General features: G+C 64.4%; 53 protein-coding genes and 1 other RNA gene (1 of these 54 cut by a window edge). 30 read left to right on the top strand and 24 right to left on the bottom strand.

What is annotated here, in order from left to right; translation table 11 throughout:
• Nucleotides 1-15 carry the 3' portion of a hypothetical protein gene (locus CQ14_RS39650; protein ID WP_245320886.1) on the top strand. 504 nt of this gene lie to the left of the window's left edge, so the window shows 15 of its 519 coding nt (coding positions 505-519); its start codon lies beyond the left edge, outside the window; its stop codon occupies nucleotides 13-15.
• A gap of 29 nt (nucleotides 16-44) precedes the next feature.
• Here CQ14_RS39650 and CQ14_RS39645 read toward each other — a convergent pair whose 3' ends face one another.
• Together CQ14_RS39645 and CQ14_RS39640 are read right to left on the bottom strand one after the other, a co-directional pair.
• Nucleotides 45-2,921, bottom strand: coding sequence for an EAL domain-containing protein (locus tag CQ14_RS39645; protein ID WP_057863167.1), 2,877 nt, complete (start codon nucleotides 2,919-2,921; stop codon nucleotides 45-47).
• Nucleotides 2,922-3,041: 120 nt separating this feature from the next.
• The gene (locus CQ14_RS39640; protein ID WP_057863166.1) at nucleotides 3,042-4,040 is read right to left on the bottom strand and encodes an NAD(P)H-quinone oxidoreductase; all 999 of its coding nucleotides are present in this window, start codon (nucleotides 4,038-4,040) and stop codon (nucleotides 3,042-3,044) included.
• Nucleotides 4,041-4,142: 102 nt separating this feature from the next.
• On the opposite strand from CQ14_RS39640, the gene CQ14_RS39635 reads away from it, so the two are divergent.
• Both CQ14_RS39635 and rcdA read left to right on the top strand, forming a co-directional pair.
• The gene (locus tag CQ14_RS39635; protein ID WP_057863165.1) at nucleotides 4,143-4,334 is read left to right on the top strand and encodes a DUF1192 domain-containing protein; all 192 of its coding nucleotides are present in this window, start codon (nucleotides 4,143-4,145) and stop codon (nucleotides 4,332-4,334) included.
• A 450-nt stretch (nucleotides 4,335-4,784) separates the two neighbouring features.
• Nucleotides 4,785-5,297: a protease adaptor protein RcdA gene (gene rcdA / locus CQ14_RS39630; RefSeq protein WP_057863164.1), complete on the top strand. Its 513-nt coding sequence runs from the start codon at nucleotides 4,785-4,787 to the stop codon at nucleotides 5,295-5,297.
• A 189-nt stretch (nucleotides 5,298-5,486) separates the two neighbouring features.
• Here rcdA and rpmE read toward each other — a convergent pair whose 3' ends face one another.
• Nucleotides 5,487-5,714, bottom strand: coding sequence for a 50S ribosomal protein L31 (rpmE, locus tag CQ14_RS39625; RefSeq protein ID WP_057833964.1), 228 nt, complete (start codon nucleotides 5,712-5,714; stop codon nucleotides 5,487-5,489).
• 180 nt (nucleotides 5,715-5,894) lie between these two features.
• Here rpmE and CQ14_RS39620 point away from each other — a divergent pair, with 180 nt between their 5' ends.
• Both CQ14_RS39620 and CQ14_RS39615 read left to right on the top strand, forming a co-directional pair.
• Nucleotides 5,895-7,751 (top strand): ABC transporter ATP-binding protein/permease, encoded by a 1,857-nt coding sequence (locus CQ14_RS39620; RefSeq protein WP_057863163.1) that lies wholly within the window; start codon nucleotides 5,895-5,897, stop codon nucleotides 7,749-7,751.
• An 80-nt stretch (nucleotides 7,752-7,831) separates the two neighbouring features.
• Entirely contained in the window at nucleotides 7,832-8,032 is a 201-nt protein-coding gene (locus CQ14_RS39615) for a hypothetical protein (protein ID WP_057863182.1), read from the top strand.
• Here CQ14_RS39615 and CQ14_RS39610 read toward each other — a convergent pair.
• From CQ14_RS39610 to CQ14_RS39600, 3 genes are all read right to left on the bottom strand, one after another.
• Nucleotides 8,029-8,358, bottom strand: a complete 330-nt coding sequence (locus CQ14_RS39610) for a hypothetical protein (protein WP_057863162.1) — start codon at nucleotides 8,356-8,358, stop codon at nucleotides 8,029-8,031. The genes CQ14_RS39615 and CQ14_RS39610 overlap by 4 nt on opposite strands.
• A gap of 184 nt (nucleotides 8,359-8,542) precedes the next feature.
• Complete coding sequence (locus CQ14_RS39605) at nucleotides 8,543-9,571, bottom strand: peptidoglycan -binding protein (protein ID WP_057863161.1); 1,029 nt, start codon at nucleotides 9,569-9,571, stop codon at nucleotides 8,543-8,545.
• 134 nt (nucleotides 9,572-9,705) lie between these two features.
• The gene (locus CQ14_RS39600) at nucleotides 9,706-10,692 is read right to left on the bottom strand and encodes a hypothetical protein (RefSeq protein WP_057863181.1); all 987 of its coding nucleotides are present in this window, start codon (nucleotides 10,690-10,692) and stop codon (nucleotides 9,706-9,708) included.
• Between the two features lie 195 nt (nucleotides 10,693-10,887).
• On the opposite strand from CQ14_RS39600, the gene CQ14_RS39595 reads away from it, so the two are divergent.
• From CQ14_RS39595 to CQ14_RS39580, 4 genes are all read left to right on the top strand, one after another.
• On the top strand, nucleotides 10,888-11,079 hold the full coding sequence (locus tag CQ14_RS39595) for a hypothetical protein (protein ID WP_156435858.1): 192 nt from the start codon (nucleotides 10,888-10,890) through the stop codon (nucleotides 11,077-11,079).
• Nucleotides 11,080-11,160: 81 nt separating this feature from the next.
• Entirely contained in the window at nucleotides 11,161-12,189 is a 1,029-nt protein-coding gene (locus CQ14_RS39590) for an SAM-dependent methyltransferase (RefSeq protein ID WP_057863159.1), read from the top strand.
• Nucleotides 12,190-12,531: 342 nt separating this feature from the next.
• Nucleotides 12,532-13,740: an efflux RND transporter periplasmic adaptor subunit gene (locus tag CQ14_RS39585; RefSeq protein ID WP_156435857.1), complete on the top strand. Its 1,209-nt coding sequence runs from the start codon at nucleotides 12,532-12,534 to the stop codon at nucleotides 13,738-13,740.
• A gap of 9 nt (nucleotides 13,741-13,749) precedes the next feature.
• Nucleotides 13,750-16,911 (top strand): multidrug efflux RND transporter permease subunit, encoded by a 3,162-nt coding sequence (locus tag CQ14_RS39580; RefSeq protein WP_057863158.1) that lies wholly within the window; start codon nucleotides 13,750-13,752, stop codon nucleotides 16,909-16,911.
• Nucleotides 16,912-16,943: 32 nt separating this feature from the next.
• On the opposite strand, the gene CQ14_RS39575 is transcribed toward CQ14_RS39580, so the two are convergent.
• The 9 genes from CQ14_RS39575 to tkt form a co-directional block, all read right to left on the bottom strand.
• The gene (locus CQ14_RS39575) at nucleotides 16,944-18,647 is read right to left on the bottom strand and encodes a hypothetical protein (protein WP_057863157.1); all 1,704 of its coding nucleotides are present in this window, start codon (nucleotides 18,645-18,647) and stop codon (nucleotides 16,944-16,946) included.
• 222 nt (nucleotides 18,648-18,869) lie between these two features.
• On the bottom strand, nucleotides 18,870-19,661 hold the full coding sequence (locus CQ14_RS39570; RefSeq protein ID WP_057863156.1) for an inositol monophosphatase family protein: 792 nt from the start codon (nucleotides 19,659-19,661) through the stop codon (nucleotides 18,870-18,872).
• Between the two features lie 87 nt (nucleotides 19,662-19,748).
• Nucleotides 19,749-20,846 (bottom strand): tetratricopeptide repeat protein, encoded by a 1,098-nt coding sequence (locus CQ14_RS39565; protein WP_057863155.1) that lies wholly within the window; start codon nucleotides 20,844-20,846, stop codon nucleotides 19,749-19,751.
• 8 nt (nucleotides 20,847-20,854) lie between these two features.
• Nucleotides 20,855-21,550, bottom strand: a complete 696-nt coding sequence (locus CQ14_RS39560) for a thiamine phosphate synthase (RefSeq protein WP_057863154.1) — start codon at nucleotides 21,548-21,550, stop codon at nucleotides 20,855-20,857.
• 2 nt (nucleotides 21,551-21,552) lie between these two features.
• Entirely contained in the window at nucleotides 21,553-22,578 is a 1,026-nt protein-coding gene (locus CQ14_RS39555; protein WP_057863179.1) for a class I fructose-bisphosphate aldolase, read from the bottom strand.
• A gap of 144 nt (nucleotides 22,579-22,722) precedes the next feature.
• Nucleotides 22,723-23,790, bottom strand: a complete 1,068-nt coding sequence (gene fba, locus CQ14_RS39550; protein ID WP_057863153.1) for a class II fructose-bisphosphate aldolase — start codon at nucleotides 23,788-23,790, stop codon at nucleotides 22,723-22,725.
• 42 nt (nucleotides 23,791-23,832) lie between these two features.
• Nucleotides 23,833-25,029 carry a phosphoglycerate kinase gene (locus CQ14_RS39545; protein WP_057863152.1) on the bottom strand — a complete coding sequence of 399 codons (1,197 nt, stop codon included), beginning with the start codon at nucleotides 25,027-25,029 and terminating at the stop codon, nucleotides 23,833-23,835.
• Between the two features lie 120 nt (nucleotides 25,030-25,149).
• Nucleotides 25,150-26,157, bottom strand: a complete 1,008-nt coding sequence (gap, locus tag CQ14_RS39540; protein ID WP_057863151.1) for a type I glyceraldehyde-3-phosphate dehydrogenase — start codon at nucleotides 26,155-26,157, stop codon at nucleotides 25,150-25,152.
• Nucleotides 26,158-26,297: 140 nt separating this feature from the next.
• Nucleotides 26,298-28,283, bottom strand: coding sequence for a transketolase (tkt, locus tag CQ14_RS39535; RefSeq protein ID WP_057863150.1), 1,986 nt, complete (start codon nucleotides 28,281-28,283; stop codon nucleotides 26,298-26,300).
• A gap of 377 nt (nucleotides 28,284-28,660) precedes the next feature.
• Between tkt and CQ14_RS39530 the strand changes: the two genes are divergently transcribed.
• Both CQ14_RS39530 and CQ14_RS39525 read left to right on the top strand, forming a co-directional pair.
• Nucleotides 28,661-28,981 carry a DUF4164 domain-containing protein gene (locus CQ14_RS39530; RefSeq protein WP_057863149.1) on the top strand — a complete coding sequence of 107 codons (321 nt, stop codon included), beginning with the start codon at nucleotides 28,661-28,663 and terminating at the stop codon, nucleotides 28,979-28,981.
• Nucleotides 28,978-29,361: a cell division protein ZapA gene (locus CQ14_RS39525; protein WP_057863148.1), complete on the top strand. Its 384-nt coding sequence runs from the start codon at nucleotides 28,978-28,980 to the stop codon at nucleotides 29,359-29,361. The genes CQ14_RS39530 and CQ14_RS39525 overlap by 4 nt, the downstream gene beginning before the upstream one ends.
• Nucleotides 29,362-29,447: 86 nt before the next feature.
• Here CQ14_RS39525 and CQ14_RS39520 read toward each other — a convergent pair whose 3' ends face one another.
• Nucleotides 29,448-29,843 (bottom strand): endonuclease domain-containing protein, encoded by a 396-nt coding sequence (locus CQ14_RS39520; protein WP_057863178.1) that lies wholly within the window; start codon nucleotides 29,841-29,843, stop codon nucleotides 29,448-29,450.
• A 234-nt stretch (nucleotides 29,844-30,077) separates the two neighbouring features.
• Between CQ14_RS39520 and ssrS the strand changes: the two genes are divergently transcribed.
• The 4 genes from ssrS (at nucleotide 30,078) to CQ14_RS39505 (ending at nucleotide 32,467) form a co-directional block, all read left to right on the top strand.
• Nucleotides 30,078-30,238: non-coding RNA, 6S RNA (gene ssrS, locus CQ14_RS41645), on the top strand.
• 166 nt (nucleotides 30,239-30,404) lie between these two features.
• Nucleotides 30,405-30,980 (top strand): 5-formyltetrahydrofolate cyclo-ligase, encoded by a 576-nt coding sequence (locus CQ14_RS39515; RefSeq protein ID WP_057863147.1) that lies wholly within the window; start codon nucleotides 30,405-30,407, stop codon nucleotides 30,978-30,980.
• A gap of 3 nt (nucleotides 30,981-30,983) precedes the next feature.
• The gene (locus CQ14_RS39510; protein ID WP_057863146.1) at nucleotides 30,984-31,805 is read left to right on the top strand and encodes a TIGR00282 family metallophosphoesterase; all 822 of its coding nucleotides are present in this window, start codon (nucleotides 30,984-30,986) and stop codon (nucleotides 31,803-31,805) included.
• A 26-nt stretch (nucleotides 31,806-31,831) separates the two neighbouring features.
• Nucleotides 31,832-32,467: a hypothetical protein gene (locus tag CQ14_RS39505; protein WP_156435856.1), complete on the top strand. Its 636-nt coding sequence runs from the start codon at nucleotides 31,832-31,834 to the stop codon at nucleotides 32,465-32,467.
• A 66-nt stretch (nucleotides 32,468-32,533) separates the two neighbouring features.
• Here CQ14_RS39505 and CQ14_RS39500 read toward each other — a convergent pair whose 3' ends face one another.
• The 5 genes from CQ14_RS39500 to CQ14_RS39480 all read right to left on the bottom strand — a co-directional run bounded on the left by CQ14_RS39500 (nucleotide 32,534) and on the right by CQ14_RS39480 (nucleotide 40,002).
• Entirely contained in the window at nucleotides 32,534-34,741 is a 2,208-nt protein-coding gene (locus CQ14_RS39500; protein WP_057863144.1) for a xanthine dehydrogenase family protein molybdopterin-binding subunit, read from the bottom strand.
• A 5-nt stretch (nucleotides 34,742-34,746) separates the two neighbouring features.
• On the bottom strand, nucleotides 34,747-35,763 hold the full coding sequence (locus CQ14_RS39495; RefSeq protein ID WP_057863143.1) for an FAD binding domain-containing protein: 1,017 nt from the start codon (nucleotides 35,761-35,763) through the stop codon (nucleotides 34,747-34,749).
• Nucleotides 35,760-36,275 (bottom strand): (2Fe-2S)-binding protein, encoded by a 516-nt coding sequence (locus tag CQ14_RS39490; protein WP_057863142.1) that lies wholly within the window; start codon nucleotides 36,273-36,275, stop codon nucleotides 35,760-35,762. The genes CQ14_RS39495 and CQ14_RS39490 overlap by 4 nt, the downstream gene beginning before the upstream one ends.
• A gap of 412 nt (nucleotides 36,276-36,687) precedes the next feature.
• Nucleotides 36,688-38,112, bottom strand: coding sequence for a methyl-accepting chemotaxis protein (locus CQ14_RS39485; RefSeq protein ID WP_057863141.1), 1,425 nt, complete (start codon nucleotides 38,110-38,112; stop codon nucleotides 36,688-36,690).
• Between the two features lie 108 nt (nucleotides 38,113-38,220).
• Complete coding sequence (locus tag CQ14_RS39480; RefSeq protein ID WP_057863140.1) at nucleotides 38,221-40,002, bottom strand: methyl-accepting chemotaxis protein; 1,782 nt, start codon at nucleotides 40,000-40,002, stop codon at nucleotides 38,221-38,223.
• Nucleotides 40,003-40,203: 201 nt separating this feature from the next.
• Between CQ14_RS39480 and CQ14_RS39475 the strand changes: the two genes are divergently transcribed.
• The 10 genes from CQ14_RS39475 to CQ14_RS39430 all read left to right on the top strand — a co-directional run bounded on the left by CQ14_RS39475 (nucleotide 40,204) and on the right by CQ14_RS39430 (nucleotide 47,517).
• Nucleotides 40,204-40,950: a YebC/PmpR family DNA-binding transcriptional regulator gene (locus CQ14_RS39475; RefSeq protein ID WP_057863139.1), complete on the top strand. Its 747-nt coding sequence runs from the start codon at nucleotides 40,204-40,206 to the stop codon at nucleotides 40,948-40,950.
• A gap of 220 nt (nucleotides 40,951-41,170) precedes the next feature.
• Nucleotides 41,171-41,698 carry a crossover junction endodeoxyribonuclease RuvC gene (gene ruvC, locus CQ14_RS39470; protein WP_057863138.1) on the top strand — a complete coding sequence of 176 codons (528 nt, stop codon included), beginning with the start codon at nucleotides 41,171-41,173 and terminating at the stop codon, nucleotides 41,696-41,698.
• A complete protein-coding gene (gene ruvA, locus CQ14_RS39465) occupies nucleotides 41,695-42,312 on the top strand; it encodes a Holliday junction branch migration protein RuvA (RefSeq protein ID WP_057863137.1) in 618 nt (205 codons plus the stop codon). The genes ruvC and ruvA overlap by 4 nt, the downstream gene beginning before the upstream one ends.
• Before the next feature lie 126 nt (nucleotides 42,313-42,438).
• A complete protein-coding gene (locus CQ14_RS39460) occupies nucleotides 42,439-42,858 on the top strand; it encodes a cytidine deaminase (protein WP_057863136.1) in 420 nt (139 codons plus the stop codon).
• Nucleotides 42,855-43,904 carry a Holliday junction branch migration DNA helicase RuvB gene (gene ruvB / locus CQ14_RS39455; protein ID WP_057863135.1) on the top strand — a complete coding sequence of 350 codons (1,050 nt, stop codon included), beginning with the start codon at nucleotides 42,855-42,857 and terminating at the stop codon, nucleotides 43,902-43,904. Before CQ14_RS39460 ends, ruvB begins: the two co-directional genes overlap by 4 nt.
• A 92-nt stretch (nucleotides 43,905-43,996) precedes the next feature.
• On the top strand, nucleotides 43,997-44,866 hold the full coding sequence (locus CQ14_RS39450) for a DUF6869 domain-containing protein (RefSeq protein WP_057863134.1): 870 nt from the start codon (nucleotides 43,997-43,999) through the stop codon (nucleotides 44,864-44,866).
• Between the two features lie 94 nt (nucleotides 44,867-44,960).
• Nucleotides 44,961-45,872, top strand: coding sequence for a metallophosphoesterase (locus CQ14_RS39445; protein ID WP_057863133.1), 912 nt, complete (start codon nucleotides 44,961-44,963; stop codon nucleotides 45,870-45,872).
• A 69-nt stretch (nucleotides 45,873-45,941) separates the two neighbouring features.
• The gene (ybgC, locus tag CQ14_RS39440) at nucleotides 45,942-46,394 is read left to right on the top strand and encodes a tol-pal system-associated acyl-CoA thioesterase (RefSeq protein WP_245320883.1); all 453 of its coding nucleotides are present in this window, start codon (nucleotides 45,942-45,944) and stop codon (nucleotides 46,392-46,394) included.
• 66 nt (nucleotides 46,395-46,460) lie between these two features.
• A complete protein-coding gene (locus CQ14_RS39435) occupies nucleotides 46,461-46,928 on the top strand; it encodes a nuclear transport factor 2 family protein (RefSeq protein ID WP_057863132.1) in 468 nt (155 codons plus the stop codon).
• A 4-nt stretch (nucleotides 46,929-46,932) separates the two neighbouring features.
• Entirely contained in the window at nucleotides 46,933-47,517 is a 585-nt protein-coding gene (locus CQ14_RS39430; protein ID WP_057863131.1) for a TetR/AcrR family transcriptional regulator, read from the top strand.
• Between the two features lie 97 nt (nucleotides 47,518-47,614).
• Here the strand turns inward: CQ14_RS39430 and CQ14_RS39425 are convergent, their stop codons facing one another.
• Entirely contained in the window at nucleotides 47,615-48,259 is a 645-nt protein-coding gene (locus CQ14_RS39425; protein ID WP_057863130.1) for a glutathione binding-like protein, read from the bottom strand.
• 110 nt (nucleotides 48,260-48,369) lie between these two features.
• Here CQ14_RS39425 and CQ14_RS39420 point away from each other — a divergent pair, with 110 nt between their 5' ends.
• A complete protein-coding gene (locus CQ14_RS39420; protein ID WP_057863129.1) occupies nucleotides 48,370-49,026 on the top strand; it encodes a TetR/AcrR family transcriptional regulator in 657 nt (218 codons plus the stop codon).
• Between the two features lie 155 nt (nucleotides 49,027-49,181).
• Here the strand turns inward: CQ14_RS39420 and CQ14_RS39415 are convergent, their stop codons facing one another.
• Together CQ14_RS39415 and CQ14_RS39410 are read right to left on the bottom strand one after the other, a co-directional pair.
• Nucleotides 49,182-51,176 carry a methyl-accepting chemotaxis protein gene (locus CQ14_RS39415; protein ID WP_057863128.1) on the bottom strand — a complete coding sequence of 665 codons (1,995 nt, stop codon included), beginning with the start codon at nucleotides 51,174-51,176 and terminating at the stop codon, nucleotides 49,182-49,184.
• A gap of 246 nt (nucleotides 51,177-51,422) precedes the next feature.
• Nucleotides 51,423-52,388, bottom strand: a complete 966-nt coding sequence (locus tag CQ14_RS39410; protein WP_057863127.1) for a 2-hydroxyacid dehydrogenase — start codon at nucleotides 52,386-52,388, stop codon at nucleotides 51,423-51,425.
• A gap of 140 nt (nucleotides 52,389-52,528) precedes the next feature.
• On the opposite strand from CQ14_RS39410, the gene CQ14_RS39405 reads away from it, so the two are divergent.
• From CQ14_RS39405 to CQ14_RS39385, 4 genes are all read left to right on the top strand, one after another.
• Entirely contained in the window at nucleotides 52,529-52,744 is a 216-nt protein-coding gene (locus CQ14_RS39405; protein WP_057863126.1) for a hypothetical protein, read from the top strand.
• Nucleotides 52,745-52,826: 82 nt separating this feature from the next.
• Nucleotides 52,827-53,195 (top strand): YciI family protein, encoded by a 369-nt coding sequence (locus CQ14_RS39400; RefSeq protein WP_057863125.1) that lies wholly within the window; start codon nucleotides 52,827-52,829, stop codon nucleotides 53,193-53,195.
• Nucleotides 53,192-54,463, top strand: coding sequence for an RNA polymerase sigma factor (locus tag CQ14_RS39395; RefSeq protein WP_057863124.1), 1,272 nt, complete (start codon nucleotides 53,192-53,194; stop codon nucleotides 54,461-54,463). The genes CQ14_RS39400 and CQ14_RS39395 overlap by 4 nt, the downstream gene beginning before the upstream one ends.
• Nucleotides 54,464-55,135: 672 nt before the next feature.
• Nucleotides 55,136-55,577: universal stress protein (locus CQ14_RS39385; protein ID WP_057863176.1), on the top strand; the 442-nt coding region annotated here is incomplete at its 3' end.

Here is a 55,577-nt window from a genome sequence, read left to right as displayed (position 1 = left end):
CGAGCGAAGGATTAGCGGATAGTCGATGATGCCGGCTGCCTGAATCAGCTCGCCGCTTCCAGCCGCTCTTCCGTCAATAGCCGCATCGCGGCGTCGGCGTCCATCGGCTCGCCGAAGGCGAAACCTTGCGCGTATTCGCAGCCGAGCTGATAGAGCTCGACCGCATCCGAATCCGTCTCCGCGCCTTCCGCCACCACGTCCATGCCGAGATCGTGGGCGAGCGCGATGATCGATTTGAGGATCACCGGCCGCGTGCCGCGGCTGGTGGTGCGGACGAAGGACTGGTCGATCTTGATGGTGTCGAACGGGAAACGCTGCAGATAGGCCAGCGAAGAATGGCCGGTGCCGAAATCATCGAGCGACAGGCCGGTGCCGAGCTCGCGGATCCGCGCCAGCATCTGCGCCGCGTGCTCCGGATTCTCCATCACCAGCGATTCCGTCAGCTCCAGTTTGAGCGTGCCGCGCGCCACGGACGAGCGCGACAGCACGGTGCGGATATCATGGATCAGATCGTGGCGCAGCAATTGCCGCGAGGAGACGTTGACGGAGGCGAAGATCGGCTCGCGCGAGCGCATCGCGCGCTGCCACACCGAGAGCTGCCGCGCGGTCTGGTCCAGCACGAACATGCCGAGATCGACGATCAGCCCGATTTCCTCGGCGATCGTGATGAATTCGGCAGGCGACATCCGGCCGAGCTTGGGATGGTCCCAGCGCGCCAGCGCCTCGAAGCCGGCGATCGAGCGGTCTTCCAGCCGCACGATCGGCTGGTAGAGAATGGTGATTTCCTGCCGCTCGATGGCGCGGCGCAACTCGCTTTCCAGCGTCAGGCGGTCGGTCTTGCGGGCGCGCATCGCCGGCTTGTAGACGTCGATACGGTCGCCGCCGATGCGCTTGGAATGATACATCGCAAGCTCGGCGTCCTTGATGATCTCTTCGGTGAGCTGCGTCTGCGGGTCCGACAGCGCGAGCCCGATGGACGCGGTCAGGAAGATCTCGCGGTCGTTGAAGGCGATCGGCGCGCGGATGGTCTTGCGGATGGTTTCGGCGAAGGCGGTGATGCGCGCCGGGTCCTGCTCCGACATCAGGATCAGGCCGAACTGGTCGCCGGCCAGCCGCGCCAGCGTGTCCTGCGGCTTGAGGATGCGCGTCAGCCGCCGTGCCAGCGTCAGCAGGATGGAATCGCCGACCGCGATGCCGACGGAATCGTTGACCTGCTTGAAGCGGTCGAGGTCGATTACCATCAGCGTCGGCCGCAGCGTCGGCATGCTCTTGACGAAATTGGCGACCGCGCCGAGGCGATCCATGAACAATTGGCGGTTGGGCAGGCCGGTGAGGTTGTCATGCACGGAGTCATGAAGCATGCGCTCTTCGGCATTCTTGATTTCGGTGACGTCGGTGAGCGTGCCGACCACGCGCGAGACCTCACCGTCGGAGCCGACCACCGGGCGCGCCTTCAGCGCGAACCACATGAAATGGCCGTCCGGGGTGCGCAGGCGGAAATCCTGCACCAGACGGCCGCGACGCTGGTCGAGCACGCTGTCGAGCGCGGCGCGGAAGCGATCCTGGTCGAGCGGATGCAGCACTTCGAGCCATTTCGCGGCCGGGCCTTCCAGCGTGCCGCGCTTCAGCCCGAGCAGGCTTTCGGTCTCCGGGCTCGTGAACACCTTGTCGGCGGAAACGTCCCAGTCCCAGATCAGGTCGCCCGAGCCGGTCAGCGCCAGCGCGCGGCGCTCGACATCGGAGACGATGCCGGTGGTGGCGCCGCCGCCGGCAAACGCATGTTGCATGACCGTAAATCCGATCAGCATCACGATCAGCACGAGACCGCCGAGCAGCGCGGGCCCCACGATGTCGTTGGTGACGCTTCCGGCCACCGTCATACCGGCGGCGATCACCCAGACCACCAGCAGGAACCAGGTCGGGATCAGCAGCACCGCGCGGTCGAAGCCGTGCGTCGAAAGATAGACGATCAGCGCAAAGCCGGCGAAGGCGATCAGCACCAGCGAGATGCGCGCAATGCCGGAGGCGACGGCGGGGTCGAACAGCGCCAGCGCCACCAGCGAGCCGAGGAAGGCGAGCCAGCCGACGGTGATGTGGGAATAGCGCACATGCCAGCGGCTGAGATTGAGGTAGGCGAACAGGAACACCAGCAGCGTCGCCGCCAGAATCGCTTCACCCGCCGCGCGCCAGACGCGCTCGGCGTTGTTCGACATGTCGAGCACCTTGCCCCAGAAGCCGAAGTCGACGCCGATATAGACCAGCACCGCCCAGGCGAGCGCGGCGGCGGCGGGGAACATGATGCTGCCCTTCACCACGAACAGGATCGTCAGCACCAGCGCCAGCAGGCCGGAGATGCCGATCACGATGCCCTGGTAGAGCGTGAACGAGTTGACCTTGTCCTTGTAGGCGTCGGGTTCCCAGAGATAGAGCTGCGGCAATTTATCGGTGCGCAGTTCCGCCACGAAGGTGATGACGGCGCCAGGATCGAGCGTGATGCGGAAGATGTCGGCGGTCGCGCTTTCCTGGCGCTCGGGCCGGTCGCCGGTCGACGGCGTAATCGTTGCGATGCGCGATAGGCCGAGGTCGGGCCACAGCAGGCCTGACGACACGATGCGATAATGCGGGGCGACGATCAGGCGGTCGAGTTGGTCGTCGGTGTTGTTGGCGAGCGCGAACACCACCCAGTTCTGTCCGCCCTCGCGGGCGCGGACCTCGATGCGGCGGACGATGCCGTCGGTTCCCGGCGCGGTCGAAACCTGGATGCGATCGGTCTCGCTGCGCTGATGGTCGAGCACGGCGGTGAGGTCGATCGCAGGCGCGTCGCTGCGGACGCTGACAGCGTCAATGGCATGCGCCGCAGGCGCGGCCATAACAATCATGAGGCCCAGCGCAAGCAGCGCAAGGCGCCTGATCAGACGCAATGTCAGTACTCCGCGACCAACGATCCTCCCGGCCCAGCGAACGGGTCGGCGTTGTCGCGATAAATGACATGAAAGCGAAGCAAATCAAAGGGTTTCCACCCGCGCTTCGCTCTCGATCCGTTAAACCTCCAACACAATTTTGCCAATATGTGCGGAGGTCTCCATCCGCCGGTGCGCGTCGGCTGCTTTTTCAAGCGGAAACGAGCTGTCCATCAGCGGTTTTACGCGTCCTTCGCGCAATAGTGGCATCACCTTGGCCTCGATGGCGGCGACCATCGCCGCCTTATCCGCATTAGTACGGGGTCGCAGCGTCGAGCCGGTATGCGTCAGCCGCTTCACCATCACCTTGGCAATGTTGACGCTGACCTTGGGGCCGTTGAGCGTTGCAATTTGCACGATACGGCCATCGACCGCGGCCGCGTCATAGTTGCGATCGACATAGTCGCCGGCGACCATGTCGAGGATCAAATTGGCGCCGACATTGTTGGTCTCCGCCTTGACCACGGCGACGAAGTCCTCGGTCTTGTAATTGATCGCGCGGTCGGCGCCGAGTTTCAGGCAGGCGTCGATCTTGTCCTGCGAGCCGACGGTGACGATCACCTTCGAGCCGAACGCCTTGGCAAGCTGGATCGCCATGGTGCCGATACCGGATGAGCCGCCGTGGATCAGAAGCGTTTCGCCCGGCTTCAGCGCACCGCGCTCAAACACATTGTGCCACACGGTCATCAGCGTTTCCGGAATGGCGCCGGCTTCCCGGATCGAGAGCGAGGGGGGCACTGCCATCGCCTGCGCGTCCTGCGCGATGCAGTATTGGGCGTAGCCGCCGCCCGCCACCAGCGACATCACCTTGTCGCCGATCTTGTGCTTGGCCGCGCCTTCGCCCAGCGCCACCACTTCGCCGGCGATTTCGAGGCCGGGCAGGTCGCTGGCGCCGGGCGGCGGCGGGTAGGCGCCGGAACGTTGCGCGACGTCGGGACGGTTGACGCCGGCGGCCATCACCTTGACCAGGATCTCACCCGGACCAGGGTTCGGAACGCTGCGGGTTTCCGGCAACAGCACTTCGGGACCACCGGGCTTGCTGATGCCGATGACGGTCATTTGCGCAGGCAGCTTTTCCATGATTTGTCCTTGCGAAAGGCTGAGAATAAGGCGGCCCCTGATTAGCCAGCCGGGCTGCGGCTGGCAACCACATCGGGGACCGCAGAGAGCAAGGAGAAACGCATGGCGATCGAGGATGACGACAAGCCGCGGAAGAAAATCTCCCACGAGATCGGCCAGGATCTATCGCTGCTGTCGGTCGAGGAATTGACCGAGCGCATCGCGCTGCTGAATTCCGAAGTCACGCGGCTGCAGGAGGCCGCCACCAAAAAGCGCGCGTCAAAGGATGCCGCGAACAGCTTTTTCAAGACGTAGTAATTGCTGCGGCCCGTCTTGTGGCAGGGCCGCTGGCCTACTTTCTCTAAATCGCGACCGCCGGTGATTGTAGATCCCTGCGTTGGCAGGAACGACACCATTGAAGTCAACGTCAAACTCGGCCAGTGGCCGACATGGCAAATAATCCCTAAAGAAATTCGCTCATTTACGAAGGATTAAGCTTTCTCCTTTATGACTGGCATTGTCCTCGTTTGGACACCGAGTGGCTCCTGTCCACTCTGTTTGACGCCTCCCTGTTATCAACTTCAAAAGCCGCCGGAAACGGCGGCTCTTTTTTGTGCGCAGCGCGGCTATTTAGTGCCCCCATACGCTGGAAACCATAAATCCGGTTGCCGCTGGACTCTCGATCTTGCCCGAGCAATGATTTGTTCATCATAAGCCGGTGGGTTCACAGCCGGCGGGGCAAATAGTGGCGTGAGGGCGTTAACCATGGCGGATCGTTCGCAAAGCGAACCCGCGCTCGTTCTGTTTAGCGAGCGGCTGACTAATTCGGCGGCATTTGGAACTCTGTTCCGGGAAGGCATGGATCTGGTCGAGGAAACCGCCGCCTATCTCGACGGCGAGGGCCGCACCGACGCCAAGGCGCTGGAACGTTCTGTCAGCCTTACTTACGCAACCGAAAGCATGCGTCTCACCACCCGCCTGATGCAGCTCGCGTCCTGGCTGCTGCTGCATCGCGCCGTCAAGGAAGGCGAGATGACGCTGAGCCAGGCCAATCGCGAAAAGACCAAGGTCAAGCTGACGGCGGCCGATCCCGGCCCCGAGGACATGATCGCCAAGCTGCCGCAGCAATTGCAGGATCTGATCGCGCGCTCGATGAGCCTGCAGGCGCGGGTCCGCCGGCTCGACACCACGATCCACGCGCCATCGGCCGAACGTGCGCCGATCGGCAATCCGCTGGTGCCGCAGCTCAACCGCCTGAAGGCGGCGTTCGAGCAGTAAGCCAGGAAACTCTCTCCGCCGTCATTGCGAGCGTAGCGAAGCAATCCACTTATCCGCTTGCGGCGCGGTGGATTGCTTCGTCGCTTTCGCTCCTCGCAATGACGGGATAGGCGAGCACCCAACAAAAAACGCCCCGCGAAACCGGGGCGTTTTGCATTATGGACGCGAACGGGGAGGGGTCCGAAACCCTCAGTCCTTCTTGAGGAAGCCCGAAAACTTCTTCTGGAAGCGCGACACACGGCCGCCGCGGTCGAGAATCTGCTGGGAGCCGCCGGTCCAGGCCGGGTGCGACTTGGGGTCGATATCTAGGTTCAGCTTGTCGCCTTCCTTGCCCCAGGTGGAGCGGGTCTGGTACTCGGTCCCGTCGGTCATCACGACCGTAATCGTATGATAATTCGGGTGAATTTCGGCTTTCATGGCATATCCTTCGGCGCGCCGGCGCCCGTCTCAATAGGCAATGGGTACAGGATTTGGGCGGCTCTATAACGTAAGGCGGCCGCCAAAACAAGCTACGTATCCTTCCTGATTGGGAATCTCCCGGATTTGCCAGAGGGGGCGGCGGGGCCTATCTGGGGACGGCAAAACCGGTCGGATTTCATGAGCGCAGCGGAACAGCTTGAAGACGTCAAAACCGCGCCCCCACGGCGCGACGCCCTGCTCGAGGAAGAGGCCTTCATCGAGGCGCAACTGACGGAGTCGCCGGCCAAGACCCGGGCAAGGCTCCGGCCGCTATTGGCGCTGGCGCCCTATGTCGCCCGCTACCGCGGCCGCGCGCTCCTCGCCTTCATCTCGCTGACGGTCGCGGCGATCACCACGCTGGTGGTGCCGATCGCGGTCCGCCGCATGATCGATTTCGGCTTCAGCCCCGAAGGCATCGCCCTGATCAACAGCTATTTCAGCGTCATGATCGCGGTCGTCGCCGTGCTCGCCGCCGCCAGCGCCTCGCGCTACTACCTCGTGATGACGATCGGCGAGCGCATCGTCGCCGACCTCAGGCGCGACGTGTTCGCGCATCTGATCTCGCTGTCGCCGGCCTTCTTCGATTCCGCGCGCTCGGGCGAACTGGTGTCGCGGCTGACCGCCGACACCACCCAGATCAAGTCCGCCGTCGGCGCCTCGGTGTCGATCGCGCTGCGCAACATGATGCTGTTCATCGGCGCCGCCACCATGATGGTGATCACGAGCCCGAAGCTTTCAGGGTTCGTACTGCTGGCGATCCCGGTGATCGTGATTCCGCTGGTCGCGTTCGGCCGCTGGGTGCGGCGGCTCTCGCGCAATGCGCAGGATACGCTTGCGGATGCCAGCGCCTACGCGTCCGAACTGGTCGGCGCGATCAGGACCGTGCAGGCCTATACCAGCGAGCGGATGGCGACGACCCGCTTCGGTGGCGAGGTCGAGCAGGCCTATGAGGCGGCGCGCAGCTCGACGCGGGCGCGCGCGGTTCTGACGCTGATCATCATCTTCATCGTGTTCTCCAGCGTGGTCGCGATCCTCTGGGTCGGTTCGCACGACGTGCTGACCGGCCAGATCACGCCCGGCCGGCTCGGCCAGTTCGTGCTGTATGCGGCGTTCGCCGCAACCGGTCTCGGCCAGCTCAGCGAGGTCTGGGGCGAAGTCTCGGCCGCCTCCGGCGCCGCCGAGCGGCTGTTCGAGATCCTTAGGGTCAAATCGCAGATCACGGCGCCGCCGCAGCCGGTCGCGCTGCCGCAGCCGGCGCGCGGCGATGTCGGGTTCGAGAATGTCAGCTTCGCCTATCCGGCGCGGCCGGACGTGCTCGCGATCGATAATGTTTCGCTCTCCGTCAAGGCCGGCGAAAAGGTCGCGATCGTAGGTCCGTCAGGGGCGGGCAAGAGCACGCTGTTTCATCTGCTGCTGCGCTTCTACGATCCCGCGCGCGGCACGATTTCGCTCGATGGCGTGCCGGTCAAATCGGCCGATCCGGTCGACGTGCGCTCGCGCATCGCGCTGGTGCCGCAGGACTCCGTGGTGTTCGCGGCCAGCGCGCGCGAGAACATCCGCTTCGGCCGGCCGAATGCCAGCGATGCCGAAGTCGAGCGCGCCGCCGATCTGGCGCATGCCACCGAATTCCTGCGCAAGCTGCCCGGCGGCTTCGAGGCGCAACTCGGCGAGCGCGGCGTGACGCTGTCGGGCGGCCAGCGCCAGCGCATCGCGATTGCGCGTGCCATCCTGCGCGACGCGCCGCTATTGCTGCTCGACGAGGCAACGTCGGCGCTCGATGCCGAAAGCGAGACGCTGGTGCAGACCGCGCTGGAAGAACTGATGCGCCACCGCACCACGCTCGTGATCGCCCATCGCCTCGCGACCGTCTTGTCCTGCGACCGAATCATGGTGATGGACCAGGGCCGGATCGTCGAGCAGGGCACGCACGCCGAATTGGTTGCAGCAAACGGGCTCTACGCGCGATTGGCGCGGCTGCAATTCGAAGGCGTGTAGCCGATCACAGGGAACCGAAACCACCGCTCTGTTGTTGCAACGCTGTGCTTTTTGCCCGGCCCATTCAACAGGAGGTGATTATGCCCTTTCGCCGCGGTGGTTTTGCCCTGACGCCCCCCTCGGTCGTTATCTTCCTGATTTCGTTCATCCTCGCGGTGTGTGCGCTGCTCGTTCGCTACGCCCATGTTTCGATCCCCATCATCACCCCATCGCACGTGTTCGACGTGCTCGCCATCGCTTATGTCGTGTTGACGGCGGGAGTGCTCATTCGCGGCGTCTAGAGCATGATGAAATTGGATTTGATTGCGACCAGGAAGAAGGTGCACTCCCTCTCCCGCTTGCGGGCGAGGGTTGGGGGTATTTCCGCGAGCGACGCTTTAGCTGTGTGGCCTGGCGTCCCCGCGGCATTTTGGCGAGAGCGCCGGCACGTTCGGCCACGGCCAATTTTTCCAGCTGCCATCCGCGCCGACACAGGCGGCGGTCGAGGCGGGCGGTGCGTCGGAACGCGCGGCGCCTGCCGCAAAACCACATAGGCGGTCGACAGCAACCCGGCGACGATCACCACCAGGAACGTCGCAGAACCCTTCGCAAACTCGGCCAGCTTCATGGGATCGCCCTCCTAGGGTTGAGCTGGTAATCGCCGAAGTGGCTAAAGGATCCAGTCCGTAAGGGCCGTGACCGACGTCACGGGACGTGGAAGGATGTCGTCATGGCCGGGACATCTGCGCGAAGACGCGCTTCGCGCTTTTGCCCGGCCATGACGAGGTTGTTGGGCCGCTGGAAAGATTACCTCAGCGTTCCGTCAGCTTCAGCTCGATGCGGCGGTTGCGCTTGTAGGCGTCTTCGTTGGGTGCGGAGTCCAGCGGCTGGAATTCGGCGAAGCCGGCGGCGACCAGCCGCTGCGCGGGCACGCCGAGCGAGACCAGATATTGCACCACGGAGATGGCGCGCGCCGACGACAATTCCCAGTTGGACTTGAACAGCGGCGAGTTGATCGGCCGCATGTCGGTGTGGCCGTCGACCCGCAGCACCCAGCCGATCTCGCTTGGAATCTGCTTGTCCAGATCGATCAGCGCCGTTGCAAGTTTATCCAGCTCGGCACGGCCCTCGGGCAGCAGCAGGGCCTGACCGGTGTCAAAAAAGACTTCTGACTGGAAGACGAAACGGTCGCCGACGATGCGGATGTCCGGGCGGTTGCCCAGGATGGCGCGCAAGCGGCCGAAAAATTCCGAACGGTAGCGCGACAATTCCTGCACGCGCTGTGCCAGCGCCACGTTCAGGCGCTGGCCAAGATCGGCAATCCGTCCCTGCGATTCCTTGTCACGCTTCTCGGAGGCTTCCAGCGCTTCCTCGAGCGCGGCGAGCTGGCGGCGCAGCGCGCTGATTTGCTGGTTCAGCACCTCGATCTGGGCGAGCGCGCGCGAGGAGACGGCCTTTTCGGATTCGAGCGCCTTGTTGAGCTCGCTGGCGCGGCCCTGGGCGTCGCCGCCGGCGCCAGCCAGCCCTTCGTAAAGTCCCTTGACGCGGTCGCGTTCGCCTTCCGCGGCGGCAAGGCCGGCACGCAGCTGCGAGACCTGGTCGTCGAGTGCAAGCTTGCCGAGCTTTTCCAGTGACAAGAGATCGTTGAGCTGCGCGATCTTGGCGTTGAGCTGTTCCAGCGCCTTGTCCTTGCCGGTGACCTCCTGCGACAGGAAGAACTGCACCACCAGGAACACCGACAGCAGGAACACGATCGACAGCACCAGCGTCGACAGCGCGTCGACGAAACCCGGCCAGTAGTTGAAGCCGGATTCACTGCGTCGGGCACGGGCGAGGGCCATTTATTGTCTCCGGTATTCTTGTCCCGGACGCTGTGTGGCGTGACACGCCGCGCTGCAACGCCGGGACTGTTCGTGATTGGTCCCGGCGCTGCGTCGCATCACTGACGTGCTGCGCCGCGTCCGGGACGCGAACTTCAGCTCTTCTCGGGCTGCTTGGCGATCCGCTCCAACAGCTTCTTGATCTCGCGGTTCTGCTCGCCCTGGCCGTCGGCCCATTCGCGGATCATCTGCTGCTCGGTGCGCATATGGGCGACCAGGCCCTGAATGGCCTCCGCGAGATTGGCCATCGCCGCCGTGGTGTTGCGGCTGCCGCCGCTCTCTTCGACCACCGCGCGGATGCGCTCCATCGCATGCTGTATTTCGCCGCCCGACCCGTCGCCATATTCGCGCACGGTGGAGGCCAGCCAGTCCTCGAGGTCGGTATAGAAGCGGTTCTGCGCCTGGCTCGACTGCAGGTCGAGGAAACCCAGGATCAGGGAACCGGCGAGGCCGAACAGCGAGGACGAGAACGAAATGCCCATGCCGCCGAGCGGCGCGGCCAGTCCGTCCTTCAGGGTGTCGAACAGGGAGCCGGAATCGCCGCCGACCTTCAGGCCTTCGATCACCTTGCCGACGGAACCGACGGTTTCGATCAGACCCCAGAAGGTGCCGAGCAGGCCGAGAAACACCAGCAAGCCCGTCATGTAGCGGGAAATATCGCGCGCTTCGTCCAGCCGCGTCGCGATCGAATCCAGCAAATGCCGCATGGTCTGCTGCGAGATCGTCATCCGCCCCGAGCGCTCGCCGCCGAGGATTGCCGCCATCGGCGCCAGCAGCTTCGGGCGGCGGTCGATCGCCAGCCCGGGATCGGCGATACGGAAATTGTTGACCCAAGCCACTTCCGGATAGAGCCGGATCACCTGCCGGAACGACAGGATGATGCCGATCAGCAGCACCCCGCCGATCAGCGCGTTGAGGCCGGGATTGGCAAAGAAGGCTGTGATGATCTGCTTGTAGAGTACGACCGCGACCAGCGCGCACAGCACCAGGAACACCAGCATCCGCACCAGGAAGATCCGGGGCGAGGACAGTTTGCTCAGTTCGATCTCCATTTCGGAGCGGGAGGAGTGGCCTGAGGGCATTTGCGGGGTGTCATCCATTACGAAACGGGGTGTCATCCATTACGAGAGCCGGACTGGAGGCCAATATGGCACAGCGGGCCGGAGAAAAAAGCTGGAAGCCGCGATTTCGGGCACATGACGGCGGAACCTCTTCCCGAACCTGGGCTTTGACATCAACGTATTTTGGAACTGCTCGATGTCCAACCGGGATTTTTCGTGACGGCCTTATATCTTGTGGCGGTGGTTACCATTGCTGCATTGCTTGCGGCGCTGATGGGCGCCGGGGTGGTGCAACAGCGAACCGGCAACCTTGGCCGGGCCGGCTACCTGCCCGCTGCCCGGCCGTGGCGCCATCGCGACTGCCAGTTGCGTACCAGCGCGTTCTTCCCGCGTTCGCCCCCGACCTGATTCCGGACCCGGAGGGGCGCGTCAGTACAAAGTCGGAACCTGTCTTCGAAAAGGATCGTGCCAAGAGCGGAGGGAGTGGTCATGAGCTTCGTCTCCACCATCATGGGTACTGCCGAGCGGGTGCCGCTGCCCGATCCGATTGTCCGGGCCGCGATCCAGGGGCTGTGCTCACGCACCGCCACCAAGCTCGCCACCGGGAATGCGGAAAGCGACGCCTGGCTGGCCGACGAAATGGCGGCGCGCGCGATCACCGAGTACACCGACGGGGCCTGCGCCCAGCGTTACCAGGTGCCCGCAGCATTCTTCGGCCATGTGCTCGGCCCTAACCGGAAATATTCCTGCTGCTTCTACAAGGAGACAGCCTCGACCTTGCAAGAGGCCGAGGAAGAGGCGCTGCGCCAGACGGTGGAGCATGCCGATCTAGCCGACGGACAGTCGATCCTCGAACTCGGCTGCGGCTGGGGGGCGCTGTCGCTGTGGATGGCGCGGCAGTTCCCGCATTCGCAGGTTACGGCGGTTTCCAACTCCAACGCGCAGCGCGAATATATCGAGCGCGAAACCGCCAAGCGCGGCCTGGCCAATCTGCGCGTCATCACGTCGGACGTGAACCTGTTCGCGCCGGAAGCGCGGTACGACCGCATCCTCTGCATCGAGATGTTCGAGCACATGATGAACTGGCGCGAATTGATGGTCCGGCTGCGCGCATGGCTGAAGCCCGACGGACGCTTCTTCCTGCACATCTTCACCCATCGCTCGGGCGCCTATCTGTTCGATCGCGCCGACGGCGAGGACTGGATCGCGCAGCATTTCTTTACCGGCGGCGTGATGCCGAGCCATCATCTGATCCGGCAATATGCCGATGTCTTCGGGGTCGAAAAGGAATGGCGCTGGAGCGGCGCGCATTATCAGCGCACCGCGCAGGATTGGCTGGCGAACTTCGATTCGCATCGCGACGACGTCGAGCGCGTGCTTCGCAAGGTCCATGGCGGCGAAACCGCGCTCTGGATGCGGCGCTGGCGCTGGTTCCTGCTCGCTACCGCCGGCCTGTTCGGCTACGCTGGTGGCAGCGAGTGGGGCGTCAGCCAGTACCGAATGAACGTGGCCGATTAGGCGGCGTTAACCGATTCGTGCCTGACGGCTCGTGCTTCGGCATCTCGTGCAATCGCTTGCAGCCAAACGACATGTTCGCCGATTCTTCGTTGGCGATTCCACGCAAGCGGTGGGATGGAACCCGGCTCACAATCGAGTGAGTCTCGGAAAATCGGCGATAATTCAGCGCGATAGCGTTATGTGACATTGGGCCGCCGCGACAGCGTATTGCATCGCAATAGGCCGCCCCTATCCTGTACGTCATCAATCGTGAGTTCCTGAGACCTCTAACGACGTCCTCCTGCGACAACGTCGCGAATGCTCAATTCGCGCTCTCAAACCTGAACTGGGGCAATGCTTTCAATGTCCGGACTTCGACCGCAATCGGCATTCATCGTTTTGATGTTGGCTGCGATGACGCCGCTATTGGCTGGCTGTAAAGAACCGACCGCCATCGCGGCGGCGCCGGTACCTGCTGCCGAGCCTGAAGTGGGAACCTTTACCGTGCGCCCGCAGTCCCGGGCCATTATCCGCGAATTGCCTGGCCGGATCGCGCCGACGCGCGTCTCCGAAGTGCGTGCGCGCGTCTCGGGCATCGTCGTCGAGCGCCTGTTCCAGCAGGGCACCGAGGTGAAGGCTGGCGATCCGCTGTACCGCATCGATCCCAAGCCGTTCGAAGTCGAATTGCAGGCGAGCGAGGCCGCGCTCGATAAGGCCGTGGCTGCGTTCGACCTGGCCGCGCAGCACGCGAAGCGAATTGCCACGCTGACGAACCAGCGCGCAGCGCCCGAGGCCGAAAATGAAAAGGCCGTTGCGGCCCAGCGTCAGGCGGAGGCCGAGGTCGGCAGCCGCCGGGCCGAAGTCGCGCGTGCCAAGCTCAATCTCGATTACGCGACGATCCGTGCGCCGATCAGCGGCGTCGTCGGCGCGGCGCTGGTGAGCGAAGGCGCGCTGGTGGTGCAGAACGAGACCACCAGTCTCGCCACGATCCAGCAACTCGATCCGATCTACGCCGACTTCACCCAGTCGGTCTCGGAGATGCACAAGCTGCGCCGTGCGCTCGAAAGCGGCGACCTCGACCGCATCGCGCCCGATGTGGCCAAGGTCCGCCTCGTGCTCGACGACGGAACCGTTTATCCGATCCCCGGCAAACTGCTGTTTTCCGAAGCCAAGGTGGATGCCTATACCGGGCAGGTCACGCTGCGCGGACAGTTCCCGAATCCAAATCGCGAATTGCTGCCGGGCATGTATGTCCGCGTCCTGATCGAGCAGGGCATCGATTCCGATTCCATCGCCGTGCCCCAGCAGGCCATTCAGCGCGACGCCGGCGGCGGCAGTGAAGTGTTCGTCGTCAAGGACGACGGTCGCGTCGCGGCGCAGCCAGTTCGCACCGGTGCGATGCAGGACGGTGTCTGGCTGATCAGCGAGGGCCTGAAGGATGGCGACCGCGTCGTCGTCGACGGGTTCCAGAAGTTCGTGCCAGGCGACAAGGTCACGGCGAAGTCGTGGATCGATGCCGATGCCTCGGTTGGTGCAGTATCGGGCTCACTGGCGTCGCACACGTCACGCTGAGATTGATCGATGCCCAGCTTCTTCATTGACAGGCCAATCTTCGCCTGGGTCGTCGCGCTTTTCATCTGTCTGGTCGGCGCGATCTCGATCCCGTTGCTGGCGGTCGCGCAATATCCGATCATCGCACCACCCTCGATCTCGATCTCGACCAGCTATCCCGGCGCGTCGCCTGAAAACCTCTACAACAGCGTCACCCGGCTGATCGAGGAGGAGCTCAACGGCGCCTCCGGCATCCTTAATTTCGAATCGACCTCCGATTCGCTCGGGCAGGTCGAGATCATCGCCAACTTCGTGCCCGGCACGGAGACTGGCGCGGCCTCGGTCGAAGTGCAGAACCGCCTCAAGCGCGTCGAGGCGCGGCTGCCGCGCGCGGTGATTCAACAAGGCATTTTGGTCGAGGAAGCTTCCTCCGCCGTGCTGCAGATCATCACGCTGAACTCGACCGACGGCTCGCTCGACGAAATCGGCCTCGGAGATTTCATGATCCGCAACGTGCTCGGCGAGATCAGGCGCATTCCGGGCGTCGGCCGCGCCACGCTCTATTCCACCGAACGTTCGCTGCGCATCTGGATCGATCCGGCAAAACTCGTTGGCTATGGCCTCACCGCCGATGACGTCAACAAGGCGATATCAGCCCAGAACGCCCAGGTGGCCTCGGGCAGCGTCGGCGCCGAGCCGAGCACGCCGGAACAGAAGATTTCCGCCCTCGTGCTGGTCAAGGGCCAGCTTTCCTCGCCGGATGAATTCGGCGCGATCACGCTGCGCGCCAATCCGGACGGATCGACGGTGCGGCTGCGCGACGTCGCGCGTATCGAGATCGGCGGTTTGAGCTACCAGTTCAACACGCGGCTCAACGGCAAGCCGACCGCGGGTCTCTCGGTGCTGCTGTCCCCGACCGGCAACGCGCTGGCGACCGCCAGCGCCGTCGAAGCCAAGATGAAGGAACTGTCGAAGTTCTTTCCGGCCAATATCGGCTATGAAATTCCCTACAACATCACGCCCGTCGTCAAGGCCTCGATCAACAAGGTGCTGATGACGCTGATCGAAGCGGTGGTGCTGGTCTTCATCGTGATGTTCCTGTTCCTGCAGAACATCCGCTACACCATCATCCCGACCATCGTGGTGCCGGTGGCACTGCTCGGCACCTGCGCGATGCTGATGGCGGCCGGCTATTCCATCAACATGCTCACCATGTTCGGCATGGTGCTGGCGGTCGGCATTCTCGTCGACGACGCCATCGTCGTGGTCGAGAACGTCGAGCGCATCATGGCCGAAGAAGGCCTGCCGCCGAAGGAAGCCACCCGCAAGGCGATGTCGCAGATCACCAGCGCCATCATCGGCATCACGCTGGTGCTGATGGCGGTGTTCGTGCCGATGGCGTTCTTCCCGGGATCGGTCGGCATCATCTACCGCCAGTTCTCGGTCACCATGGTTTCCGCGATTGCCTTCTCGGCGCTGCTGGCGCTGTCGCTGACGCCGGCGTTGTGCGCGACGCTGCTGAAGCCGGTCGAAGCCGGCCATGGCCATGCGCGCAAGGGCGTGTTCGGCTGGTTCAACCGCGTGCTCGAGTCGGGCCGCGGCGGCTATACGCGCACGGTGAAGGGATCGCTGAAGCGCACCGGGCGGTTGATGCTGATCTACGCCGCACTGCTGATTGGCCTTGGCTGGGCCTTCGTCCGGCTGCCCGGCGGCTTCCTGCCGGTCGACGACCAGGGCTTTATCACAACCGACGTGCAGACGCCGTCCGACTCCTCCTATGCCCGCACCGAAGCCGCGGTCGAGCAGGTCGAAAAATATCTTCGCGAGCGCCAAGGCGTTGAGGACGTCACCTTCCTGACGGGCTTCAGCTTCCTCGGCCAGGGCATGAACACCGCACAGGCCTTCATCACGCTGAAGGACTGGTCGGAGCGCGGCAAGAAGGATTCCGCCGCCGCCATCGTCGCCGACATCAACCGCGACCTGTCGTCGATCCGCGACGCCAAGATCTCGGCGCTGCAGCCGCCGCCGATCGACAATCTCGGCAACTCCTCGGGCTTCTCGTTCCGCCTGCAGGACCGCGGCCAGAAGGGCTATCCGGCGCTGGTCGCCGCGGCCGACCGCCTGATCGCCGAAGCCAATGCCAGCCGCGTGCTGCAGAAGGTCTATGTCGAGGGACTGCCGCCGGCGCCGCAGGTCAATCTGATGATCGACCGCGAAAAGGCCGGCGCGTTCGGCGTCACCTTCGAGGACATCAACCAGACGATTTCGACCAATCTCGGCTCGAACTACATCAACGATTTCCCGAACCGCGGGCGCATGCAGCGCGTGATCGTGCAGGCCGACCGCACCAGCCGCATGAACGCCGACGACATCCTCAACTACAACGTCAAGAACAGCCGCGGCCAGCTGGTGCCGTTCTCCGCCTTCGCCACGGTGCAGTGGTCGAAGGGGCCGACGCAGATCGCGGGCTTCAATTATTATCCCGCCGTGCGCATCTCGGGTGAGGCCAAGCCCGGCTTCACCTCCGGCGATGCGATCGCGGAGATGGAGCGCCTCGCGGGCAAGCTGCCGCGCGGCTTCGGTTTCGAGTGGACCGGGCAATCACTGCAGGAAAAGCTGTCAGGCTCGCAGGCGCCGTTCCTGCTCGGCCTGTCGGTGCTGGTGGTGTTCCTGCTGCTCGCAGCCCTCTATGAAAGCTGGACCATTCCGCTTGCGGTGCTGCTGACGGTGCCGCTCGGGATCACCGGCGCGGTGATTGCGGCCACGATGCGCGGCCTGCCCAACGACGTCTATTTCACCGTCGGCCTGATCACCATCATTGGCCTTGCGGCCAAGGACGCCATCCTGATCATCGAATTCGCCAAGGATCTGCGCGCGCAGGGCAAACCGCTGGTCGAAGCAACGATCGAGGCCTGTTCGCTACGCTTCCGCCCGATCCTGATGACGGGCCTCGCCTTCGTCTGCGGTGTCTTGCCGATGGCCATTGCCACCGGCGCCGGCGGCGCCAGCCAGCAGGCGCTCGGCACCAGCGTCATGGGCGGCATGATCGCGGTGGTGATCTTGGCGCTGTTGATGGTGCCGGTGTTCTTCGTCTCGGTGCAGCGCGTGCTGGCGGGGGACAGAGAGAAGGTGGAGGAGGCGGCAGTGCAAGAGCTGTATGGTCCGCCCGCGCCGGCGCGGCCCAGCCATTAAGGCGGGATGGTAGCTTTCCGCAGAACTCGGCTTCAACGCACGGAGAAACTGACCGGTCCGGTGGTGAGGCCGATGGTGAGGGTGTCGCCGGTGAAGTTCAGCCATTGCGGGGCGGCTTCCAAGGGCATCAACGAACACATACCTGACAAAGGCTGCCAGATCCGGAGGTTGGCGTCGGCCCGGGATGCCGTGACGACGAAACCGGCGGACGCCGCGATGGCGAAGACTTCGCGGTGCCGCGGGTCGGGTGGCAACGGGTCGCCAAGGCGCACGCCGAACGTCTCCCACATCGAGACCGTGCCGTTGCGGTCGGCGAGCAGGATCGGCTTACGGTAGCCGAGGTCCGTGGCGACACAGACGGCCACGATGTGCCGGTGACCGTTGGCGTGCAGGTATTCCGCCTTCGGTGCCATGCTTGAGCGTTCGCCGCTGACCGCGATCGGGCTCCACACGTCGACGTCGAGGCTGCCGTAGACCACGACAAGGTCCTGGCCGAAAGCCATGCCCGCGACCGGCTGCCCCTCGCGGCGCCACAACTCGCCAAAGGAATTGCGGGACAACGGATGGCGCAGGTGGACAGCGCCGTCGGCGTGGCCCGTCGCGAGCAGGGTACGGCCGTCGCGCAGCTTGTCCAGCCATGGCACGCGCGCGTCGAGGCGGCCGTCGGGCATCGTCACCAGCGCCTCGCAGCGCGCGGGGATCTGCACGTCGCCGGGCACCTGGACGGGCCGTAGAGTGATTTGGACAGCGCTGACCGAATCGCCGGGCGCGGGTTTGAAGCCGGCCTCGTCGGCGACGGTTGCCGGATCGGGATCGGCCATCTCGGGCGAGCCCATGGCCGGGGGCGCAGCGGTGTCGGGCTGCGAGGAGCCCAACGAATCCACCGGCGCGTGGTCAAGCATGGTGGCGATCGGCTGGACGGAACCGCATGTGCCACAACGGAAATGGCCGGTCAGGCGGAGCAGCGTCCGCGCCCACGGCAGGTCGCCCTTCGACGCAACCATCGCGGCCACCAGGCACCACACTGCAGCGGCAGGTGCCTGCCCGGGCAAACCGGCGTCGGCGACCGCGCGGGCGACCGCGCTGAACCCCTCGAAGCCGGGCGGAAGATCGGTCGGCACGCGTGCCCATTCGGGGCGGGCCCGCGGCGTCAGCGCTGGCACGGGCGGTGGCGCGCATGGCGGCCGCACCGGGTCGCCGAAGCCGTCAACGTCGCACTCATCAGCGTCGCACTCCGAGCATTTGAGCCGGACGTACCCGTCGCCGGGGGCGAGGAACTCCCAGATCGCGCGGCCGACAGTGTGGCCGGAGAGGGCCACGCAGGCCAGAGCAAGGTAGCTCGCGTCGGATGCATCCAGGGAGGGCGAGTCCAGGAACGCTTGCAACGCAATGGGTTCGGCGTCGCGCAGGGACTGGGTCAGGGTTTCCTGCATGCCTGGGACGGGCTCCTTGCCGTCGAAGCTGTCTGCACCGGCGGTGATCAGGAGTCCGATTTCGATCCACAGGTTGTGCTGCTCGACCGGGGTCAGCGATGGCGCCAGCCGGATCAGGTGCGGCAGCGCCGCCGAGGTCACGCCATATACGCTGCCCTGATGGGTGATCTCCTCGTGCAACTGGTCCCACGCCTCACCGAGCCGCCCTGTCGACACGATCTGCCGCAGCAGCTCGATCGCCCGCTCCGCGGACCAGCACGCGGTCAGGTCATGCCAATGTGGACTATCGAGCGGCAGGAGCATCTAGAACTCCAACTTCAAGACCAATTTGACGGTAGCGGCGCCTTCGACACTGGAGGAATGGTGTCGAAGGCGCTGCTCGCCTAGCTGCACGGCAAGCGTGCCAAACTACCTTGGCGAGTTGAAGGCCAGAGACCGAGGCCGCTCCATTAAAAAAGACTCTTGCGAAGATTGATGGATGGCCCGGTCACGTCCGGCCATGACGAATCTCGTTTCAATGATCCTTCAACCCAGCGGCCCCAATATCCGCAGCAGCTCCCCGTGCACGAACTCATTCCCGCACACCACGTGCCCGGTCTTCAGCGCGTCGTCCTTGCCGCCGATGTCTGAAATCGTCCCACCTGCTTCGCGCACCATGATCTGCCCGGCGGCGATATCCCAGGGCGAGAGGTTGCGTTCCCAGTAGCCGTCGAGGCGGCCGGCGGCGACGAAGGCCAAGTCGAGGGAGGCGGCGCCGAAGCGGCGGAAGCCGGCGACCTTGTTTTGCAGCACGGCCATTTCCTTGCGCGCCAGTTCATGGTCGCCGCGGCCGATATGCGGCAGGCCGCAGGCGATCACGCATTCGTCGAGCTGGCGGCGGCCGGCGACGCGCAGCCGCTGGTCGTTGAGAAACGCGCCCTTGCCGCGCTCGGCGATGTAGAGCTCATCATTGGCGGGGTTGTAGATCACGCCGGCGATGACGGTGCCCTCGCGCGCGAGGCCGATCGAGATCGCGAATTGCGGGATGCCGTGCAGGAAGTTGGTGGTGCCGTCGAGCGGGTCGACGATCCAGGTGTGGGTCTTGTCGGCGCCCTCGCGCGTGCCGCCTTCCTCGCCGATGAAGCCATAGCCCGGCCGCGCCTTGGCGAGGTCCTCATAGAGCATTTCTTCGGCGCGCTTGTCGGCCTTGCTGACGAAGTTCGCCGGCCCCTTCAGCGATACCTGCAGATGCTCGATCTCGCCGAGGTCGCGCTTGAGGCTGCGGCCGGCGCGGCGCGCGGCTTTGACCATGACGTTGATAAGGGCTGAATAGAGCATGATGGGGGCTTGTTGTGTGAGGGAACGGCCCAACGCCGTCAGGGATTTAGGGACTGGGTGCCCTGCAGATGTGCCGCCGTCAAGGCGTCATTTGCCGGCCGTCGTTCCGGTCCATTTCTTGGCGGCCTCTTGAACCTTGGCGCGATCCTCGGGGCTGAGCTCCGAGAGCCGCTCGTCCAGCTCGGGGTCGCCCTTGCCGGCGGTCTTGGCGACAAGGTGCCACTTCAGGCCTTCGATCTTGTCCATGGGCGCCCCCTGTCCGCTGATCAGCACGCGCGCGAGGCGGTTCTGCGCGATCGGCGAGTTCTGCCGCGCCGCCTTGCGCAGCAGCGCGACCGCCGCGGCCTGGTTCCGGGGTGTGCCGGTGCCGTTGTAAAGCGCGATGGCATATTCGACCTCGGCGTCGACATTGTCGGCGAGCGCAGCCGCCTGCAGCAGCCGCACCGCCTTGTCGAGGTCCTTCGGCACGCCGGTGCCTTCCTTGTAGAAGGTCGCGAGCGCGTATTGCGCCTCCGGGTTGCCGGCGTCGGCCGCGGCGCGTAGCAACTCGGCGGCCCGCCGCAGGTCCTGCGGCAGCGTGTTGCCGTCGAGATAGAGCAGCGCCAGATTGTAGGCCGCCTTCGCGTTGCCGAGCTTGGCGGAGGAGGCCAGGAGCTTCACGGCCTGCTCGCGATTGCTGTTACCGCCACGGCCGGACAGCCGCATCATGGCAAGCGCGAACATGGCCTCGCGGTCGCCGGCGTCCACCGCGCGCTGGTACCAATCGGCGGCCTTGGCGTAGTCGCGCTTGACGCCGAGTCCGTTGGCATAGAGCTCGCCCAGCATCGTCATCGCCTTCGGGTCGCCGTTGTACTGCGCGCGCGTCATCGCGAGATCGAACGCAGTCTTGTAGAGGCCGCGCTGATAGGCGCCGTAGACGAGGTCGGCGTTCGGGTCCTCGAAGGTGGCCGCCGGCGCAGGGAAGGGCGTCGGCGTTGCGGCCGGCTGGGGCGTCGCGGCTGGCCTTGGCGATGCGGTCGGCTGTTTCGCGGCCGGCGGGGCTTTTTGCTTGGGCGCCGCTTCCTTTTTCGCAGCCGGCGGGCTGGCCGGCGGCTGCGCCGCAGGCGTCAGCGAGATCTGTGCGGAGGCTCCGGCCATCGTCATCGAGAGGCCGGCAAGCAGCAATATGGGACGCAGCAATTTCATATCCGGTGTTATCCGTGTCCGGCCTGATCGGCGCCGGGCTTGGCCTTTCCGAACGTTGCTTCGTATCCATCCGCGATCGCCTGCGCGGCATCGATCAGCGCCGCCTTGGCGCCGCGCGGGTCGGCCCAGATGAAATCGCCGACCAGCACAAAGTCCGCCCCGGCGCTCGCGAATTCGAAAGCCTCTTCGCGCGAGGCGGCAAAGCCGACGCAGGGCGGTTCGAACAGTTCGTCCCACCATTGCAGGCGCTCGGCAATCGCTTCCATCGAGGGCCGTTGCCCCTTGGCATCGGGTTCGCCGAACAGCACGTAATCGGCGCCCGCTTCGCCCGCGGCCATCGATTCGTGCCGCGTGGCAAGGCCGCCGACGCCGGCAATGCGATCCGGCTTCAGCGACGGGAAAGCATCATCCAGCGCGGCGACGCCGTTCAGGTGCGCGCCATCGGCGCCTGCGCGCGCCACCAGTTCGACATGGCCGTCGAGCAGCAGCGCCGCGCCGGCATTCTGGATCGCCGGCACCAGCGTTTTCACGCGGGAGGTCATGGTCTTTTGATCGGTCTGCTTCAGCCGCAGCAGCACCGCCGCGACGTCGGCCGCGGCCAGCAACTCGGTGAGCTGACTTCCGAGCTGCGACGGATCGTCCACCTCGGGCGTCGCGAGATAGAGCCGCGGCGCCGGGCGCGGCGGAAGAGGTTTAGTAGCCAAGTCTAGGCGACCTTCTTTTCCAGGCCGGTTTCCCACTCGCCCTTGCTCGCCAGCGCATTCATCCGCGCACGGTGCGTGAATGCGCGCTGGCCCGCGGCGACATTCTCGGCCTTGCCGGACCACGCCTTCTGCGGCGCCGCCTGCAACGCGCGGCCATAGGAGAAGGTGAGCTTCCAGGGCAGGTTGCCGATCCTGTTCATGGCGTCCAGATGCGCGGTTGCTTCCTCGTCGGATTGTCCGCCGGAGAGGAAGGCGATGCCCGGCACGGCGGCGGGAACGCAGGCCTTCAGCAGGCGAACGGTCTTCTCCGCGACTTCGTCGACGGAAGCCTGCTTTGCGCACTTCTTTCCTGAAATGGCCATGTTGGGCTTCAGCACCATGCCTTCGAGCTCGACGCGCTGCACCCGCAATTCCTGGAACGTCTTGTTCAGCACGCGCTGGGTCACGTCATAGCAGCGGTCGATGTCGTGATCGCCGTCCATCAGCACTTCCGGCTCGACGATCGGCACGATCTGCGCCGCCTGGCACAGCGCCGCATAGCGCGCCAGCGCATGCGCATTGACGCTGATCGCGGTCATCGTCGGGATGCCGCTGCCGATATCGATCACCGCGCGCCATTTGGCAAAGCGCGCACCGCGTTCGTAATATTTCTTCAGGCGTTCGGCGAGCTTGTCGAGGCCGACGGTGACGAGTTCCCCCGGGCACTGCGGCAGCGCCTGCGTTCCTTCGTCGACCTTGATGCCGGGGATGGCGCCGGACTGCTCGATCAGCTTGACCAGCGGCGTGCCGTCCTTGGCATTCTGCCAGATGGTCTCGTCATAGAGGATCACACCCGAGACGTACTTGCTCATCGCCTCGGTGGAGCGGAACAGCATCTCGCGATAGTCGCGGCGGTTCTCCTCTGTCGATTCGACCTTGATGGCGTCGAAACGCTTCTTGATCGTGCCTGAGGATTCGTCGGCGGCGAGAATGCCCTTGCCTGGGGTGACCATGGCGAGGGCAACCTTGTTGAGGTCAGCAAGATTCATGGGAACGTTCTCCGGAAACATCATGCCCTTGCTGGCCAAAATAGGCGGTTCTCGGGCAATTGCCTAGAAAACGTTCGTCGCACCCCAGGCGTTTGCGGGGCGCGCGGAGGGTGCCGGCTCAGGCGACCTTGTCAGGTGATCTTGTTAAGCGATCCTGGGATCCAGCTCACCCTTGGTGTAGCGCTTGGCCATTTCGGCCGTGGTCAGCACCTTCTTGATCTTGCTGGCCTGGCCTGCGGTATTGAACTCCTGCAGCCGCTGCTTGCACAGCTTGGCCATGGCTTCCATCGCGGGCTTCAAATATTTGCGCGGATCGAACTCTTCCGGATTGTCCTTCAGGACTTTGCGGATCTGGCCGGTCATCGCCATGCGGTTGTCGGTGTCGATGTTGATCTTGCGCACGCCGTTCTTGATGCCGCGCTGGATTTCGGACACCGGCACGCCCCAGGTCGGCTTCATCTTGCCGCCATTGGCGTTGATGATTTCCTGCAGGTCCTGCGGCACCGAGGACGAGCCGTGCATCACCAGATGCGTGTTCGGCAGCTTGCGATGGATCTCCTCGATCACGTTCATGGCGAGGATGTCGCCGTCCGGCTTTCGGGTGAACTTGTAGGCGCCGTGCGAAGTGCCCATCGCGATCGCCAGCGCGTCGACCTTGGTCTCCTTCACGAACTTCACGGCTTCGTCCGGGTTGGTGAGGAGCTGGTCGTGGGAGAGTTTACCTTCGGCGCCGTGGCCGTCTTCCTTGTCGCCCATGCCGGTCTCGAGCGAGCCGAGCACGCCGAGTTCGCCTTCCACCGAAATGCCGCCGAGATGGGCCATGTCGGTGACGGTCCTGGTCACGCCGACATTGTAGTCCCAGTCGCCGGGGGTCTTGCCGTCGGCCTTCAGCGAGCCGTCCATCATCACGGACGTGAAGCCGGCCTGGATCGCGGTCATGCAGGTCGCGGGCTCATTGCCGTGATCGAGATGCACGCAGACCGGGATCTGCGGATAGATTTCGGTGACGGCATCCATCATGTGCTTGAGCATGACGTCGTTGGCGTAGGAGCGCGCGCCGCGCGACGCCTGGATGATGACGGGCGCGTCGAGCGAGGAGGCGGCCTCCATGATGGCCAGCGCCTGCTCCATGTTGTTGATGTTGAACGCCGGCACACCGTAATCGTGCTCTGCCGCATGATCGAGCAGTTGACGCAGGGTAATGCGAGCCATTCAAATTCTCCTGTATTTGCCGCGCCTGCCGGCGCCCTTGATCTAACGCAGTTTCAAAACTTCAACGCCGGGGAGCGGTTTGCCTTCCATCCATTCGAGGAACGCGCCGCCCGCCGTCGATACATAGGAAAAATCATTAGCCACGCCGGCCTGGTTCAGCGCCGCGACGGTATCGCCGCCGCCGGCGACCGAAATCAGTTTCTTCGCCTTGGTGCGCTCGGCCGCATGTTTGGCCGCCACCATGGTGCCGCGGTCGAACGGCGTCATCTCGAATGCGCCGAGTGGACCGTTCCAGACCAGCGTCTTGGCGTCGTCGATCGCGGCATGAATCCGCGCGGTCGACTGCGGGCCGACGTCGAGGATCATGCCGTCGGCCGGGATCGCGTCGAGCCCATAAGCATGCGACGGCGAATTAGCCGCGAAGTGATAGGCAACCACGGCATCGACAGGCAGAATGATGGCGCAGTTCGCAGCGCTGGCCTTTTCCATGATGCGCAGCGCGGTTGCGGCGAGGTCCTTCTCCGCCAGCGACTTGCCGACGCTGACGCCCTGGGCGTGCAGGAAGGTGTTGGCCATGCCGCCGCCGATCACCAGCGCGTCGACCTTCGATACGAGGTTTTCCAAGAGGTCGATCTTGGTCGAAACCTTGGCGCCGCCGATGATCGCGATCACAGGCTTGGTCGGCGCTTCCAGCGCCTTGCCGAGCGCGTCGAGCTCGGCCTGCATGGTGCGGCCGGCATAGGCGGGCAATTTGTGGCCGAGGCCTTCGGTCGAAGCGTGCGCACGATGCGCGGCGGAGAATGCGTCGTTGACCCAGATGTCGCCGAGCTTGGCCAGCTCCGCCACGAAGGCGGGATCGTTCTTCTCTTCCTCCTTGTGGAAGCGGGTGTTTTCCAGGCAGAGGATATCGCCGTCCTTCATGGCGCCGACGGCCTTGGCCGTCGCCTCGCCAATGCAGTCGTCGGCGAAGGCGACCGGCTTCTTGATGACCTGACCCAGCGCCGCCGCGACGGGCTTGAGCGAATCCTTGGCATCGCGCCCCTTCGGGCGGCCGAAATGGGCGAGCAGGATGACCTTGCCGCCCTTGTCGGAAATTTCGGTGATGGTCGGCGCGACGCGCTCGAGCCTCGTCGCGTCGGTGACGCGACCGTTCTCCATGGGCACATTGAGGTCGACGCGCAGCAGCACGCGCTTGCCCTTCACGTCGACGTCATCGAGGGTGCGGAATGATTTTGTCATGGGATCACTTCCTCCATCATGGCCGGGCTTGTCCCGGCCATCCACGTCTTTCGCTCCATGGAAAGAAGGGCAAGACGTGGATGCCCGGCACAAGGCCGGGCATGACGACTTACTGGAATCTTACAGCAGCTTCCCCATCGCAACGGCGGTGTCGGCCATGCGGTTGGAGAAACCCCATTCGTTGTCGTACCAGGACATCACGCGCACCAGCGTGCCGTTCTGCACCTTGGTCTGATCCTCGTGGAACGTCGACGAGTGCGGATCGTGGTTGAAGTCGATCGAAACGTTCGGCGCAGTGGTGTAGCCGAGGATGCCCTTGAGCTGCTGCTCGGAGGCGCGCTTCATCGCCGCGTTGATTTCCTTGGCGTCGGTCGCGCGCTTGGCGACGATCTTCAGATCGACCACCGAGACGTTCGGGGTCGGCACGCGGATCGCGACGCCGTCGAGCTTGCCCTTCAGCTCGGGGAGCACGAGGCCGATCGCCTTCGCCGCACCGGTCGAGGTCGGGATCATCGACATCGCCGCGGCGCGGCCGCGATAGAGATCCTTGTGCAGGGTGTCGAGCGTCGGCTGGTCGCCGGTATAGGCGTGGATCGTGGTCATGAAGCCGGTCTCGATGCCGACGGTGTCGTTCAAGACCTTGGCGACCGGCGCCAGGCAGTTGGTGGTGCAGGAGCCATTGGAGACGACCAAGTGATCCTTGGTCAGGGTGTCATGGTTGACGCCGAAGACGATGGTAGCGTCGGCATTGTCGGCGGGCGCCGAGACCAGCACGCGCTTGGCGCCGGCGGTCAGGTGCGCGGAGGCCTTGTCCTTCGCGGTGAAGATGCCGGTGCATTCCAGCGCGATGTCGACGCCGAGCGCCTTCCACGGCAGCTTCGACGGATCGCGCTCGGCGGAAACCTTGATCTTGCCATTGCCGAGGCTGAGCGAGTCGCCGTCGACGGTCACGGTGCCGGGGAAGCGGCCGTGCACGGAGTCGAAGCGCAGCAGGTGGGCGTTGGTCTCGACCGGGCCGAGATCGTTGATGCCGACCACCTCGATGTCCTTGCGACCAGATTCCGCGATCGCGCGCAAGATGTTGCGGCCGATGCGGCCAAATCCGTTGATCCCGACGCGGATTGCCATGCTGGTATCTCCTCTAATAGCCGGTGCCGGCCCCGCGGAGATGTTCCACGGAGGTGCTTACGGCGGAACGCCCGGTTCGGCCGGGCGGAAACGGTCAAGATGGGGGTCTAGGTAGACCTTTTTCCCCCGGACCTCAACCGTCAGCCCAGGCGCTTCACGGCAGCGTTAACGACGGCATCGGCGGTAATGCCGAAGTGCTTGAAAAGGTCCTTGGCAGGCGCGCTGGCGCCGAAACCGTGCATGCCCACGAATTCACCATCATGGCCGATGATGGCATCCCAGCCCCAGCGCACGGCGGCCTCGATGGCAATCTTGACCGGCGCATTGCCGATGATGGCTTGCTGGCGGTCCGCCGGCTGCGCCAGCAACAGCTCCAGCGAGGGTACCGAGACCACCCGCGACGGGATGCCGCGTTCCGCCAATTGCTTCTGGGCGGCCACGGCAATCTCGACCTCGGAGCCCGAGGCGAACAGCGACACCTTGGCCTCGCCCTGGGCTGCGACCAGTTCATAGGCGCCATGCGCGCAGGGGTTATCGTTCGGCGCATTGGTGCGCAGTTGCGGCAGGTTCTGGCGGGTCAGCGCCAACACCGTCGGACCGTCCACGCGGTTGAGCGCGAGCTCCCAGCATTCGGCGACCTCGACGGCATCGCAGGGGCGGAACACGCGCATGTTGGGAATGGCGCGAAGGGCCGCGAGATGCTCGACCGGCTGGTGCGTCGGTCCGTCCTCGCCGAGCCCGATCGAATCATGGGTCATGACATAGACGACGCCCGTGCCCATCAGCGCCGCGAGCCGCATCGCCGGCCGCGCATAGTCGGTGAATACCAGGAAGGTCGCACCGTTCGGCGCGAAGCCGCCATGCAGGAAGATGCCGTTCATTGCCGCGGCCATGCCGTGCTCGCGGATGCCGTAATGGATGAAGCGGCCCTTCGGCGTCTTGGCCGAGAACGCGACGGCGGACTTCGCCTTGTTGTTGTTGGAGCCGGTGAGGTCGGCGGAGCCGGCGAGGAATTCCATCGGCATCGCAGCCGCAATTGCCTCGATCGCGGATTCGGAGGATTTCCGCGTGGCGACATTCTGCGGCGATTCCAGCAGCGCCTTCTTGTGCGCACGCAGCGCCTTCGACAGCGCGGCGGGGCGCTCGTGCCGCATCCGCCGCTCAAACTCGGCGCGCTTGCGCGGACCAAGCTCGGCGAAAACGCCTTCCCATTCCTGGCGCGCGGCGGCGCCGCGGCTGCCCGCGTCACGCCATGCCTTCAGCACATCGTCAGGCACCGAGAAGGGCTCCAGCGAAATGCCGAGCTTTTCCTTGGCGCCCTTGAGCTCGTCGGCGCCGAGCGCCTCGCCATGGGCTTTCGCCGTGCCAGCGCGCGTCGGCGCGCCATAACCGATGGTGGTTTTGCAGGCGATCAGCGACGGCTTGTTGGATTTTTGCGCGCGGGTAATTGCCGCCGCAATCGCCTTCGGATCTTGGCCGTCGATCAATTCCGCGGCCCAGCCCGCGGACTTGAAGCGCTTCACCTGGTCGACCGAATCGGCAAGCGAGGTCGGGCCGTCGATCGAGATGCCGTTGTCGTCATACAGCACGATCATCTTGTTCAGCTTCCAGTGCCCGGCCATCGCGATCGCTTCCTGCGACACGCCTTCCATCAGGTCGCCGTCGGAGGCGAGCACGTAGGTGTGATGTCCCACCACCTTCTTGCCGAACTCGGCAGCGAGCATCTTCTCCGCCAGCGCCATGCCGACCGCGGTGGCGATGCCCTGGCCGAGCGGACCGGTGGTGGTCTCGACGCCGCTGGTCTCGAAGTTTTCAGGATGTCCCGGCGTCTTGGAGCCGAGCTGGCGGAAATTCCTGATCTGGTCGAGCGTCATATCCTTGTTGCCGGTCAGGTACAGCAGGGCATAGAGCAGCATCGAGCCGTGTCCGGCGGAGAGTACGAAGCGATCGCGGTCCGGCCAGTTCGGATCAGTTGCATCGAATTTGAGGAACTGTGTGAACAGGACGGTCGCGATGTCGGCCGCGCCCATCGGCAAGCCGGGATGGCCGGATTTCGCCTTTTCGACGGCATCCATGGCAAGCCCGCGAATCGCATTGGCCATACGGGTATGATCGACCTGCGTCATGATGAAAATCCGCCTGAAATGAGGTGCTTGGGTTGTGGGGACGTATCGGCCGAATGGCCGCAATACGGGCGTGACCTAAGGGAAAGTCGGGGCTGGATAGCACCTCAAACCCATGAGTCCAAGGCGAGGAAACGCGCTTCCGGTGCGAAAAGTTGCCTGCGGCGCGGTCCAGCCAACGGGTACGGATTTTCCGAAAAGAACCGTGCCGGACCAAAGCGCCACATGTGTGGACAGGCCTCCCGATCTAACGGTGCATAGCTTCGCGCGGGCGTTGCGATTCCCTCGCTTGCCACGTAAATTTCGTGCTCTAACCGTTTGCCGAACCGCAGATTTTGCTGCCGTCCGGCGGGCACACGCGAAGGTGCGCGCAGTCTCTCATGAGCGATCGTCACACTAACGGTGTCGGCAATGCCGAGCCGGTCCAAGTCGACATCGACGTCGCCACGCGGCGCCTGATGCTGGCGCTCGACGCGCTCGAGGCCGCGGCCGAGCGGCGGCGCGACGCGGACCGCGACGAGAACGAATTGGCGAGCCGGATCCAGGCGCTCGGCGCCGATCGCTCGCGTCTTGCCGACGAACTCGATGGCTCGCTGGTGAAGACGCGCCGGCTGGAGCGCACCAATCGCGAGATAGCCGAAAAACTGGATGCCGCGATCGGCACCATCCGCGCGGTGCTCGACGCCGGAGAGGATGAATGAGCCACATCAACGTCACCATCAACGGCCGGCAGTACCGCATGGCCTGCGAGGAAGGGCAGGAAGTGCGGCTTCTCAAGCTTGCCGAGAGCCTGGAATCGCGGGTCGGAGAGTTGCGCGGCAAGTTCGGCGAGATCGGCGATGCGCGGCTGACGGTGATGGCAGCGCTGACGGTGTGCGATGAGCTGGTCGATGCCAACGCGCGCATCCGCGCGCTGGAGGGCGAACTCGAAACCCTGCGCAACGTTCGCACCGCCGCCGCCGACCGCGCCAAGGCCACGCAAGTTGCCGTCGCCAACGCGCTGAACGCCGCCGCCGACCGCATCGAAAAAACCACGCAGGTGATCAACCGCACCATCGGCAACGGCGTCGCCATCGGGTGATAGCCAGCAGCGTTGGCGCAGCCTCTTTCTCTTACCCTCCCCTGGAGGGAGAGGGTCGCCGCGCAGCGGCGGGGCGGGGTGAAGGTCTATCGTCGTCGGTGGTGTTTCAGTGGCAGCGCTTCAGCGTCGAGTGCACCGTGCACCTCCACGTAGATTCTCTCTAATACGGCGTTGAGATCAGCGGTTATTTCGGAATTCCAAAACCGGACAACACGGTATCCTTCCTGTTCAAGCCAGGCTTGGCGTTCGCTATCGCGCTCCGCCGTCGCGTCTTCGTTGTGATACCCGCCATCAAGCTCAATGATGAGGCGTTTCGCTGGACAGAAGAAGTCTACAGCATAGCGGCCAATCGGCGCTTGCCGACGGAAATGTGTGCCTTCGATCGGCAGCTCCTTTAGCGCTCGCCAAAGGGTCCGTTCATGCGGCGTCGTGTTGGCCCGCAGCTTCTTCGCTGCCGCGCGGCGTATAGTCGCTGCAACCATGTCCATCTTGCTCGCGGATAGATCACCCCACCCCGCTCGCACTCGACGATGCTGCGCATCGCCGAATGCGAACGACCCTCCCCCTCCAGGGGAGGGTGAAGTTGAGTGCAATCTTAGGGTGAGTGCAAGTGGCTGCTCGAAAGTAGTTTGTAGTGACGGGTCTGGTTGAGGACAAAGGGACGACTGGCTGGTAACCGCTGGCGGATTCCTTCCGTAACGCTTACATTGGTTCCTGCGAGGCTGCGTCGTGCGTCAGGAGCCATATATCCCCGGGGCCTTATCGATCCTTTAGGGAACTGTCCCTGGCCGGGTCCGTGGATCCGGACATATGGTGCCCACCTACTTTCGTAGGGAACTCCGGGATCGAGTGCTTCAACGGCGATCGCGGCCTCGCGCTCTTGTTTGTTCTGCTTGTGACTTTGTCCTACCCGCGCACGTCCCGTCATACCCCGCGCATGCGGGGTATCCAGTACGCCGCGGCGTCTCGGTTGAATCACTGAAGTCTCTGGAATACTGGATCACCCGCATTCGCGGCGTGATGACGGCGAAGAGCAGCATGGCATGACGACAACCCTCTCCAAGGCCGATCTCCGCGCAGCCGCGCTCGCCAAGCGCGATGCATTGAGCGACGAGCAGCGCGCGGCCGCGGCGCAGGCGATGGCCAAGCGCGGCCTGCCGTTCGGACTCGAGCCGGGCCTCGTTGTGTCGGGATATTCGCCGATCCGCAGCGAGATCGATCCGGCACCCTTGATGCGCAAGCTGGCCGAGCAGGGCGCAAAGCTGGCGCTGCCGGCGGTGTTATCTCGCGGCAAGTCGCTGGCGTTTCGCGCGTGGTCGCCCGACGCCCGGCTGATGATGGGGCCGCTCGGCATCCTCGAGCCATCGCCGGCGGCGGAAGAACTCATTCCCGACATCATGCTGGTGCCGCTGGCGGCGTTCGACCGCGCCGGCCACCGCATCGGCTATGGTGCCGGACATTACGACTTTACGCTGGCGCATTTGCGAAAAGCCAAGGCGATTACGGCGATCGGCACCGCTTTTTCCGTGCAGGAAATAAAAGCCGTTCCCGCGCTGCCGCACGACGTGGCGCTGGATTATGTGCTAACGGAAAAGAAAGTGTTCGATTTCCGGAGCTGAACTTTGCGTATTCTTTTCGTAGGCGACGTGGTCGGTCGCGCTGGCCGTACCGCGATCGCGGAACATCTTCCCGGCATGATCAGGGACTGGGCGCTCGATCTCGTCGTCGTCAATGGCGAGAATTCCGCCGGCGGCTTCGGCATCACCGAGGCGATCTATCAGGAACTGCTCGATGCCGGCGCGGATGCCATCACGCTCGGTAATCACGCTTGGGATCAGCGCGAGGCGCTGGTGTTCATCGAGCGCGCGCCAAAGCTGATCCGCCCCGCAAACTTTCCGAAGGGTACGCCGGGCCGCGGCGCGGCGCTGGTCGATACCAAGAACGGCAAGCGCGCGCTCATCGTCAACGCGATCGGCCGCGTCTTCATGACGCCGTTCGACGATCCGTTTCAAATCCTCAATAGTGAGCTCGAGGCCTGTCCGCTCGGCGAGGCGGCGGACGCGATCGTGGTCGATTTCCATGGCGAGGCGACCAGCGAGAAGCAAGGCATCGGCTATTTCTGCGACGGCCGCGCCAGTCTCGTCGTCGGCACCCACACCCATGTGCCGACCGCCGATCACCAGATCCTCACCGGCGGCACCGCCTACATGACCGATGCGGGGATGACCGGCGATTATGACTCGGTCATTGGCATGCAGAAGGAGGAGCCGCTGCGGCGCTTCACGACGGGTATTCCGTCAGCCCGCTTCGAACCGGCGGCAGGGGTCGCGACACTCAGCGGTGTCGCGGTCGAAACCGATGATGCCACCGGCCTCGCGCTTCGTGTGGCGCCGGTGCGGGCCGGCGGCAGGCTCGAGCCGGCCGTGCCGGCGTTTTGGGTCTGAACCAATCCAGACGCCGGAGAATGTCGATGCCAAGGTTGATGCCAAGGCGGCTACCAAGGCTGCTGCTCGTTGCACTCACGCTATTTCTTGCCGCTGCAGCCGAGGCCCAAACGCTGACCCAGCGCCCGGTCTCGCAAGGCGCGGTGACGGCTGCCGAGATGACGGAGCGGCTGGAGAAGTCCGCGTTGCGAACCAAAGAGCAGGCACCGAAGGGCGCGGCGCGCGGATCGTCGGTGGACTTCTGCTGGCCGGCGAGCGCCGAGGAATATCGCGCCATCGGCAAGTATGTGCTGGTGCTGGTCAGCGTGGTGACCCAGGACGCGGCCGAACTGCCGTTGCGCCGCGTCTACGTCACCGTCAATGGCGAGCAGACCGAACTGGTGCGGCTCTCGAGCCAGCGCAGCGACGTCAGCAGAAAATCGACCACCTATTCGATCCTCGGCCCGTTTCGCGAGGATGGCTTCTACGTCGCGCCCGCCGGCCTGATGATGAGCGACGGCTATCTGCAGGCCGACTTCGCCATCCGCCGCACCGGTTTCAATCTCTACAAGCTGCCCGGCACGCCGCCGGACTTCGTCAAGGCGGACAACAACCCGGTGCCCGCCAGGGACGCGACGCCGGACATGCCGGCGCTGAAGGCGCTGCTGAAGCGCGAATACTAGGGTTTTGAGCTGCCGGCGAGCCTGCGCTAGCGCGAGAACTTCTCGCCAGCGCAAGCGCCGAGGCCCTCATGCAAACTCGATCACCTTGTCCAGCGTTATCGGCAGGTCGCGCACGCGCTTTCCCGTCGCATGATAGACCGCGTTGGCGATTGCGGCTGCGACGCCGACAATGCCGATCTCGCCGAGGCCCTTGATGCCGAGCGGGTTGACCATCTCGTCCGGCTCGTCGACGAAGATGACCTCGATGTCGTGGATATCGGCATTCACGGGCACATGGTATTCGGCGATATTGGCGTTCATCACCCGTCCGAAGCGGTGGTCGTAGAGCGTTTCCTCGTGCAGCGCCATGCCGATGCCCCAGACCACGCCGCCCATGACCTGGCTGTGCGCCGTCTTGGGGTTGAGAATGCGGCCCGCGGCGACGGCCTTGACCACGCGGGTCACGCGGATGATGCCGATCTCTTCGTCGACCTTGACCTCGGCGAAGATCGCCGAGTGCACATTACGCGCGTGAGACTTGTCTTCGGAAGGTTGGTTGATTTCCTCTCGCGTGATGCGCTCGGCCTTGCCCGATTGCATCGCGCTCGCGATCGAGACCGCGCGGCCGGCATCCCGCTTGCTGACGATCTTGCCGTCGATCAGCGCGACGTCGTCCACGCCGGCGCCTGACAGCGGTGAATCCTGCGTCGCCTTCGCAAGCTCCAGCAAGTCGCCGCGAACCGCGCGGGCGGTATTCGCAATGGCGTTGCACACGGATGATGCGATCCACGAGCCGCCTTCCACCGGACACTGCGGCAGGGTGGAATCGCCGAGCTTGACGCTGATATTGTCGATCGGCAGGCCGAGCATGTCGGCCGCCACCTGCGCCATGATCGTATAGGTGCCGGTGCCGATATCGGAGGCGGCGGTCGCCACTTCCGCATGCCCGTTCGCCGTCAGCACGATGCGGACCGTGGCCGGCACCTGCAGCGCCTCCCATACGCCTGATGCCATGCCCCAGCCGACCAGCTCGCTGCCGTCGCGCATCGAGCGCGGCTCCGCGTTGCGCTTGCTCCAGCCAAAAGCGTCGGCGCCCTGCCGGTAGCATTCGCGCAGTTGCTTGCTGGTATAGGGAAGGTCCTCGCCCTGATGGCGGTCGGAGTAGCATTGCAGCCGCAACTGCACCGGATCGGTCTTGAGTGCGATGGCGAGTTCGTCCATCGCGCATTCCAGCGCATAGACGCCGGTCGCAGCGCCCGGCGCCCGCATGTCGCAGGACGTCGGCAGATCGAGCTTGACGAGTTTGTGCTCGAATTTCGCGTTGGGACTCTTGTAGAGCAGGTTGCCCCAGCCGGTGTCGTTGCGCGCGAATTCCTCGAATTGCGAGGTCACGGCGATGGCTTCGTGTTGCATGGAGTCGAGCGTGCCGCCGCTGTTTGCGCCGAGCGCCAGCCGTTCGATGCTCGCCGGCCGGTAGCCGAGCGCGTACATCTGCGCCCGCGTCAGCATGACGCGAACCGGGCGCTTGAGCGCGTTCGCTGCCAGCACGGTCAGCACGACCTGATACTGCGGACGCAGTCCCGCGCCGAAACCGCCACCCATATAGGGCGACATGACACGAACCGCATTGGGCTGCAGGTTGAAAACCTTGCAAAGATACTGCTGGACGTTCTGCACGCCTTGCGTCTTGTCGTAGACAGTGAGCTGGCCGTTCTCCCAGATCGCTGTTGAGGCAAACAATTCCATCGGATTGTGGTGCTCGGTCGGAATGGAGTATTCGGCCGCGTGGCTGATAGCGGCGGACGCAAATGCCCTTTCGGCATCGCCGCGCGGCTTCTCCGGCACGTCGACGGCATAGGCCCTGGTGCGCTCTGCGTGCAGGTCGGTGACGTGCGCTTCCTTTTGGTATTCGATCCTCACCTGCGAGGCGGCGACGCGCGCCGTCTCCCAATCTTCCGCCAGCACCAGCGCGATCGGTTGTCCGGTGAAGTGGATCCTGTCGTCGTAGAGCGGGCGGTAGGGCGAACCCTTCTCGGGCGCGACCTCGTCCTTGTAGGCGTCATCCTTGTCGGCCATTGGCGGCCGATTGCTGTGGGTAAGCACGTCGATCACGCCGGCAATGCCCAGCGCGCCGCTGGCGTCGATGCGCACGATCCGCCCCTTCGGGATGATCGAGTCGACGACATAGCCGTGGACGAGACCGGGAACGTTGAACTCGCCGGCATATTTGGCTTCGCCGGTCACCTTGGCTCTGCCGTCGACGCGGGACGTCGCGCTTCCGATATAGCTTGCCATTGCACTCACCGTATTTTCTTGTCGGAGATCGACTGCGGCGTGCCCCGCGCGGCCTGGCCAAGCGTTCGCACGATGGCGCGCCGCGCCAGGCCGATCTTGAAGTCGTTGTGTCCGAAACCCCTGGCGCGGCGCAGCAGGATGTCCGCGGCGTTCGCAAATGTGCTCGCCTCGGCGCGCTGGCCGCGCAGAACGACTTCGGCCGCCGAACTGCGCCATGGCTTGTGCGCCACGCCGCCGAGCGCCACGCGGGCCTCCTTGATCGTGTCGCCGTCAAGCTCGAGCGCTGCCGCCACCGATACCAGCGCGAACGCATAGGACAGGCGGTCGCGGATCTTCAGGTAGGAGTAGTTGGTGCTGAAGCCTTTTGCCGGAAGCTCGATTGCCGTGATGATCTCGTCGGGCTCCAGATTGGTGTCGAGCTGCGGCGTGTTGTCGGGCAGTCGGTGGAAATCTGCAAATGCAATGGTGCGGGCCCCGGCCGGGCCTGTGACATGCACGATCGCTTCGAGCACGGCGAGCGCCACGCACATGTCGGACGGATGGGTCGCGATGCAGGATTGGCTCGTGCCGAGGATTGCATTGATGCGGTTGATGCCTGATATCGCCGAGCAGCCGCTGCCCGGTTCGCGCTTGTTGCACGGTGTCGTCGCGTCGTAGAAATAGAAGCAGCGCGTCCGCTGCACGAGATTGCCACCGGTCGATGCCATGTTGCGCAACTGCTGCGATGCGCCAGCCAGAATCGACCGTGACAGCAGCGGATAGCGCGCTTCGATCAGGGGATGGTAGGCGAGGTCGGTGTTCGGGACCAGCGCCCCGATCAGAACGCCGCCGGTCGCCGTCTCCTCCACGTTCCTGAGCGGCAGGCGCGAGATGTCGATCAGCCGGGTGGGCGTCGCGACATCGTATTTGATCAGGTCGAGCAGATTGGTGCCGCCCGCGATGAATTTCGCGGATGGATCTGCGGCGATCTGCTTGATGGCGTCGGCGACGTCGCTGGCGCGCGTGTATTGAAATGGGATCATGATCGCTCCATCGCCTGCTGGATTGCCGCCACGATGTTCGGGTAGGCGCCGCAGCGGCAGATGTTGCCGCTCATCAGTTCGCGGATCTCGTCGGCGGACTTCGCCTTGCCCTCGGCAATCAGGCCGGCGGCCGAACAGATCTGTCCTGAGGTGCAATAGCCGCATTGAAACGCGTCGTGATCGATGAAGGCCTGTTGCAGCGGATGCAGCTCGCCATTGTGTGCAAGGCCCTCGACGGTGGTCACCTCGGCGCCTTCCTTCATCACCGCCAGCGTCAGGCAGGAATTGATCCGCCGCCCGTCGACCAGCACGGTGCAGGCGCCGCACTGGCCGTGATCGCAGCCCTTCTTGGTGCCGGTCAGGTCGAGATGGTCGCGCAAAGCATCCAGCAGCGTCGTCCATGGCGCGACCGAAAGTTTTGCCTCTGTGCCATTGACGGTCAGTGTGATCGGGATTTTCTCGGGTGCTGCGGCGATCGATCCTTTGGGCTTCGTTGTCCCGGAATGCGTCATTTTCTTCTCCGCCTGCTTCGGTGCCAGGGGATGTCATATCCGCGCGTCAGTACGATGACCTTCACCGGCCTGCTTGTCGTGCGCAAAAAACGGCCTGGATTTCGAGCCTACCTACAACCGGCTCAAGCGAAGAAGGTTCAAAACGACGGATGTGATATGCCGATTTGCGGATCGGGCTCGCGCCACGATGCGCGCCTGCAATAGTGACGAGATTGGATGGTACAGAAGCGCCGTCGCGCTGCGCATTTTCCAGGCAGCCTGCGGCAATTCGCCCGAAGCAAGCAATGCACGCAATTGGATGAGACGCGCGCAATTAGATGAAATGTGCGATTACCGCATGTCGGCCGTGTTGGCGCCGCCCCCGGTGACGGCCGCTGCATGTCGAGGCCAAGCCACGACAACCGATCATGGTCTAGTTCTGTCGAAAACCCATCCGGAATGCGCCCCAGTGCCGGCCGCGGATGATGATCGGTGACGACAGGTCTTTCATCAGCACGAAGTTACCGCCGCCCATGTCGCGCCGGTAGGTCTGCAGCAAAAACGGCTTTGTGTTCGCCGCCACCTTCTTCACCGCGCGGTCGTTGAACAGGCGGCGGTTGCGGCAATTGGCGTTGTTCCAGACGGGATCAGGGCCTTGCGGCAGGCGGTAGTTCGGATTGTGGGTCGGCAGATAGCCGCCCTTGGCCCAGGCGACGCAGAACACGATGCGCGGATCGGATTTCTGGATGGGATCCTGGATCTCGGGCAGCACTCGGTCGGTGAAGTCGACGTAATTGGTGAAATATTGCTTGGGATCGGTGCCGGGGATTTCCCGATACTTCTCGTCCATGAGCTGGTCGAGCGTGATCTCGCCGCGGTCGATCGCCGCCTCGAACTCGGCCGAGATGCGCTTTGCGGTGTCGACGACGATTCGGATCAGCGGTGCATCCGAGGTCTCGACGCCGCTGTCGGCGATCAGCGCGATCAGACCTTCGGAGGTCTCGAGCAGCTTTGCCACCCGCTCGTCGGCGTGCTTGAGATCGCGCGAGGAGAGGTCGACGCCCTTGGCGAGCTCGCTGAGCTCGGTGATGACAGTGTCGCAATGGCCGAGATTGGACGTCGCGGCCCTGGCGACGCCGTCGATCTCGTGGCCCACGGACGCGATGCCCTGGTGCACGCGCGCGATGATGCCGCTGATCTGCTCGGCGCCTTCACCGGCGCTCTTGGCGCGGAGCGAGGCGTCGCTGCTCTCGCCGATCAGGCTGCCGATCTGGCCGTCGAGATCGCGCACGGTGTCGGAAATCTGCTGCGTCGCCTGCCGCGTTCCCTCCGCCAGGCTCTTCACCTCGCTCGCGACCACGGCAAAGCCGCGGCCGGCGGTCCCGGCGCGCGCCGCCTCGATGGTGGCATTGAGCGCCAGGAGGTTGGTCTGCTTCGCAATCGCCTCGATCGAGCCGGAAACTTTCGCGACCTGGGACAGCGCCGAGCCGACGGCGCTGAGCCGGGCCTCGATGCGGCCGACCGCTTCGACGAGTTCGGCGATGTGCTGGACGGCCGCATCGACCGCACTGCGCGACTGAACGATCTCCACGACCGCTGCGGACGTGGTCGATTGCACCGCCTGCGATGCGTTGGCGATGTCGCGGTTGGCCGAGACCATTGTCTCCGCCGTCTTCTGCAAGTGGTGGAACCGCTCCGACTGGTTTGCGACGCGGCTTGCGACCTCCTGAACGTTGCCGGCGATATCGGCAAGTTCCACGCCGAGCCCGCCGATGCGGTCGGCAAGCTGGTCAATAAGTCGTTCGGCCAGTGTCTGGTTGGATAGGGTGTCCAGAACTGCACGCTGCACAACGGACATATCAGAGCTTTCTCCAGTCAGAGCCGATGATCGGCCCACCTCGGCGATCGCATTCCAATTCCAAGTTTAGAATGTGATTCGCGCCGTGGCGTCTTGCCTGAGAGCGCACTAGAGCTTGTAGGCGGTGCGGAACCCGCCCCAGTGACGGCCGTTGACGCTGACAGGCACGTCGATCTCCCGCATCATCACCGTGTTACCGTTGCCCATGTCGCGGGCGTAGCTCTGGATCAGATAGGCGCGCTGATTGCGTCCGGCGGCGAGCCCGGCTGGATCGTTGAAGATGCGGCGGTTGCGGCAATTGGCGGTATTCCAGGTGACGTCGCCCGGCCGCTGCGGGTGCGAATACATTTTGTTGTGAACCGGCAGGTAGCCGTTGGTATCGATCATGGCACAGAACGCCATCCGCGGATCCTTGGCGAGGAACGCTTCCTGGAACGGCGGCAGCGCGCGATCGGCCCAGTCCAGTATCCTGGTGCGGTACTGCACCGGGTTGCTGCCGGCGATCTCGACATAATTGGTGTCGAACATGTCTTCCATCGAGATGGCGCCGCTGTTGACGCCATTCTCGAAAATCTTCTTCAGCGCCGCGCCGGCTTCCATCGCGTGGGTGACGGCTTCGGTGTTGTCGTCCTGGATCGACCACAACTTGTCTTCGATCTTCTCGGTCAGCGCCGCGTCCGGCCTTTCGAACTGCGCGTGCGCGCCGGCCTTCGACCGCTGGACGATGCGAATCCGGCAGGCGCCTATATCCTGCAGCGTCGCGTTGAAGCTCTGGCCCTGCGCCAGCGCTTCCACATCTGAGCCGCTGACCAGAATGCCCCCCATGGAAATTTCGTAGACCGGCGCCGATATCACCCCGCGCGCGGCGGCAATTTCGATCTTGAGGCTGCAAGGCAGCCTTTGGTCCTTGCGGCGGTCCTGGCGGTCACCTTCTTTCTCTCCATGCCTCAGCAGCACGGCGCAACGCGCCTTGAGCTTCTGTGCAAACGTGGTGACGGCCCGTCCAGCCCTGGCGACGCTTTCGCCATGCTCTTCGGCTTCCTTGGTCGCGTGATCGATCTCGGTGGCGCTGTCGCCGACCGAGACAATGAAGGAGGAGGCGGAGGCCGCATTGTCGGCCATCTCGCCGGTGGTCGCGTTCTGCTCGGCGACCGCGCCGTTGACGTTCTCGAACACCGGGCGGATCGCCTCGATCGACTGCGTGATGCGATGCACGGCATCGACCGAGCCTGCGGCGTCGCGCTGCAGCGCCTCGATCTTCTTGGTGATCTCTTCGGTGGCGTTCTGGGTCTGCACCGCGAGCGCCTTCACCTCGGTGGCGACCACGGCGAAACCGCGTCCGGCTTCGCCCGCGCGCGCGGCCTCGATGGTGGAATTGAGCGCCAGCAGCGTGGTCTGCCGCGCGATCTGGGCGATCAGGTTGACGACATTGCCGATCGCCGCCGAGGATTCCCTTAGGCGATCGACATTGACGCTGGCTTCGCGGGCGGCCTCGCTGGCCTGGTCGGCGAGCTTGCCGGCGTCGCGCACCTGGGAGCCTATTCCTTGCGCCGACTGGGTGAACTTGTCGGCGGCGTTCGAAAAGGTCGTCGCGGTGCCCTGCGCGGCGCTGCTGCGGCTCGTCAGGGCGTCGGTGCGCTGGCGGATGGTGGAGAGGGTGGCGGCGGTCGCCTCGGCGCCCCCGGCGACGGAGTTGGCCGCGCGCTCGAGCTGGCGGATCATCGCGCCGAGTTCGAGTTCCAGAAGTTCGAGGATCGCCTTGGCCGAATCGCCGTCGCCGGAAGCGGTTTGCGCCGGCATGCCGGTCGCCTGGGCCTTCATCTGTGCCTTGGGCTGGACAGCAGGGGCGACCAGTCCCGACGCCTGCTTTTTGAACAATCCGAAGGCCATGACATCTCTTAAAAGTTGAGGGCGGTCGCGAAATCCTCTCATCCGAGCATGAAGTCATGGTTAACAACTGCCTGATATTTCGTCGCACGGCAGTACTTACATACCCGGTGGGGCCGTAAATCTTTGATTTCGGCCGATTCTGGGCCTATAAGGCCGCGCTTCAAGCCCCGCATCCTTCCGGACGAATTCAAGAGACCTCGCATGGCCGGCCATTCCCAATTCAAGAACATCATGCACCGCAAGGGCCGGCAGGATGCCCAGAAATCGAAGTTGTTCGGCAAGCTGGCTCGAGAAATCACGGTGGCTGCGAAGCTGGGGACCCCGGACCCGGCCATGAATCCGCGGCTGCGCGCGGCCGTGATCGCGGCGCGCCAGGAGAACATGCCGAAGGACAATATCGAGCGCGCCATCAAGAAGGCGACCGGCGGCGAAAGCGAGAATTACGACGAGATCCGCTACGAGGGGTACGGCCCCGGTGGCGTCGCCGTGATCGTCGAGGCGCTGACCGATAACCGCAACCGCGCCGCGTCCGATATCCGTTCCTACTTCACCAAGTCGGGCGGCAATCTCGGCGAAACCGGCTCGGTCGCCTTCATGTTCGATCGCACCGGCATCATCGAATACGAAGCGAGCGTCGCCTCCGACGACGCCATGCTGGAAGCCGCGATCGAAGCCGGCGCCGACGACGTCGCATCCAGCGAAAGCGGCCACGAGATCTACGCCTCGCAGGAAACCTTTCGCGAAGTCGCAAAAGCGCTGGAAGCCAAATTCGGCGAGGCCCGCAAGGCGGCGTTGACCTGGAAGCCGCAGAACACGGTGTCGGTCGACGACGAGACCGGCGAGAAGCTGTTGAAGCTCATGGATCTCCTCAACGAGCACGACGACGTCCAGAACGTCTATGCGAATTTCGAGGTGTCCGACGCCCTCGTCGCCAAGATGGGCGGGTAGGGACGAACGCACCGCATCGGCCTCATACTCCGCCGTCGTCGCCTGGCTCGACCGGGCGATCCAGTATCCCAGAGGCCGCGGTGATTGACCCGAGAGGCCGCGGCGTACTGGATCCCCGCCTGCGCGGAGATGACGAGTTAAGCAGGGGGGCACGACCCCAGCAGGGGATTTCCGTTCTCTTTATGTTTCGTTCACCCGGCTCTGGCGTTATCACTACGCCATGACATCCCCACCGATTCGCCAACCCGTCCGGATCATCGGTATCGACCCCGGCCTGCGCCGCACCGGCTGGGGCGTGATCGAGACCGAGGGCAACCGCCTCGTCTTCATCGGCTGTGGCTCGGTCGAGCCGCCGGACGATCAGCCGCTGGCCAGCCGCCTGCTCGCGATCCATGAGGGGCTCGCCACAGTCCTCGGCGATTTCCGCCCTGCCGAGGCCGCGGTCGAACAGACTTTTGTGAACAAGGACGGCGTCGCCACGCTGAAACTCGGCCAGGCCCGTGGCGTCGCCATGCTGGCGCCCGCGATGTTCGGTATTGCCGTTGCGGAATATGCGCCCAATCAGGTGAAGAAGACCGTGGTCGGCGCCGGACACGCCGACAAGAACCAGATCGCCGTGATGCTGAAAATATTGCTGCCGAAAGCCGAGCCGAAATCCGCCGACGCCGCCGATGCGCTGGCGATTGCGATCACCCACGCGCATCACCGCCAGGGCGCCGCGCTGCGGATGAGGGTGGCGAGCCTATGATCGGTAAACTCAAGGGCCTGATCGATTCCTACGGCGAGGACTTTGTCATCCTCGACGTCGGCGGCGTCGGCTATCAGGTGCATTGCTCATCGCGCACGCTGCAGGCGCTGCCGTCGCCCGGCGAGGCCGCGATGCTCTCGATCGAGACGTATGTGCGCGAGGACCAGATCAAACTGTTCGGCTTCCGCACCGATACCGAGCGCGAATGGTTTCGCCTGCTGCAGACCGTGCAGGGCGTCGGCGCCAAGGTCGCGCTTGCGGTGCTCGGCACCCTGCCGCCGGCTGAACTCGCCAATGCGATCGCGCTGCGCGACAAGGCCGCAGTGTCGCGCACGCCGGGCGTCGGCCCGAAAGTCGCCGAGCGCATTGTCTCCGAGTTGAAGGACAAGGCGCCGGCATTCGCCAATGTCGATCCGGCCGTGGTGCACCTCGCCGGCGCGGTGGACGATCACCGCGCACCGCGCCCGGTCACCGATGCGATCTCCGCGCTGGTCAATCTCGGCTACGGCCAGCCGCAGGCGGCCGCCGCGATTGCCTCCGCTGCGCGCAGCGCGGGTGAGAAGGCCGAGACTGCACAACTGATCCGGCTAGGCCTGAAGGAATTGTCGAAGTAAGTACTGAGACCGTAGGGTGGGCAAAGCGAAGCGTGCCCACCATTTGATATAACCGGGGAGATGGTGGGCACGGCGCAAAGCGCCTTTGCCCACCCTACGATCTGACGAAGGAACGCATTTTCCACCATGCTGAGCAAGAAGGACAAGGAGCTGATTGCCATCGCCACCGAAGCCATCAGCAAACGCTATCGCAACGACTGGCAGGAGGTCGGCGCCGCCGTGCGCACCCGCGACGGCCGTATCGTCACCGGCGTGAATATCGACGCCTATATCGGCCGGATCGCGGTCTGCGCCGAAGCGATCGCCATCGGCCGTGCCATCACCGAAAACGGCGACCACGGCATCGAAACCATCGTCGCCGTGCGTCACCCCAAGCCCGATGAGCCCGGCAAGATCGCGGTGGTCTCGCCCTGCGGCATCTGCCGCGAGCTGATCCACGACTATGACGCCAAGGCACGGGTCATCGTCCCCGACAGCGGCCGTGCGCCGAAAGTCGTGAGCATCGGCGAGCTCCTGCCCAACAAGTACAAGCGGGGCAGCGAGTGAGCACACCCTCGCGCATCGTTACCCCCGAGCGCCGTTCCGACGATGTCGGCGACACCGCGCTGCGTCCGCAACTGCTCACCGAATTCGTCGGCCAGGCACAGGCGCGCAAGAACCTCTCGATCTTCATCGAGGCGGCGCGCAAGCGAGGCGAGGCGCTGGATCACGTGCTGTTCGTCGGTCCGCCCGGCCTCGGCAAGACCACACTGGCGCAGATCGTCGCGCGCGAACTCGGCGTCGGCTTCCGCGCCACCTCCGGCCCGGTCATCGCCAAGGCCGGCGATCTCGCCGCGCTGCTCACCAATCTCGAAGAGCGCGACGTGCTCTTCATCGATGAGATCCATCGCCTCAGCCCGGCGGTCGAGGAAGTGCTCTATCCAGCGATGGAGGATTTTCAGCTCGACCTCATCATCGGCGAGGGGCCGGCGGCACGCTCGGTGAAGATCGATCTGGCAAAGTTCACCCTGGTCGGCGCGACCACGCGCGCAGGGCTCCTGACCAATCCGCTGCGCGACCGTTTCGGCATTCCGATCCGACTGAATTTCTACACCGAGGAAGAACTCGAGAAGATCGTCTCCCGCGGCGCCCGCGTGCTCAATATCGGCATGACGCCGGACGGCGCCAACGAGATCGCGCGCCGCGCCCGCGGCACGCCGCGCATCGCCGGCCGCCTGCTGCGCCGCGTGCGCGATTTTGCTTCCGCAGCGGATGCCAGTTCCGTCGATCGCGCCATCGCTGACCACGCACTGAGCGCGCTGGAAGTCGATGCCGCCGGCCTCGATGCCATGGACCGCCGCTATCTCACGACGATCGCAATGAACTACGGCGGCGGCCCGGTCGGCGTCGAAACCATGGCCGCGGCGCTGTCGGAGCCACGCGACGCCATTGAGGACATCATCGAGCCATATCTGATCCAGTGCGGCTACCTGCAGCGCACCCCGCGCGGCAGGCTTCTCACCTCGCACGCCTTCCGCCATCTCGGCCTCGCGGAACCCGCGCGCGATCCCGCGCAATTCGGCCTGTTCGGCAACGGCGACAGCGACAATTGAACGCTTCGAACCCGATCATTCCGGCGATGCACTAAGGGCAAAACGGCCGGCGCTTGAGCGCCTGGCCAGCTTGCCCTGGAGTGCCGATACCGATGGTTTCGACCGAAGACGCTGACATGATGGCCCTGATCACGGCGGCGCCGGAACTGGCGACGCCTGACGATACCGAGGCCTTTCTCGACGCCGTGCCGATAGAGGAGCTGGCCTCGATGTGGGGCGCACTGCAGCGCCTGAGCCGGCGCGACCAGACCGGCGCCGCCTGGGCGGCGATCCTCTATTTCGACCATCTGCCGCACAAGCGGCCGGACCGCGCGTTCGACCTCGCGCTCGAAGTGCTGCGATCCGAGAAAGACAAGCCGACCGTCATGCATCTCAACGACAAGTTCATGCAGTCGCTGCTCTATGCGCATGGCGCCGCCGTGATCGAGCGGATCGAGGTCGAGGCGAAGCAGAATGCTGCGCTACGCTGGCTGCTGGGCGGAATTCACTTCGCGCCCGATGAACCGTTCAAGCGCCGCATCGAGGCGATTGCCGACAGCAAGGGCTGGCGCGCCGACGATCGCGCGCGCCGAACGCCAAAGCGACCGCTCGATTGCGAGACGATGTCGGTGGCCGAGCTGGCGCGCGCCTGGGTCGAGCAATATTCGAAATCCGAGCGCGACCGTGATGACAATTTCTTCGCCATGATGGACTACGAGCGCGATCTGCGGGAGGAGTACCCCGACAAGGCGATTGACCTCATCGTTGAGATATTGAAGATCGAGACCAATGCGGCGATGCTGTCGCTGCTCGCCGCCGGTCCGCTCGAGGACGTCATCAGCATGGAAACTATCGACCGTATCGAGCGCGAAGCCGCCGTTAACAAGCGCTTCCGCGATCTGCTGGGCGGCGTCTGGTATTACCGTGCGCCGGATGAACTGAAGGCGCGGCTGGATGCCCTGGTGGGGCAGAACCGCTGGTGAGAAGCTGCTGGAGGTCTGCTGACGTTCTGCACAAACGGACCCCAATTCGGGCTCAATCCGCCACCATGTTGGCGGTGCATCACGATTGGATCCCATGTTAACACGCCGTCATTTTCTGCAAACCATGGGTGGACTGGGCGCGTTGGGCGTCTCCACCACTGCTTACGGATTCAGCGCGCCGGTCGTTCGGCTTCGCGTTACCAGATACAACATCTCACCACCGCAATGGCCGGCCGGGCTCAAGCTCAGGATCGCCGCCATCGCTGATCTCCACGCCTGCGATCCCTGGATGTCGCTCGATCACATTCAGGAGATCGTCGAACGCACCAATGCGCTCAAGCCTGACATCGTCGTCATGCTCGGTGACTACGTGACCGGACATCGCAAGGTGACGCGTATCATCCCGGACGCCGAATGGGCCGCCGTGCTGGCCGGATTAAAGGCGCCGCTCGGCGTGCATGCGGTGCTCGGAAATCACGACTGGTGGGAAGACAAGACCGTGCAGCGCGAAGGGCAGGGGCTGCCGAGCGCGGGCCGCGCGCTCGAAGCCGTCGGCATTCCCGTTTACGAAAACGATGCGAAGAAGCTGAGCAAGAACGGCCACTCGTTCTGGCTGGCCGGCCTCGGCGACCAGCTCGCTTACATGCCGGCGCGCCGCTTCCGGCCGCTCAAGCGGATCGGCGTCGATGATCTCGGCGCCACGCTTTCGAAGATCACCGACGACGCGCCCGTGGTTCTGATGGCGCACGAGCCCGACATCTCGCGTCGCGTGTCCTCGCGCGTTGCGCTGCAGCTCTCCGGCCATACCCATGGCGGCCAGGTGCGCATGCTCGGCTGGTCGCCGATCTCGCCGTCCGGACAGCAACTCGCCTACGGTCACATCAAGATGAACTGCGACGTCGTCGTCTCCGGCGGCCTCGGCTGCAGCATCGTGCCGTTCCGCCTCGGCGTGCCGCCGGAAATCGTGCTGGTGACCCTGGGTGCCGCAAGGCCGGCGGTGGCGTAGCCCGCAGCGCTTGCGCGCGGCTCCGATTTGCGCAAAAGCAGGGCTTTCCAGCGCGATCAGGAACCGCAAGTGACATCACCCATTCTCGACGGCGAGATCCGCGACGGCCGCCATCACATGCAGGTCCGCGTCTATTACGAGGACACCGATTTCTCCGGCATCGTCTATCACGCCAATTACCTGCGCTTCATGGAGCGCGGGCGCACCAACCATCTGCGGCTGATGGGCGCCTCGCAGCATGCGCTGTTCGAGCAGGCGCAGGAGGAGACGCCGGGCTTTGCCTTCGTGGTGCGCTCGATGGAGCTCGACTTCCTGCGGCCGGCGCGGATGGACGATGTGCTCGATGTCGTGACATGGCCGGTCGCGGTGAAGGGCGCCTCGATCACACTGGCGCAGGAAGTGCGGCGGGCCGACGAGGTGCTGGTCAAGGCCGAGGTGCGCGTCGCCTTTATCAGCGAGGGACGGGCGAAGCCGATCCCGAAATCGCTGCGGCTGCTGATGAAGGCGGATCTGGCGGAATAATCTTCCCGATTGACTCTCTGTACCGATCGGTACAATCTCTCCGGGTCGCCACTCCGGAGAAACCTCATGTCGCGTCCGCCGCTGCCGCCCTTCACCCGCGAAACCGCCGCGCAAAAGGCGCGCATGGCCGAGGACGCCTGGAATTCACGCGATCCCGTGCGGGTGTCGCTGGCCTATACCGAGGACAGCCGCTGGCGTAACCGCTCCGAATTTTTCCAGGGCCGTGAGGCGATCGTCGAATTCCTCACCCGCAAATGGGCAAAAGAGCATGACTACCGCCTGATCAAGGATCTCTGGGCGTTCGACCAGAACCGCATCGCGGTGCGCTTCCAATATGAATGGCACGACGATGCCGGGCAGTGGCACCGCTCCTACGGCAACGAGCAGTGGGAGTTCGACGAGCATGGCTTGATGCGCCGGCGCGAGGCCAGCATCAATGACATCACGATCAAGGAGAGCGAGCGCCGCTTCCACTGGCCGGCCCCGGGTCCGCGTCCGGCCGACGTCGCGGGATTGAGCGAGAACCCGCTATGACCAGATGTTGAAGAAGGGCGTCGAGCGCGGAGAGGTGCTGCGCGCGCTCGGCGAGGTGTTTCGCGCCCACGGCTATGAAAGCGCGTCGCTGACGCTGATCACGGAGGCCACCGGGCTCGGCAAGGGCAGCCTCTATCACCTGTTTCCGGGCGGCAAGGAGCAGATGGCCGCTGAGGTGCTGGCCGAGATCGACGGCTGGTTCGAGCTCAATATCTTTGCACCGTTGCGGGAAGCCGACGATCCCGCGCGCGCGATCGCCGCGATGGTTGCGGGCGTCGACCAGTATTTTCATTCCGGCGATCGCGTCTGCCTGGTCGGCATGGTCGCGCTCGGCTCGGCGCGCGATGCTTTTGCTGGGGCGGTCGATGGTTATTTCGCGCGCTGGCAGGTGGCGCTGGCATCGCTGTTGCGGCGCTCCGGCTTGAGCAAGGGCCAGGCGCAGCGGCGCGCGGAAGATGCGCTGCTCACCATTCAGGGCGCGCTGGTGCTGGCGCGGGCGCGCAACGACGCCGGGATATTTCGCCGGGCGTTAAGCGATCTGACGAAGCGCCTGCTGGCGCCGCCGGACCGAGATCTGTGGACCGGATGAAGCGAAGCGCAATCCGGGAACTATCGAGCAATCCTGATAGCGGTCCCGGATTTCGCTGTCGCTCCACCCGGGCTACGCCTTCTCGTGAATTTGCGCCTTACGCAGCCGCCTTATGCCGCGCGAGTTCGGCTTTGTACAATTCGAACTCCTCGGCGGATGCTTTCGCAATGCTCGGGCGGGCGCGCAGCCGCTCATAGTAGGCCTTCACGTTGGGCCATTTCTCCAGCTCGACCGGCGGCGTCGCCATCGTCCAGTTGATGATCGTGACGAGATAGGCGTCCGCCACGCTGAAGTGGTCGAGCAGGAATTCACGGCCCTTCAGGTAGTTCTCGAGATAGTCGAGCCGCGACAAGTTCTTGGTCAGCGCATAGGTCTTCGCATCCTGCGGCGCCGTCTTGTCGAGCAGCGGCACGAACAGCGCCTTGTGCAGTTCGGTGCCGATGAAGCAGAGCCATTGATGCAGGCGGCTGCGCTCCTCGGCGGAGTAGGCCGAGATGCCGGCGGCCGGAAAACGATCGGCGACATATTGCAGGATCGCCGCATTCTCCGTCAGCACCGTTCCGTCGTCGGTGCGCAGCGTCGGCACCAGCCCGAGCGGGTTGACGGCGCGAAAGTCCGAACCGTCCTTCTGCACAACTTTGCTCTTGGGATCGACCTCGAGATAGTTGGCCTCGACGCCGGCTTCATACAGCGCGATCCTGGTCGCCAGCGAGCAGGCGAGCGGCGAGAAATAGAGATCCATGGGTTTGCCTCCTTGGCGGTTGATCAATCGGGCCAGCGTTGAGAGGCGGCCGGGATTGATTTTTATACTGTTCCGCATAATATAAACCCGGTCAAGGAGTTTATTGCGAAATGGTACAAAAAAGTAAGCCGCCGGTCCCCCGGGTCGATTCCCCCGCGCCGCCGAAGCGCCGCGGCCGCCCGCGCGCCTACGAGCCGGATGTCGCGCTTGGCAAGGCGCTCGACCTGTTTCGCAAGGACGGCTTTGCGGCGACGTCGCTCGACGATCTCTCCGCCGCCACCGGCATGAACCGGCCGAGCCTCTACGGCGCGTTCGGCGACAAGCGCGAACTTTTCATCAAGAGCTACCGGCGCTATCGCGACGACGCGCGGGTCGCGATGGGTAACGTTTTCAGGGATGAGCTGCCGATCCGAAAGCGGCTGGAGCGCATCTATGCAGTCGCGCTCGACATCTATCTGTCAGGAGAATCCGGCCCGCGCGGCTGCTTCACGGTGATGACGGCGGCTTCCGAGGCGGTTCACGACCCCGATATCCGCGCCATGGTGATGGAAGGCTTTACCGAACTCGACAAGGCTTTCGCGGCCTGCTTCAGGCTCGCCAAGGAGAAGGGCGAATTGCCTGAGGGCGCCGACCCCGCGGTGCTGGCGCAGATCGCCTCCGCCACCATCCACACCATCGCCATCCGCTCCCGCGCGCGAACCCCGCGCAAGGAGCTCGAAGCGCTCGTCAACGGCGCGATCGGCGTGATGGTCGGGGCGGCGAAATAGATTCTACGCCCGCGCTGCCGGTGAGGGTGACCGCAGGCGCCGTCATTGCGAGGAGCGAAGCGACGAAGCAATCCATCCGCCCGCGGGTGCGGANGAGCCTGTCATCGGGCGCGCATTCGCGCGACCCGTTGGCTCGCAATGACGGAGTGAAAGTCTCACGCCGCCCGGATATGCGCGAGGAAGCGGTCGACCTCGCTGCGCAGCTTGCGTGATTGCTCGGCCAGTTCGCCCGCCGAGCTCAAGACTTCCTGTGCGGCATTGCCGGTGGCGCCGATGCCGGTGGTGACGCCGGAAATGTTGCGCGAGACCTCGCCGGTGCGGGCGGCGGCCTGCTGCACGTTGCGGGCGATTTCCTGCGTCGCCGAGCCCTGCTGCCCGACGGCCGCGGCAATCGCCGCGGAGATTTCGTCGACTTCTTGAATCGTGGTGCAGATCGACTGGATGCCCTCGACGGCGGCGGTGGTCTCGCTCTGCACCGCCGTGATCTGGGCCCGGATCTCCTCGGTCGCCTTGGCGGTCTGCGTTGCCAGCGTCTTCACTTCGCTGGCAACGACGGCAAAGCCGCGGCCGGATTCGCCGGCGCGCGCGGCTTCGATGGTGGCGTTGAGCGCGAGCAGGTTGGTCTGGCTGGCGATCTGGTTGATCAGCGACACCACCTCGCCGATCTTTTGGGCGGCCGCGGCCAGACTCTGGACCCGGCTGTTCGACGCCTGACCGTCGCTGGCGGCCTTGCCGACCACGGTGGAGGCATGGGTCAGCCGCCGGCCGATTTCGTCCATCGACGACGACAATTCTTCCGCCGCCGCGGCAACGGTCTGGACGTTGTCGGAAGCCTGTTCGGATGCCGTCGAGACCGTGAGCGTCTGCTGCCGCGATTGCTCGACGATCGCCGACATCGATTGCGCCGTTCCCTGCATTTCGGTCGCCGCCGCCGAGACGCGCTCGACCACGCCGCGCACGCTGGCCTCGAAACTGTCGGCCAGCGCGGCAAACGCCTTGCGCTTCTCCTGCTCGGATTGGGCCTTGGCCTCCGCCTGGTCCGCCTGCAGCCTCTGCATGCGGACAGCGTTATCCTTGAACACGGCAACCGCCCGCGCCATTTCGCCGACTTCGTCCTGGCGCTGGGCCGGTAGCTCAACGTCCAGCTTGCCATGCGCGAGATCGCGCATCGCCGCTGTAAGCGAAAGGATCGGGCGTGAAATGCTGCGGGCGATCAGCAATCCGGCGGCCGCGGCGATCGCGATGCCGAACAGCGCCATGCTGATGGCGAGCTGCCGCGCGCGGTCGAGCGAGGTCACATATTCGCTGTTGTCCATCACGATTTCGACGGCGCCGATCGAGTTGCCGGAAAAATCCTTGATCGGGCCGAGCAGGGCAGCGACCGGCCTGGTGCCGAGCTTGCCCTGATGGATCATGAAGCCGCCGTCGCGGGCGCTGCGGTAGTTGGCCGGATCGAAGAAGCTTTGGCCGCCCAGCGTGCCGCCGAAAAGCTTGAACTCGCTGCCATTGGAAAGATGAAACGCGACGTCGACACCGCGGGTGCGCTTGAATTCGTCGAAGAACGGTTGACCAAAGGTCAGGCCGAACTCCACCGAGCCGAGATGCTTGCCCGCGAGCGCGACCGGCACGACGCCGCGGATGCCAAGCCCGGCCACGCCGCCTTCGAGACCGACGATCGGCTTGCGCTCCTGGTTGGCTACCACCACCGTCTTGCGGAATCCCGAGAGGTCGTCACCGAATTTCTGCGGTTGATGGACGCGCAGATAGGAGATCGCCGGCGGCGTGTGAAACTGGAACTGGTCGACGCCATAGTCGGATTTCAGGGCGGCGAATCCAGCGCCGAACAGTCCCATCAGCGCGTCGCGGTCGTTGCGCGCCATCGCCTCCTGAACCGCGGGTATGGTCGCGACGACGGCGCTCATCGCGGCGGCCCGGCGTGATTCCTGGCCCAGCCGCGACTGCAGCGCGTCATAGTGGCTGCGCAATTCGCGCTCGTCGGCGCGGTCGACGATCCCTGAAATGATCCACATCGCGCCGAGCAGGACGAAGACCGCCGTTCCCGCCGAGGCAAGGGCCAGGGCGGCGGTGATCCGGGTTCTGAGCCCGAGGTGGATGTGCCGGAAGAGGGAGCTCTTTGCTGTGCTGGCCATTCCGCCGGAATACCAAAACGTTACTAATTTTGGATGAATGGAACCGGTCGCACAACCTGACGGAGCTGCCGCTGGTCGCGCGATATTCCCGTAGCCCGGATGAGCGCAGCGATATCCGGGGGCAAGTCCGACCCGCGGAAAACGGTCCCGGATGTTGCGGAGCCTGTCATCGGGCGCGCGTTCGCGCGACCCGTTGGCTCATCCGGGCTACCGAGGAGCTTCCTACGAAGTGCTCCTCGGGTGAAACTAATACCCCCGTCCGCGGTCCACCACATTCTCCAGGGCGCCGCCCGCCTCAAACCGTGCGATCTGCTGCGCGACATATTTCGATATCTCGTCGGCATCGGTGTCGGCGGCGTTGTGCGGTGTCAGCACCACTTTTGGGTGGGTCCAGAACCGGCTGTCCACGGGCAGCGGCTCGGTGGCATAGACGTCGAGCGAGGCGGCGCCGAGCGTCCCGTCGTCCAGGCATTGCAGGATGTCGGCCTCGTTCTGCAGGCCGCCGCGGCCGGCGTTGATCAGCACCGGCGCGCCGAGCGGACTGCTGCGGTTCAGTTTCTCAAACAGCGCGCGGTTGAGAATGTGCCGTGTATCCGGCGTCAGCGGCAAAAGGCAGACCAGGATGTCGGTGCGCCGCAGGAACGCTTCGAACTGCTGCTCGCCGTGAAAGCAATCGATGCCGCCGATCGTCTTGGGGCTCCGGCTCCAGCCTGCGACGCGAAAGCCCAGGCGCTTAAGTGCGTCGGCTGCGTCAGCCCCGAGCGCACCCAGCCCCATGACGCCAACCGAGATCGCTCCCGCCGCCCACTGCAATTTTGGCGCCCAGCGCTTGGCGCGCTGCGACTCCCGCAAATAAAGCTCCTGCCGGTGGTGCATCAGCACATGCAGCACGACATATTCCGTCATCCGCGCGGTGAGGTCGCCGACCGCCACGCGCACCAGCGGCACGTCGGGCAATGAGCGGTCCGCCATCAACGCATCGACACCGGCGCCCAGATTGAAGATGACACGCAGATTGGGGAAGGCGGCGAGGTCGGCCGGACGCGGCTTCCACACCGCGGCGTAATGCACCGCGGCCGGGTCGATCGAGGTATCCGGCAGCAGCAGCACGGACCGGTCCGGGCAGACGTCGTCGAACCGGCTTTTCCAGCGCTGCGACGACCAGTTTTCAGTCCCGCTATGCACCAGGATGGCGAGCGCGCCTTTATTCATTGCCGTTCCTTTCGCGGGCCATTTGGCGTGACCCGTCTCACATTGCCAACCGAACCGCTTCTCTAGCCTCCTTTCATCCGGCACGGGAGACTTCAGTTGCGCCAATTGATGCTGATCGCTGCCCAAAATGGCGTCTCCCGATGATACAGGGCTGCATCATCGCGGTGGTGCTGGCCTCGCTCGCGCTTTGCTGGCGGAACCATCAGCGCGGCGCCACCGTCACCCGGCTTGAGGCCTTCAGAACGAAGATGAAGATTCTGTTTCTCGTTCTCGCCGTGTGCAGCCTTTGTTCCAAGGCGATCGTCCACACTTACAGGCACTTCAATCCGCCGCCGCCTCCGATCATCGGTCCCTGAACTTTCTCAAAAATTCTTCGACGCCCCTGTCGGCGCCGGGCATAATCGTTCGTCATCATGACAACGGAGATGCTTTGCCGCCATGCTTTACGCCATCCTTTGCTATCACGACGAAGACCATGTCGGTTCCTGGACCAAGGAACAGGACGCCGCGGTCATGACGAAGCTTACCGTCGTACAGGAAAAACTCGCCAAGCAGGGCCGGCTCGGCCCAGTGGCGCGGCTTTTGCCGACGACGGCGGCGACCACGCTGCGCAAGGACGATCCGCCGCTGGTGCTGGACGGACCCTATGCCGAAACCAAGGAGCAGTTGCTCGGCTTCTATGTCGTCGACTGCAAGAACCTCGACGAAGCGCTCGAGGTTGCCCGCGATCTCGGCGCGGCCAATCCCGGCGGCGCCTATGAGATCCGTCCCGTCGGCGTGTTCCGGCCGGGAGACGTGCAGTCATGACCGACACCGCCTGGATCGATGCCGCGCTGACTTCGGCTCGCCCTCAGGCGGTCGGTGCGTTGCTGCGTTATTTCCGCAATCTCGATACCGCCGAGGAGGCGTTCCAGAACGCCTGCCTGCGGGCGCTGAAGAGTTGGCCGCAGAACGGCCCGCCGCGCGATCCCGCGGCGTGGCTGATCATGGTCGGGCGCAATGTCGCGATCGACGATCTCAGGCGGAGCAAAAAGCAGGAGGCGCTGCCCGAGGACGAGGCGATATCCGACCTCGACGATGCCGAGGAACAGCTTGCCGAGCGGCTCGACGGCTCGCACTACCGCGACGACATTTTGCGGCTGCTGTTCATCTGCTGCCATCCGGACCTGCCGGCAACGCAGCAGATCGCACTGGCGCTGCGCATTGTCTCGGGCCTCACGGTCAAGCAGATCGCGCGCGCCTTCCTGGTTTCGGAAGCCGCGATGGAGCAGCGCATCACCCGGGCGAAGGCGCGCGTCGCCGATGCAGATGTGCCGTTCGAAACGCCGGGCGCGGTGGAGCGCTCAGAGCGCCTCACCTCCGTCGCCGCCATGATCTATCTGATCTTCAATGAGGGCTATTCGGCCTCCGGCGACACCGCCGAGATCCGCTCGCCGCTGTGTGAGGAAGCCATTCGCCTGGCGCGGCTGTTGCTGCGCCTGTTCCAGAGCGAACCGGAGATCATGGGGCTGACCGCGCTATTGCTGCTGCAGCATGCGCGCGCAGCTGCGCGGTTCGACGCCGACGGCGCGGTGATCCTGCTCGACGATCAGGACCGCTCGCTCTGGAACAAGTCCCTGATCGCCGAGGGGCTGGCGCTGATCGACAAGGCGATGCGCCATCGCCGCAGTGGGCCCTATCAGGTGCAGGCTGCGATCGCGGCGCTGCACGCCCGCGCCGAGAAGCCCGAGGATACCGACTGGACCCAGATCGACCTGCTCTATGGTGCGCTGGAAATCATGCAGCCGTCGCCGGTGGTGACGCTGAACCGCGCGGTTGCCGTATCCAAGGTGAAAGGGCCGGAGGCCGCGCTCGACATGATCGAGCCGCTGGCGCAGCGCCTCTCAAACTACTTTCATTACTTCGGCGTGCGCGGCGCCTTCCTGATGCAGCTCGGCCGCAACGACGAAGCCCGCACAGCCTTCGACCGCGCCATTGCGCTGGCAAATACCTCGGCCGAAGCCGCCCACATCCGCATGCACCTCGACCGGCTCCAGCGCGACAGCCAGCCCCGCGGCAAGAAGGCGGGGAAGTAGATCATATTGTCCGCTTGCGCGCTCGGTCTGAGCTCGCGGCCGCCGTGACTAACACAGATGCACTCCCAAAAACCCGACATGCAGGGCGGGTACTGTTGCAGAGATGTCAGAGCGGCACTCGATCCATAGCGAGGGCCGCTGTTTTCTGGTAAGTACACAGGCGCCGGCACGCTCCGGCATCTCCTTCGATGATCAGCAGCGGCGCGTCGGGCTCCCCATGATCACTTCGATGAAAATTGAACTCTTTTCGGGTTCCTGATCGGGTTCGTGACTGGCGTGCTGCTCCGCGTTGGGGTCATGCTTCCGATAGAACCCGACCGTTGCCCTGAAATGCGCACACCCGGCAAGCAGGCAGTGCATCAGCGCGGAAGCTGATGAAGATCGCGGCGACTACCTGTAAAAGCGGACCATGTCGTATCGGCAAGAAGGAGCGCCCGGTGACCCGAAGGATCAAATGGTGGGGCGTGATCGGCGTCGCGGTGTTCATCATGGGCGCGCTCGTCGTGATCCATTACTCACTGAGGATCGCCGCCCTGATGGGGGGCGCTCACTAAAAATAACGGGCAGGGCGGGCCGAGGATGTTCGTGTCGTACACGGACGGCGACGATCGAACCATATAAGCAAGCGTTACTTTCTTAGGAAAGATGTTCGACGAGCAAGGGAGCCCCCAAATGTACACCAACATTCTCTTGAGCACGGATGGATCGGATGTCGCGCGAAAAGGCGTTAAGCATGGGATTGCCTTAGCAAAGGCCTTGAATGCTAAAGTGACAGTCATCACCGTGACGGAACCTCTCCTGGTCGAGTTTGGGAGCGGGCACGCGGGATGGATTCCCCCGCAGGAAATGTTTGATAGCTTTGAGGCAGCCAGCAAGGAACGTGTGCGCCAGATCCTGGATGAAGCTCGAGCGATGGCGGACCAGATCGGGATATCTGTAGAACTCCTGCATGTTCCGGATGCGCACCCCGCCACCGCGATTATCGAAACAGCAAAGTCCAGAGGCTGCGACTTGATCGTCATGGCCTCTCATGGGCGTCGCGGCCTCAGGAAGCTATTCTTGGGGAGTCAAACATCGGAGGTCCTGGTGGACGGAAGCGTGCCGGTGTTGGTAG

The sequence above is a fragment of the Bradyrhizobium lablabi genome (assembly GCF_001440475.1).
GTDB lineage: Bacteria > Pseudomonadota > Alphaproteobacteria > Rhizobiales > Xanthobacteraceae > Bradyrhizobium > Bradyrhizobium lablabi.
Note: the sequence above shows the minus strand (reverse complement) of the source record. Positions and strands in the feature narration are given on the sequence as shown.

What these genes read in the sequence shown, in the direction of transcription:
- CQ14_RS39640 (WP_057863166.1), bottom strand. Translation starts at nt 4,040, where the DNA reads ATGGAAAAGCTGCCTGCGCAAATGACCGTCATCGGCATCAGCAAGCCC.
- CQ14_RS39635 (WP_057863165.1), top strand. Translation starts at nt 4,143, where the DNA reads ATGGCGATCGAGGATGACGACAAGCCGCGGAAGAAAATCTCCCACGAG.
- rcdA (WP_057863164.1), top strand. Translation starts at nt 4,785, where the DNA reads ATGGCGGATCGTTCGCAAAGCGAACCCGCGCTCGTTCTGTTTAGCGAG.
- rpmE (WP_057833964.1), bottom strand. Translation starts at nt 5,714, where the DNA reads ATGAAAGCCGAAATTCACCCGAATTATCATACGATTACGGTCGTGATG.
- CQ14_RS39620 (WP_057863163.1), top strand. Translation starts at nt 5,895, where the DNA reads ATGAGCGCAGCGGAACAGCTTGAAGACGTCAAAACCGCGCCCCCACGG.
- CQ14_RS39615 (WP_057863182.1), top strand. Translation starts at nt 7,832, where the DNA reads ATGCCCTTTCGCCGCGGTGGTTTTGCCCTGACGCCCCCCTCGGTCGTT.
- CQ14_RS39610 (WP_057863162.1), bottom strand. Translation starts at nt 8,358, where the DNA reads ATGAAGCTGGCCGAGTTTGCGAAGGGTTCTGCGACGTTCCTGGTGGTG.
- CQ14_RS39605 (WP_057863161.1), bottom strand. Translation starts at nt 9,571, where the DNA reads ATGGCCCTCGCCCGTGCCCGACGCAGTGAATCCGGCTTCAACTACTGG.
- CQ14_RS39600 (WP_057863181.1), bottom strand. Translation starts at nt 10,692, where the DNA reads ATGCCCTCAGGCCACTCCTCCCGCTCCGAAATGGAGATCGAACTGAGC.
- CQ14_RS39590 (WP_057863159.1), top strand. Translation starts at nt 11,161, where the DNA reads ATGAGCTTCGTCTCCACCATCATGGGTACTGCCGAGCGGGTGCCGCTG.
- CQ14_RS39585 (WP_156435857.1), top strand. Translation starts at nt 12,532, where the DNA reads ATGTCCGGACTTCGACCGCAATCGGCATTCATCGTTTTGATGTTGGCT.
- CQ14_RS39580 (WP_057863158.1), top strand. Translation starts at nt 13,750, where the DNA reads ATGCCCAGCTTCTTCATTGACAGGCCAATCTTCGCCTGGGTCGTCGCG.
- CQ14_RS39575 (WP_057863157.1), bottom strand. Translation starts at nt 18,647, where the DNA reads ATGCTCCTGCCGCTCGATAGTCCACATTGGCATGACCTGACCGCGTGC.
- CQ14_RS39570 (WP_057863156.1), bottom strand. Translation starts at nt 19,661, where the DNA reads ATGCTCTATTCAGCCCTTATCAACGTCATGGTCAAAGCCGCGCGCCGC.
- CQ14_RS39565 (WP_057863155.1), bottom strand. Translation starts at nt 20,846, where the DNA reads ATGAAATTGCTGCGTCCCATATTGCTGCTTGCCGGCCTCTCGATGACG.
- CQ14_RS39555 (WP_057863179.1), bottom strand. Translation starts at nt 22,578, where the DNA reads ATGAATCTTGCTGACCTCAACAAGGTTGCCCTCGCCATGGTCACCCCA.
- fba (WP_057863153.1), bottom strand. Translation starts at nt 23,790, where the DNA reads ATGGCTCGCATTACCCTGCGTCAACTGCTCGATCATGCGGCAGAGCAC.
- CQ14_RS39545 (WP_057863152.1), bottom strand. Translation starts at nt 25,029, where the DNA reads ATGACAAAATCATTCCGCACCCTCGATGACGTCGACGTGAAGGGCAAG.
- gap (WP_057863151.1), bottom strand. Translation starts at nt 26,157, where the DNA reads ATGGCAATCCGCGTCGGGATCAACGGATTTGGCCGCATCGGCCGCAAC.
- tkt (WP_057863150.1), bottom strand. Translation starts at nt 28,283, where the DNA reads ATGACGCAGGTCGATCATACCCGTATGGCCAATGCGATTCGCGGGCTT.
- CQ14_RS39530 (WP_057863149.1), top strand. Translation starts at nt 28,661, where the DNA reads ATGAGCGATCGTCACACTAACGGTGTCGGCAATGCCGAGCCGGTCCAA.
- CQ14_RS39525 (WP_057863148.1), top strand. Translation starts at nt 28,978, where the DNA reads ATGAGCCACATCAACGTCACCATCAACGGCCGGCAGTACCGCATGGCC.
- CQ14_RS39520 (WP_057863178.1), bottom strand. Translation starts at nt 29,843, where the DNA reads ATGGTTGCAGCGACTATACGCCGCGCGGCAGCGAAGAAGCTGCGGGCC.
- CQ14_RS39515 (WP_057863147.1), top strand. Translation starts at nt 30,405, where the DNA reads ATGACGACAACCCTCTCCAAGGCCGATCTCCGCGCAGCCGCGCTCGCC.
- CQ14_RS39505 (WP_156435856.1), top strand. Translation starts at nt 31,832, where the DNA reads ATGCCAAGGTTGATGCCAAGGCGGCTACCAAGGCTGCTGCTCGTTGCA.
- CQ14_RS39500 (WP_057863144.1), bottom strand. Translation starts at nt 34,741, where the DNA reads ATGGCAAGCTATATCGGAAGCGCGACGTCCCGCGTCGACGGCAGAGCC.
- CQ14_RS39495 (WP_057863143.1), bottom strand. Translation starts at nt 35,763, where the DNA reads ATGATCCCATTTCAATACACGCGCGCCAGCGACGTCGCCGACGCCATC.
- CQ14_RS39490 (WP_057863142.1), bottom strand. Translation starts at nt 36,275, where the DNA reads ATGACGCATTCCGGGACAACGAAGCCCAAAGGATCGATCGCCGCAGCA.
- CQ14_RS39485 (WP_057863141.1), bottom strand. Translation starts at nt 38,112, where the DNA reads ATGTCCGTTGTGCAGCGTGCAGTTCTGGACACCCTATCCAACCAGACA.
- CQ14_RS39480 (WP_057863140.1), bottom strand. Translation starts at nt 40,002, where the DNA reads ATGGCCTTCGGATTGTTCAAAAAGCAGGCGTCGGGACTGGTCGCCCCT.
- CQ14_RS39475 (WP_057863139.1), top strand. Translation starts at nt 40,204, where the DNA reads ATGGCCGGCCATTCCCAATTCAAGAACATCATGCACCGCAAGGGCCGG.
- ruvC (WP_057863138.1), top strand. Translation starts at nt 41,171, where the DNA reads ATGACATCCCCACCGATTCGCCAACCCGTCCGGATCATCGGTATCGAC.
- ruvA (WP_057863137.1), top strand. Translation starts at nt 41,695, where the DNA reads ATGATCGGTAAACTCAAGGGCCTGATCGATTCCTACGGCGAGGACTTT.
- CQ14_RS39460 (WP_057863136.1), top strand. Translation starts at nt 42,439, where the DNA reads ATGCTGAGCAAGAAGGACAAGGAGCTGATTGCCATCGCCACCGAAGCC.
- CQ14_RS39450 (WP_057863134.1), top strand. Translation starts at nt 43,997, where the DNA reads ATGGTTTCGACCGAAGACGCTGACATGATGGCCCTGATCACGGCGGCG.
- CQ14_RS39445 (WP_057863133.1), top strand. Translation starts at nt 44,961, where the DNA reads ATGTTAACACGCCGTCATTTTCTGCAAACCATGGGTGGACTGGGCGCG.
- CQ14_RS39435 (WP_057863132.1), top strand. Translation starts at nt 46,461, where the DNA reads ATGTCGCGTCCGCCGCTGCCGCCCTTCACCCGCGAAACCGCCGCGCAA.
- CQ14_RS39430 (WP_057863131.1), top strand. Translation starts at nt 46,933, where the DNA reads ATGTTGAAGAAGGGCGTCGAGCGCGGAGAGGTGCTGCGCGCGCTCGGC.
- CQ14_RS39425 (WP_057863130.1), bottom strand. Translation starts at nt 48,259, where the DNA reads ATGGATCTCTATTTCTCGCCGCTCGCCTGCTCGCTGGCGACCAGGATC.
- CQ14_RS39420 (WP_057863129.1), top strand. Translation starts at nt 48,370, where the DNA reads ATGGTACAAAAAAGTAAGCCGCCGGTCCCCCGGGTCGATTCCCCCGCG.
- CQ14_RS39415 (WP_057863128.1), bottom strand. Translation starts at nt 51,176, where the DNA reads ATGGCCAGCACAGCAAAGAGCTCCCTCTTCCGGCACATCCACCTCGGG.
- CQ14_RS39410 (WP_057863127.1), bottom strand. Translation starts at nt 52,388, where the DNA reads ATGAATAAAGGCGCGCTCGCCATCCTGGTGCATAGCGGGACTGAAAAC.
- CQ14_RS39405 (WP_057863126.1), top strand. Translation starts at nt 52,529, where the DNA reads ATGATACAGGGCTGCATCATCGCGGTGGTGCTGGCCTCGCTCGCGCTT.
- CQ14_RS39400 (WP_057863125.1), top strand. Translation starts at nt 52,827, where the DNA reads ATGCTTTACGCCATCCTTTGCTATCACGACGAAGACCATGTCGGTTCC.
- CQ14_RS39395 (WP_057863124.1), top strand. Translation starts at nt 53,192, where the DNA reads ATGACCGACACCGCCTGGATCGATGCCGCGCTGACTTCGGCTCGCCCT.